Annotated in this window: 51 protein-coding genes, 2 tRNA genes and 1 pseudogene; 15 read left to right on the top strand and 39 right to left on the bottom strand. The window is 61.2% G+C overall.

Features of this window, described 5'->3' with window-relative positions; all coding sequences use genetic code 11:
- Positions 1-520: 520 nt before the first annotated feature.
- Together HMPREF1531_RS02580 and HMPREF1531_RS14255 are read right to left on the bottom strand one after the other, a co-directional pair.
- Positions 521-1,516 carry a bacteriophage abortive infection AbiH family protein gene (locus tag HMPREF1531_RS02580; protein WP_036897041.1) on the bottom strand — a complete coding sequence of 332 codons (996 nt, stop codon included), beginning with the start codon at positions 1,514-1,516 and terminating at the stop codon, positions 521-523.
- A gap of 216 nt (positions 1,517-1,732) precedes the next feature.
- On the bottom strand, positions 1,733-1,864 hold the full coding sequence (locus HMPREF1531_RS14255) for a hypothetical protein (RefSeq protein ID WP_269593232.1): 132 nt from the start codon (positions 1,862-1,864) through the stop codon (positions 1,733-1,735).
- Positions 1,865-2,322: 458 nt separating this feature from the next.
- Here HMPREF1531_RS14255 and HMPREF1531_RS13180 point away from each other — a divergent pair.
- Positions 2,323-2,640: pseudogene (locus tag HMPREF1531_RS13180) on the top strand (transposase); the annotation flags it as partial.
- A gap of 217 nt (positions 2,641-2,857) precedes the next feature.
- On the opposite strand, the gene HMPREF1531_RS02570 reads toward HMPREF1531_RS13180, so the two are convergent.
- The 7 genes from HMPREF1531_RS02570 to HMPREF1531_RS02540 form a co-directional block, all read right to left on the bottom strand.
- A tRNA-Leu gene (locus HMPREF1531_RS02570) sits at positions 2,858-2,943 on the bottom strand.
- A gap of 217 nt (positions 2,944-3,160) precedes the next feature.
- Positions 3,161-4,162, bottom strand: coding sequence for an ABC transporter ATP-binding protein (locus HMPREF1531_RS02565; protein ID WP_016668331.1), 1,002 nt, complete (start codon positions 4,160-4,162; stop codon positions 3,161-3,163).
- Positions 4,159-5,274 (bottom strand): ABC transporter ATP-binding protein, encoded by a 1,116-nt coding sequence (locus HMPREF1531_RS02560; protein ID WP_016668330.1) that lies wholly within the window; start codon positions 5,272-5,274, stop codon positions 4,159-4,161. Before HMPREF1531_RS02560 ends, HMPREF1531_RS02565 begins: the two co-directional genes overlap by 4 nt.
- A gap of 2 nt (positions 5,275-5,276) precedes the next feature.
- Complete coding sequence (locus HMPREF1531_RS02555; RefSeq protein WP_016668329.1) at positions 5,277-6,269, bottom strand: ABC transporter permease; 993 nt, start codon at positions 6,267-6,269, stop codon at positions 5,277-5,279.
- Positions 6,262-7,182, bottom strand: coding sequence for an ABC transporter permease (locus tag HMPREF1531_RS02550; protein ID WP_016668328.1), 921 nt, complete (start codon positions 7,180-7,182; stop codon positions 6,262-6,264). The genes HMPREF1531_RS02555 and HMPREF1531_RS02550 overlap by 8 nt, the downstream gene beginning before the upstream one ends.
- 120 nt (positions 7,183-7,302) lie before the next feature.
- Positions 7,303-8,895 carry a peptide ABC transporter substrate-binding protein gene (locus HMPREF1531_RS02545; protein WP_016668327.1) on the bottom strand — a complete coding sequence of 531 codons (1,593 nt, stop codon included), beginning with the start codon at positions 8,893-8,895 and terminating at the stop codon, positions 7,303-7,305.
- A gap of 265 nt (positions 8,896-9,160) precedes the next feature.
- Positions 9,161-11,698 carry a DEAD/DEAH box helicase gene (locus HMPREF1531_RS02540; protein WP_016668326.1) on the bottom strand — a complete coding sequence of 846 codons (2,538 nt, stop codon included), beginning with the start codon at positions 11,696-11,698 and terminating at the stop codon, positions 9,161-9,163.
- Positions 11,699-11,831: 133 nt separating this feature from the next.
- On the opposite strand from HMPREF1531_RS02540, the gene HMPREF1531_RS12725 reads away from it, so the two are divergent.
- From HMPREF1531_RS12725 to HMPREF1531_RS02520, 4 genes are all read left to right on the top strand, one after another.
- A complete protein-coding gene (locus HMPREF1531_RS12725) occupies positions 11,832-12,452 on the top strand; it encodes a hypothetical protein (protein ID WP_016668325.1) in 621 nt (206 codons plus the stop codon).
- A 324-nt stretch (positions 12,453-12,776) separates the two neighbouring features.
- A complete protein-coding gene (locus tag HMPREF1531_RS12720; protein WP_016668324.1) occupies positions 12,777-13,868 on the top strand; it encodes a C40 family peptidase in 1,092 nt (363 codons plus the stop codon).
- 113 nt (positions 13,869-13,981) lie between these two features.
- The gene (pgi, locus tag HMPREF1531_RS02525) at positions 13,982-15,655 is read left to right on the top strand and encodes a glucose-6-phosphate isomerase (protein ID WP_016668323.1); all 1,674 of its coding nucleotides are present in this window, start codon (positions 13,982-13,984) and stop codon (positions 15,653-15,655) included.
- Between the two features lie 155 nt (positions 15,656-15,810).
- Positions 15,811-16,458 (top strand): SanA/YdcF family protein, encoded by a 648-nt coding sequence (locus HMPREF1531_RS02520; RefSeq protein ID WP_016668322.1) that lies wholly within the window; start codon positions 15,811-15,813, stop codon positions 16,456-16,458.
- 47 nt (positions 16,459-16,505) lie between these two features.
- Here HMPREF1531_RS02520 and HMPREF1531_RS02515 read toward each other — a convergent pair whose 3' ends face one another.
- The 3 genes from HMPREF1531_RS02515 to HMPREF1531_RS13515 form a co-directional block, all read right to left on the bottom strand.
- Positions 16,506-17,453, bottom strand: coding sequence for a hypothetical protein (locus HMPREF1531_RS02515; RefSeq protein ID WP_016668321.1), 948 nt, complete (start codon positions 17,451-17,453; stop codon positions 16,506-16,508).
- A 90-nt stretch (positions 17,454-17,543) separates the two neighbouring features.
- The gene (locus HMPREF1531_RS02510) at positions 17,544-18,389 is read right to left on the bottom strand and encodes a hypothetical protein (RefSeq protein ID WP_232210212.1); all 846 of its coding nucleotides are present in this window, start codon (positions 18,387-18,389) and stop codon (positions 17,544-17,546) included.
- Between the two features lie 131 nt (positions 18,390-18,520).
- A complete protein-coding gene (locus HMPREF1531_RS13515) occupies positions 18,521-19,702 on the bottom strand; it encodes a hypothetical protein (RefSeq protein WP_016668319.1) in 1,182 nt (393 codons plus the stop codon).
- 156 nt (positions 19,703-19,858) lie between these two features.
- Between HMPREF1531_RS13515 and argS the strand changes: the two genes are divergently transcribed.
- Positions 19,859-21,493: an arginine--tRNA ligase gene (argS, locus tag HMPREF1531_RS02500; protein ID WP_016668318.1), complete on the top strand. Its 1,635-nt coding sequence runs from the start codon at positions 19,859-19,861 to the stop codon at positions 21,491-21,493.
- Between the two features lie 96 nt (positions 21,494-21,589).
- Here argS and HMPREF1531_RS14055 read toward each other — a convergent pair whose 3' ends face one another.
- Positions 21,590-21,961: a substrate-binding domain-containing protein gene (locus tag HMPREF1531_RS14055; RefSeq protein ID WP_016668317.1), complete on the bottom strand. Its 372-nt coding sequence runs from the start codon at positions 21,959-21,961 to the stop codon at positions 21,590-21,592.
- 9 nt (positions 21,962-21,970) lie between these two features.
- Here HMPREF1531_RS14055 and HMPREF1531_RS14050 point away from each other — a divergent pair, with 9 nt between their 5' ends.
- The gene (locus tag HMPREF1531_RS14050) at positions 21,971-22,261 is read left to right on the top strand and encodes a hypothetical protein (RefSeq protein WP_016668316.1); all 291 of its coding nucleotides are present in this window, start codon (positions 21,971-21,973) and stop codon (positions 22,259-22,261) included.
- A gap of 189 nt (positions 22,262-22,450) precedes the next feature.
- Here HMPREF1531_RS14050 and ppgK read toward each other — a convergent pair whose 3' ends face one another.
- The 5 genes from ppgK to tpx form a co-directional block, all read right to left on the bottom strand.
- Positions 22,451-23,224, bottom strand: coding sequence for a polyphosphate--glucose phosphotransferase (ppgK, locus tag HMPREF1531_RS02485; RefSeq protein ID WP_016668315.1), 774 nt, complete (start codon positions 23,222-23,224; stop codon positions 22,451-22,453).
- A gap of 33 nt (positions 23,225-23,257) precedes the next feature.
- On the bottom strand, positions 23,258-24,781 hold the full coding sequence (locus HMPREF1531_RS02480) for a PH domain-containing protein (RefSeq protein ID WP_016668314.1): 1,524 nt from the start codon (positions 24,779-24,781) through the stop codon (positions 23,258-23,260).
- A complete protein-coding gene (locus tag HMPREF1531_RS02475) occupies positions 24,778-25,272 on the bottom strand; it encodes a PH domain-containing protein (RefSeq protein ID WP_016668313.1) in 495 nt (164 codons plus the stop codon). The genes HMPREF1531_RS02480 and HMPREF1531_RS02475 overlap by 4 nt, the downstream gene beginning before the upstream one ends.
- A gap of 139 nt (positions 25,273-25,411) precedes the next feature.
- Positions 25,412-25,927 (bottom strand): LiaF domain-containing protein, encoded by a 516-nt coding sequence (locus HMPREF1531_RS02470; protein WP_016668312.1) that lies wholly within the window; start codon positions 25,925-25,927, stop codon positions 25,412-25,414.
- A gap of 136 nt (positions 25,928-26,063) precedes the next feature.
- Positions 26,064-26,561: a thiol peroxidase gene (gene tpx / locus HMPREF1531_RS02465; protein WP_036898098.1), complete on the bottom strand. Its 498-nt coding sequence runs from the start codon at positions 26,559-26,561 to the stop codon at positions 26,064-26,066.
- Positions 26,562-26,781: 220 nt separating this feature from the next.
- On the opposite strand from tpx, the gene HMPREF1531_RS02460 reads away from it, so the two are divergent.
- The 3 genes from HMPREF1531_RS02460 (at position 26,782) to HMPREF1531_RS02450 (ending at position 29,393) form a co-directional block, all read left to right on the top strand.
- On the top strand, positions 26,782-27,483 hold the full coding sequence (locus HMPREF1531_RS02460; protein WP_156860146.1) for a hypothetical protein: 702 nt from the start codon (positions 26,782-26,784) through the stop codon (positions 27,481-27,483).
- A gap of 84 nt (positions 27,484-27,567) precedes the next feature.
- A complete protein-coding gene (locus HMPREF1531_RS02455) occupies positions 27,568-28,392 on the top strand; it encodes a hypothetical protein (RefSeq protein ID WP_016668309.1) in 825 nt (274 codons plus the stop codon).
- Complete coding sequence (locus tag HMPREF1531_RS02450; RefSeq protein WP_016668308.1) at positions 28,389-29,393, top strand: hypothetical protein; 1,005 nt, start codon at positions 28,389-28,391, stop codon at positions 29,391-29,393. The genes HMPREF1531_RS02455 and HMPREF1531_RS02450 overlap by 4 nt, the downstream gene beginning before the upstream one ends.
- 106 nt (positions 29,394-29,499) lie before the next feature.
- On the opposite strand, the gene HMPREF1531_RS12710 is transcribed toward HMPREF1531_RS02450, so the two are convergent.
- The 6 genes from HMPREF1531_RS12710 to HMPREF1531_RS02425 all read right to left on the bottom strand — a co-directional run bounded on the left by HMPREF1531_RS12710 (position 29,500) and on the right by HMPREF1531_RS02425 (position 35,141).
- Positions 29,500-30,315 carry a thermonuclease family protein gene (locus HMPREF1531_RS12710; protein ID WP_016668307.1) on the bottom strand — a complete coding sequence of 272 codons (816 nt, stop codon included), beginning with the start codon at positions 30,313-30,315 and terminating at the stop codon, positions 29,500-29,502.
- A 176-nt stretch (positions 30,316-30,491) separates the two neighbouring features.
- Positions 30,492-30,743 carry a YbdD/YjiX family protein gene (locus tag HMPREF1531_RS02440; protein WP_198010969.1) on the bottom strand — a complete coding sequence of 84 codons (252 nt, stop codon included), beginning with the start codon at positions 30,741-30,743 and terminating at the stop codon, positions 30,492-30,494.
- Positions 30,744-30,760: 17 nt separating this feature from the next.
- The gene (locus HMPREF1531_RS02435) at positions 30,761-33,130 is read right to left on the bottom strand and encodes a carbon starvation CstA family protein (protein WP_016668305.1); all 2,370 of its coding nucleotides are present in this window, start codon (positions 33,128-33,130) and stop codon (positions 30,761-30,763) included.
- Positions 33,131-33,276: 146 nt separating this feature from the next.
- Complete coding sequence (locus HMPREF1531_RS13510) at positions 33,277-33,447, bottom strand: hypothetical protein (protein ID WP_156860145.1); 171 nt, start codon at positions 33,445-33,447, stop codon at positions 33,277-33,279.
- 183 nt (positions 33,448-33,630) lie between these two features.
- Positions 33,631-34,278, bottom strand: coding sequence for a class I SAM-dependent methyltransferase (locus tag HMPREF1531_RS12705; RefSeq protein ID WP_016668304.1), 648 nt, complete (start codon positions 34,276-34,278; stop codon positions 33,631-33,633).
- Between the two features lie 284 nt (positions 34,279-34,562).
- Positions 34,563-35,141 carry an ASCH domain-containing protein gene (locus HMPREF1531_RS02425; RefSeq protein ID WP_016668303.1) on the bottom strand — a complete coding sequence of 193 codons (579 nt, stop codon included), beginning with the start codon at positions 35,139-35,141 and terminating at the stop codon, positions 34,563-34,565.
- A 782-nt stretch (positions 35,142-35,923) separates the two neighbouring features.
- On the opposite strand from HMPREF1531_RS02425, the gene HMPREF1531_RS02420 reads away from it, so the two are divergent.
- From HMPREF1531_RS02420 to HMPREF1531_RS02410, 3 genes are all read left to right on the top strand, one after another.
- Positions 35,924-36,763 carry a hypothetical protein gene (locus tag HMPREF1531_RS02420; RefSeq protein WP_036897028.1) on the top strand — a complete coding sequence of 280 codons (840 nt, stop codon included), beginning with the start codon at positions 35,924-35,926 and terminating at the stop codon, positions 36,761-36,763.
- Between the two features lie 565 nt (positions 36,764-37,328).
- On the top strand, positions 37,329-37,838 hold the full coding sequence (locus HMPREF1531_RS02415; RefSeq protein ID WP_156860144.1) for a hypothetical protein: 510 nt from the start codon (positions 37,329-37,331) through the stop codon (positions 37,836-37,838).
- A 58-nt stretch (positions 37,839-37,896) separates the two neighbouring features.
- Positions 37,897-38,748, top strand: a complete 852-nt coding sequence (locus tag HMPREF1531_RS02410) for a hypothetical protein (protein ID WP_016668299.1) — start codon at positions 37,897-37,899, stop codon at positions 38,746-38,748.
- Here HMPREF1531_RS02410 and HMPREF1531_RS02405 read toward each other — a convergent pair.
- The 5 genes from HMPREF1531_RS02405 to HMPREF1531_RS02385 all read right to left on the bottom strand — a co-directional run bounded on the left by HMPREF1531_RS02405 (position 38,745) and on the right by HMPREF1531_RS02385 (position 41,755).
- Positions 38,745-39,185 carry a DUF488 domain-containing protein gene (locus HMPREF1531_RS02405; RefSeq protein WP_016668298.1) on the bottom strand — a complete coding sequence of 147 codons (441 nt, stop codon included), beginning with the start codon at positions 39,183-39,185 and terminating at the stop codon, positions 38,745-38,747. The genes HMPREF1531_RS02410 and HMPREF1531_RS02405 overlap by 4 nt on opposite strands.
- A 367-nt stretch (positions 39,186-39,552) precedes the next feature.
- Positions 39,553-39,626: transfer RNA gene (locus HMPREF1531_RS02400), tRNA-Gly, on the bottom strand.
- A gap of 155 nt (positions 39,627-39,781) precedes the next feature.
- Positions 39,782-40,354, bottom strand: coding sequence for a type II toxin-antitoxin system PemK/MazF family toxin (locus tag HMPREF1531_RS02395; RefSeq protein ID WP_016668297.1), 573 nt, complete (start codon positions 40,352-40,354; stop codon positions 39,782-39,784).
- 15 nt (positions 40,355-40,369) lie between these two features.
- Entirely contained in the window at positions 40,370-41,272 is a 903-nt protein-coding gene (locus tag HMPREF1531_RS02390) for an MFS transporter (RefSeq protein WP_016668296.1), read from the bottom strand.
- Between the two features lie 60 nt (positions 41,273-41,332).
- Positions 41,333-41,755 (bottom strand): hypothetical protein, encoded by a 423-nt coding sequence (locus tag HMPREF1531_RS02385; RefSeq protein ID WP_016668295.1) that lies wholly within the window; start codon positions 41,753-41,755, stop codon positions 41,333-41,335.
- Between the two features lie 59 nt (positions 41,756-41,814).
- Between HMPREF1531_RS02385 and HMPREF1531_RS02380 the strand changes: the two genes are divergently transcribed.
- Entirely contained in the window at positions 41,815-42,459 is a 645-nt protein-coding gene (locus HMPREF1531_RS02380; protein ID WP_016668294.1) for an HAD family hydrolase, read from the top strand.
- Between the two features lie 74 nt (positions 42,460-42,533).
- Here HMPREF1531_RS02380 and HMPREF1531_RS02375 read toward each other — a convergent pair whose 3' ends face one another.
- The 8 genes from HMPREF1531_RS02375 to HMPREF1531_RS02340 form a co-directional block, all read right to left on the bottom strand.
- Positions 42,534-44,087 (bottom strand): acetyl-CoA hydrolase/transferase family protein, encoded by a 1,554-nt coding sequence (locus HMPREF1531_RS02375; RefSeq protein ID WP_016668293.1) that lies wholly within the window; start codon positions 44,085-44,087, stop codon positions 42,534-42,536.
- Between the two features lie 86 nt (positions 44,088-44,173).
- Positions 44,174-45,364 (bottom strand): DUF1015 family protein, encoded by a 1,191-nt coding sequence (locus HMPREF1531_RS02370; protein WP_016668292.1) that lies wholly within the window; start codon positions 45,362-45,364, stop codon positions 44,174-44,176.
- 228 nt (positions 45,365-45,592) lie between these two features.
- Positions 45,593-46,297, bottom strand: a complete 705-nt coding sequence (locus HMPREF1531_RS02365; RefSeq protein WP_016668290.1) for a hypothetical protein — start codon at positions 46,295-46,297, stop codon at positions 45,593-45,595.
- Positions 46,298-46,623: 326 nt separating this feature from the next.
- On the bottom strand, positions 46,624-47,274 hold the full coding sequence (locus tag HMPREF1531_RS02360; protein ID WP_016668289.1) for a hypothetical protein: 651 nt from the start codon (positions 47,272-47,274) through the stop codon (positions 46,624-46,626).
- A 103-nt stretch (positions 47,275-47,377) separates the two neighbouring features.
- Positions 47,378-48,031 (bottom strand): hypothetical protein, encoded by a 654-nt coding sequence (locus HMPREF1531_RS02355; RefSeq protein WP_016668288.1) that lies wholly within the window; start codon positions 48,029-48,031, stop codon positions 47,378-47,380.
- Positions 48,032-48,230: 199 nt separating this feature from the next.
- The gene (locus HMPREF1531_RS02350; protein WP_016668287.1) at positions 48,231-48,875 is read right to left on the bottom strand and encodes a hypothetical protein; all 645 of its coding nucleotides are present in this window, start codon (positions 48,873-48,875) and stop codon (positions 48,231-48,233) included.
- A gap of 39 nt (positions 48,876-48,914) precedes the next feature.
- Positions 48,915-49,694 carry a YwiC-like family protein gene (locus HMPREF1531_RS02345; RefSeq protein ID WP_016668286.1) on the bottom strand — a complete coding sequence of 260 codons (780 nt, stop codon included), beginning with the start codon at positions 49,692-49,694 and terminating at the stop codon, positions 48,915-48,917.
- A gap of 107 nt (positions 49,695-49,801) precedes the next feature.
- Positions 49,802-50,803 carry a class I SAM-dependent methyltransferase gene (locus tag HMPREF1531_RS02340; protein WP_016668285.1) on the bottom strand — a complete coding sequence of 334 codons (1,002 nt, stop codon included), beginning with the start codon at positions 50,801-50,803 and terminating at the stop codon, positions 49,802-49,804.
- Between the two features lie 166 nt (positions 50,804-50,969).
- On the opposite strand from HMPREF1531_RS02340, the gene HMPREF1531_RS02335 reads away from it, so the two are divergent.
- Positions 50,970-51,863, top strand: a complete 894-nt coding sequence (locus HMPREF1531_RS02335; RefSeq protein WP_036898079.1) for a pyruvate, water dikinase regulatory protein — start codon at positions 50,970-50,972, stop codon at positions 51,861-51,863.
- A gap of 210 nt (positions 51,864-52,073) precedes the next feature.
- Here HMPREF1531_RS02335 and HMPREF1531_RS13505 read toward each other — a convergent pair whose 3' ends face one another.
- The gene (locus HMPREF1531_RS13505) at positions 52,074-52,226 is read right to left on the bottom strand and encodes a hypothetical protein (protein ID WP_156860143.1); all 153 of its coding nucleotides are present in this window, start codon (positions 52,224-52,226) and stop codon (positions 52,074-52,076) included.
- A gap of 227 nt (positions 52,227-52,453) precedes the next feature.
- The coding region (locus HMPREF1531_RS02330) for a tetratricopeptide repeat protein (protein ID WP_016668283.1) at positions 52,454-52,656 on the bottom strand (203 nt) is incomplete at its 5' end.

The raw sequence follows: 52,656 nt of genomic DNA, 5'->3' as shown, positions 1-52,656 counted from the left end.
GAGTTGATTTTTACTGGTACGCCGGATGGGAAGTTGAGTTGGAAGGTGAGCACGATGAACATCGGCGATCAACTCGATTATCGTGAGCAGATGCACGGTGTGCTGGAACCAATCAAGTAGTGTGGTGCCGACTGTTAAGGTCTTGTGAGCGGTAGCAAACTTGGATTGTGGTTTAGGCTGCTGCCTTAATTTTCCTTGTTTCCTGATGGTCCTAGTTCAAGGTGTGGTGCTCGATCGGGGAATGAGCTTGATCTAATTGTAGCAGAGCTCAATGAGCGTGCGAGCTTCTCAATGACCTCCAACACGACCTGCTGCTTAAAATCTCACCGTGCTTCGATGCAACGCGATACAGGCCTAATCTCGCGATTCGATGAATTCTGCTCTCGGACTGCCTGCGAAACATGTAACACTACAAATTTTGTTATAGGTTTCTCAGCACGGTGGGCTTAACCTCAATTCCATTCTTCACAAGTCTGGGCTTTGCAGAATCATCAACTGCGTCATGAGCAACAAAATTACCCTAATTGCTAGAATCTATATGAAGCTGACCAGACTTCGGCTCAAAATAACCGACAGGACCGAGGAATCCGGCTTCCCGCAACTTTGCACACTTGTATTTGAATGGCTTGCCACCATTTTCCGTATACTCGAATTCAGAAACATACCATTCTGCGGTGCCGGGTAAGTCCCGGCAAATTCGCTCAAGATACTCAGTATCAGCGCTCCCCATTGAAAATCCACCACTCAATACTCGCGTGGTCTGACTGCCTATCTTGTCGAAAAAATTTCGGTGAAGTTCTAGCTGAACTGTCACGTCTTTTTGCAGGATTTGGTGAATTGAAGAGATTTTATTGTCCCATTGGTGCCATCCTGTCTGTTCGCTAACTCCCTCTTTCTGGGAGCCAAAAATAAGTCTTTCTGAGTGCGTTAGTCTTCCGTGGATGTGTAGAACATTTTGGATATCGTAAATCTCTTCCAAGGTGTCTGTATAGTTGAAGGATAGATAACCGGTGTTGCTTGGGGCAAGTTCTTGAAAATTGTAGATGGGAGCTAGTGCTTTTTTTGTACGTATGACAGTGTCTTCTAGCCATTTGGCTAAGAGCTCTTCAACTTGAGTGAAAGCGATAAGAAGAGCATTAGATTCATCCTCCATGACGTATCTGGCGTGCGGAGTTGGAAAGCCTTCGGCGTCTAGTGGGATTTCCACAGCATCGTGAAAATAGCCGAAATCTATTTTTGCTAGCAAATCCTCGAAATTATTCCATTCCTCTGAATCAGTGGTCTCGAACGCTCCCAAAAGAACTTGGGCGACATCCTTTAGATCGGCAACCTCCTCGCCTCGAGGTAACATGCCGATGCTTGGTATAAAGTGTCCCTCGAACTCCCCATATTTTTTTGCTAGGTACTCCTTAAATTTTGCATAACTTGTTTGTAGTTCATGGCTTATATCAAAACCATTTCCAATGATAAAAAGTGTACTAAAATTACGCATGATAGATTTTTCTGTTTCATGCATCAGTATACCATATGGTATGCGATTGCTGGTTGTTGTTCCTTATCGCCGGTGACCAGTTTCTGGTCTGCACGACATCGCGGGGGTTCGCTAAGTAGTCGTATTACATTTTTCTTACAATCCTCCCTCGAGTTTCAGTTTTCCAACCAGTGCGGGATCATCTTTGTGATGATGAAGGAGGGCGAGTGTTGTTGCGAGGAGAGCGCCCATCAGGCGGGGTTAGGTCATCCAAGTTACCTCCCTCAACCTCTGCACCAACTCCTCTGGATCATTTTTCAGCCCGTCGGCGATGCGTACGATCTTGTGCAGGCTGAGATCACGCTGGCTCCATTCGATCTGGCCGATGTGCATCTGTCGTAGGCCGCTACGACTAGGATACTCACACGGTCGAAACCAGTCCCATGGTTTGGCTTGATTTGACCTCGCCAGGCGCACCCAATCTCACCACTGACACCACGACAGTGACATTGGTGCCGAGTGCACCCAGCCGACCCGACAACGCTAGCGGATGGCTATTGGGTGCAGGCCTTGTAACAACAAGCCACAGTCAGACACAAAGGGGCAGAGGGACAGCCATGAACTGCCCATTACCTTGTTAGTAGCTCCTGGTGATAGGTGCCGGGGGCTGGGCCAGTTACTGTGGGCATGATGTCTCGCCCCTGTCCGTAGATGATCCGGAGGTATTGCCCCACCTGGCTCACCAGCTCATCGCCCTGCACGCCCAGCGGGCTGATGTCGCCGCACCAGGTCGAGACCCTGGCGGACCTACCCTCTTTACCAGGTCCTGACCTCCATGCCCAGGATCGGGGGTCAGGACCGCCGCCGTCTTCCTGGCCGAGACCCTGGCAAAAGCTTCAACACCGGTGCGCAGCTGGGCCTCCTACGCCGAGCTCGCTCCCGTCACACGCCGATCCGGCTCATCGGTCCGTGGTGAACACTCCTTTCACGGCGGCAACAAGAGGCTTAAGCGCACCATGTTCCTATCCGTTTTCGCCTCGCTACGCTCCGACCCCGTTAGCCAGGCCTGCTACCAGCGCAAACACGAGCAGGGAAAGCGTCACAATCAGGCCGTCCTATCCCTGGCCCACCGCCACATCCTGACCCTTCACGCCATGATTCGGGATTGAACCCTCTACGATCCACAGCCATCGGCAGTCACCCGCAGCCGCTTGACACATCGCATAGAGGCACCCCTCTGCCCACACGGACCCAGGCTGGATGACTGTTGGGGACCTGAGCCGAGGACCGAAGAGCATAGGCGAACCCTGGAACGCAAAACCCTTGATCCGCAGAAGCCGAATCAGGACTTTCACAGGAGAAAACTGGCCACCGTATCGATAGCCGTGGTGCGCGAGAGAGGAGTTGAACCTCCACGCCCTAACGGGCACTGGCACCTGAAGCCAGCGCGTCTGCCATTCCGCCACTCGCGCATTGCTGTCCCTCATCGAGGCAGCTTGATGAGCCTAGCACGGGCCCATCCGGAGCGGCAAAACAGATTCCAGGGAGATAAACCCTGTGGCTGCTGCTTCGCCCGAAGTGATCCGACAGCGGCGCCACAAGCACCGTGTCGCGCAGGGCGGGACTGCGACGCAACGAAAACGACCGGGCTGCTAACGCATGACCCGGTCGCATCGGAAAAGCATGTGGTCATGCGGTGACCGAGGTCAGCTCCTCGGCGAAATGGCAGGCCACCATGTGGTCGGCTTTGCCCTTGTGCTCAAGCACCGGCACGTTCACGTCGCAGGTGCCCGTCTTCGCTTTCCAGCAGCGCGTGTGGAAGCGGCATCCGGTAGGCGGGTTTGCGGGGGAAGGTACGTCGCCGGACAGCACGATACGTTCCCGCTGGGCCTGGATAACCGGATCGGGCACCGGGGCCGCCGACATGAGGGCTTGGGTGTAGGGATGCATCGGATGCGAGTAGATCTGGTCGGCCTCACCCTGCTCGGCGATCTGCCCCAGATACATCACCGCCACTCGGTGCGAGATGTGCCGTACCACCGCGAGGTCATGGGCGATGAACACATAGGCCAGCCCCAGTTCGCGCTGCAGGCGCTCCAGCAGGTTCACTACCTGAGCCTGCACCGACACGTCGAGGGCCGACACCGGCTCGTCGCAGACCAGCACCTTTGGATTCAGCGCGATACCCCGGGCAATGCCGATGCGTTGCCGCTGGCCACCCGAGAACTGGTGTGGATAGCGGTTGATGTGCTCCGGGTTCAGACCCACCTGTTCTAGCAGCTCTTGCACCCGGGCCCGCTCGGTGCCCTTGAGCCCCAGATCCTTCTTGTGGATCAACAACGGCTCGGCGATGATATCGCCCACCGTCATGCGTGGATTCAGCGAGGTGTAGGGGTCCTGGAAAACGATCTGCACATCGCGGCGCATCTCCCGCAATTCCTGGTCGGTCTTCAGCTCCCGCCCCTCCAGCAACACCTTGCCCTCGGTGGGACGCTCCAACTGCACCAGCAGCCGACCCAGCGTCGACTTGCCGCAGCCAGATTCGCCGACGATCCCGAGGGTTTCCCCGGCGTGCAGCTCGAAACTCACCTTGTCGACGGCCTTCACGTGACCGATGGTGCGTTGCAGTACACCCTTTTTCACCGGGTAGTACTTTTTCAGATCTCGGGCCTCAAGGACGACCTCACTCATGCCTGGTCTCCGTTCTCCTCGGCCACCGCAGGCTGTATCCCGGTCACCACCTGCAACCCATTGGGCTGCAGGGTCCCGGCCACCAGCTCGCTGACGAAATGGCAGGCCGACGAGCGGTTCCCACCCAGATCGACCAGCGGTGGCACCTCACCGGTGCGGCAGACATCCTGTGCATAACGGCATCGCGGGTTGAAGGCGCAGCCTTCGGGAATCTTCGTCAGGTTCGGGGGCAGGCCACCGATCGCCACCAGCTGCCCGGTGGACTGATCCAAGCGGGGAATCGAGTTCAGCAGGCCCTCCGAATAGGGGTGTGCCGGGGAGGCATACAGTTCCTTCGCCTCGGCCTGCTCGACAATACGCCCCGCATACATCACGTTGATCCGGTCGGCGACGTCGGCCACCACGCCCAAGTCGTGGGTGATGAGGATCAAACCGGTACCGGTCTCGGCCTGGAGCTCCTTGAGCAATTCCATGATCTGGGCCTGCACCGTCACATCGAGGGCGGTGGTCGGCTCATCGGCGATAAGAATCTCCGGATCCAACGCGATCGACATCGCGATCATGATGCGCTGGCGCATGCCGCCGGAGAATTGGTGCGGGAAATTGCCGTACCGGGCCGCAGCGCCCGGAATATTCACCCGCTCCATCAGCTTGATGGCCATGTCCTTCGCCTCGGCCTTCGAACAGCCGCGGTGCACCCGGAACATCTCGGCGATCTGCCACCCCACGGTGAACACCGGGTTCAGCGCCGACAGCGCGTCCTGGAAAATCATCGCGATCTTGCGGCCGCGCACCACCCGGCGCTGCTCCTCAGGCAGCTTCAACAAGTCGACGCCGCGGAACAGGATCTCACCCCCGGTCACCGAGGCCGGCGGGGAATCCAGGATGCCCATGATGGTCTGCGCGGTCACCGACTTCCCGGAGCCCGACTCGCCCAGGATCGCCAGAGTCTCACCCCGGTCGAGGTGGAAGGATGCGCCGTTGATCGCCTTGGCTTTTCCGTCACGGGTGTTGAATTCGACGTTCAGGTTCCGCACGTCGAGCAGATGCCCATCGCTGGGAGTCCAGGTGGCGAACCCCTCAGGTTCGCGAATCTGCTTGTTCTTCGCCATTGTCAACGTCCCTTCGGATCGAAGGCATCACGCACGGCGTCGCCGAGCATGATGAAAGCGAGCACCGTCACCGACAAGAAGACCGACGGGAACAGCAGCATGTGGGGGGCGGATTGAAGCAGGCCGAGGCCCGAGGCGTTCGAAATTGCGATACCCCAGGAAACCACCGGCGGTTGCAGGCCGATGCCCAGGAACGACAAAGTCGCCTCGGTGGCGATATAGGCGCCAAGATCGATGGTGGCCACCACGATCACCGAGGTGAAGGCATTGGGTAGCACATGCTTCAGTACGATCCGCAGCGGGGAGGCTCCTAAGGCGCGGGCCGCCTGCACGTAGTCCAGCGGTTTCACCTGTAGTACTGCCGAGCGCATGATGCGGGCGATACGAGGCCATCCGAGGATGGTCAGCACGAAGACCACCTTGCCGACCACCACGCTGTAGGGGGTGTCCAGGCCGGAGGGGAAGGAGGTCATGAACAGCACACCACCCAGCAGCAACGGGATGGCCCAGAAGATCTCACCGACGCGCGACAGCAGGGCATCAAGCCAGCCGCCACGGAACCCGGCAACCAAGCCAATAATGCTGCCCAGCAGCAGCGTGCCGACGGTGGTCAGCACCCCGACGAGGATCGAGGCACGTGCCCCGTAGATGGTGCGGGCGTAGATGTCATAGCCCTGCCCATCGAAGCCGAACCAGGCGTCTCCCGACGGGGCCTGGCGGGCCCGCGACAGGTCGGCTGCCCGCGGATCTGACTGCGGGGCAAGGGCGGTGAACAACTGCGGGAACAGGGCCATGATGATCATGATCATGATCAGTGCCGTGGAGAACCAGAACGACGGGCGTTTGCGCAGTTCCTCCCAGGCATCCCGGCCTAAGGAACGGGCCCGTTCCCTGGTCGGGACGGCATTCGCACCATCCGGTCCAGGTTCCGCGGCTGTGCTGGTGCCCTCCTTGGTCGTCGCTGCGTCGCCGGTGACAGGATTCATCTCACTCATGGCCAATCCTCGGATCGAGAGCGCCGTACAACAGGTCGACGATCAGGTTCATCACCAAAAACACCAGTACCAGCATCGTGATAGTGCCGACGACGGCGGTGGCGTCCTTGGTCTGGATCGATTGGAAGACATAACCCCCGATCCCGGGAATGTTGAAGATGCGCTCGGTGACGATCGCACCACCCATCAGGGCGCCGAAGTCGGCTCCGATGAAAGTGACCACCGGAATGAGTGAATTGCGGAAGGTGTGGATACCGACGATCCGCCCGTTCGACAGTCCCTTGGCGCGGGCGGTGCGTACGAAATCACTGGAAAGGTTGTCGGCTAGGGAGTTGCGGGTTAACCGAGCGATGTAGGCCATTGACAACGACCCCAGCACCAGGCCGGGTAACAGCAACTGGTTCCACGTTCCCTGTGTTGCTGTGACGGCAAACCACTGCAGTTTCACGCCAAAGACCATCTGAGCCACCGAGCCGAGAACGAAGGATGGGATGGAGATGATCACCAAGGTGCTGACGAAGACCAGGGAATCCCAGAAGGATCGGCGGCGCAGTCCAGCGAGGATGCCTGCGGCGATGCCGATGAGGGCCTCGAAGATGATTGCGATGATGGCAACTTTGAAGGTGACCGGCCAGCGGTTCATCAGTTGATCGGCGACTGTGGTGCCGTTGAAGGAGGTGCCGAAATCACCATGGAGCACCTTTCCTAAGTAGCGGACGTACTGGATGATCAACGGCTGGTCGAGGTTGTATTCCGCATGGATCTTGTCCACATATGCCTGGGGGCAGGGGCGTTCGCCGCAGCGCCCAATGGTGGGGTCGCCGAGCGAGAAGACCATCCAGTAGATGAGGAAGGTCGTGCCGATGATCACCGGGATCATCTGCAAAATCCTTCTCAGGACGTAGGTACCCATGACCGTCCCACCTTCACATTCGTTTCCAACGTGGCACTTTAGGCCAATACGGCACCGGTCGGCCACCGAGCGAGTCGGTGGCCGACCGGTGTTGCCGTGGTTACTGCGACTTCCAGCAGGTCACTTCACCTTGACTGCGGAATAGTCGAGACCGCCGAAGGCGTTTACAGCCACGTTCTCCAGCCGGTTGGACCAGCCGACAGAAGTCATCGGGTACCACAACGGGGTGGTCGGTAGATCGGCGGCGAGCTTCGCCTCGGCCTCACCGTAGAGCTTGTTGGCTTCCTCCTCGGTCGAGGCAGCGGCGGCTTGGGTCAGCAGGGCTTCGAACTCGGGATTCGAGTAGCGGGCCCAGTTGGATTCGCCGCCAGTCTGGTACAGCGGGGCGAGGAAATTCTCGATCGAGGGGTAATCGCCCTGCCAGCCCTGACGCATCAGACCCATGACGGTACGGTCCTTGATCTGCTTCTGGTATTCATCGAAGTTGGGAGTGGCGACGACCACGCAGTCGAGGCCGATGGCTCCGCGGATCGAGTTGCAGACGGCCTCGGCCCAGTCCCTGTGGGAGGCATCTCCGTTCACCGTGATGGTCAGGGTGCCGCTGTAGCCACCCGACTCGTCGTAGAGAGCCTTGGCAGCCTCAGGATCGTAATCGCAGAACTCGCCGCAGGCGGTATCGGTCGCACCATTGACGGTCTTCGGTGCCCAGCCATGGGCTGGCTTGGCGGCACCGTTGAGGATCTGTTCGGTCACCAGCTGACGATCAATCGACTTGGAGATCGCCTGGCGCAGCTTCAGGTTGCTGGCCAGCTGCGGGTCGTTGGGTGAGAACACTAGGCCCGCGTAGCGCAGGGTCTCGCGCTGCATCGAACGATCCCCCAACTGACTCTGGAACTGGTTGTCCACCAGGAAGGAGCTCGGAATCTCATCGGTGAAGTCGAGTTGGTTAGCCACCACATCGTTGTAGGCCGCTTGGGAATCGGTGTAGACGCGAAAGGTGATCGAATCCACCTTAGCGGCCTCAGGGCCAGAGTAGTCGGCGAACTTCTCCAGGACATACTGCTGGTTGTCACCAGAGACGAACTTGAACGGGCCGGAGCCGACCGGCATCTTGCCGTAGGCCTCGGGATCAGCGAAGAACGAATCAGGCAGCGGGGAGAATGCGGTGTAGCCGAGACGGATCGGCAGGTTCGACACCGGGGTGGCGGTCTCGATGGTGAAGGTGTAGTCGTCGACGACCTTCAACCCATCCATCTCGGTAGCGGTGGCGCCCTCGGCGCCGATCACATCGGCACCCTTGAATACCGACATGAAGGAGGCTCCGCCCTGGCCATTGGCGTAGGCGGCGGTGTAATTCCAGGCCTTCACGAAGTTCTCGGCCTTCACCTCGGTGCCGTCGTGGAACTTGTAGCCCTGCTTCAGCTTGACGGTGAAGTGCACGTTGTCCGAGGTCTCGATCGACTCGGCGATGTCCATCTCCGGGGCCGACGTCTCGGTGTTGTAGCGGATCAGCTGGGATGTGATCGCCTCAAGCATGTTGCCACCGCAGGTTTCGGTGGTGTTACCCGGGATCAACGAGTTCTTGGGAGTACAGCCACGGACGGTGATTCCGGTGGATTCACCGGAGCCGCCGGAGCCGCTGCCACAGGCGGTCATTGCCAGGGCGAGCACAGCGGCGGACGTCGCAGCTGCGACGCGGAATTGCTTGCGCATATGGTTTCCTATCGTGTATCTGGTTGAGCGGGGTCCCGCATTGACCATATGGGCCAGTTTCTACCGCCAACACGGGCCGGGAAGCGAATTATTCACGATTTTGTGATGGAATCGTGTCTTGAGGTCAAGAGATCTGTATTTATCTCTGGCAACGGGTAATGCCTTCTGAGCTGGCCGTCATCCGGTCTCTTCGGTCGCCTTGATGGATTCAGGAAGGTTACCCTGGGTAATGGACTCAGGCCTTGTCGGCAATCCGGTGAAAGCTTCAGTCCAATCTGGTGAAATCGGTCACCCAGCAGACCAGTTCCCCGGCCTCGTCGCTGGCTACCGGATCGACCACGGCACTGATCACCCAGTCGTGATTTCCCTGCGGGTCGTCGACGGTCTGGCGCACCTGCCACAACTCGTCGTCGGTAGTGATCGACAATAACCCGGGTGAGCGGGCCTCGGCGCCGGTGCCGATGTCGTCGTGCTCGTCCCAGTAGTCTGCGAGGGCCTCATCCCAGTCGTCACCAGTGAAACTGGTCCCGTCGTGCGGGGAGTCCAACTCGGCCAGCCCATCCGGGTCGTCGGCTGCCGCCAATTGAATGCGGCGGAACATCGCATTGCGCACCATCACGGTGAACGCCCGTAGGTTGCCGGTGAGCGGACGCACCTCCGAGGTCTGCCGGGCCTGTCCGGCTACTGTCGTGGAATCCGGATTGGCCAAGGCCTCCCATTCGTCGACCAAGGAGGAATCGGTGGCACGGACCGTCTCGCCCAGCCACACGATCAGATCCTCCAATTCCTCGGTGGTGGCCGGCGGCGGCACTGTTTGGCGCAGTGCCCGCCAGGCGTCGGAGAGGTAGCGCAATACCAGTCCCTCAGAGCGTTGCAGTTTGTAGTGGGCGATGAACTCAGTGAAAGTCATGGCTCGCTCCACCATGTCGCGCACCACCGATTTCGGGTGCAGCGGGTGTTCCACCAGCCAGGGATGGTCTTTGGCGAAGCTCTGATGCACTTCGCCGAGTTCTTGGGCTAGTGGTTGGGGCCAAGTGATTTCTTCGAGGATTGCCTGGCGCTCTTCGTAGTCATAGCCTTCGGCCTTGAGCTCGCCGACCATCTCCCCGCGGGCCTTGTGCTCCTGGGCCCACAGCACGGCCATCGGATCCTCCAGGGTCGCCTCAATGACCGAGACGACGTCGAGGGCGTGATCGCCGGAATCGGGATCGAGCATTTCGATGGCCCGCATCGCGAAGGCGCTCAACGGCTGGTTCAGGGCGAAATCGTCCTGCAATGCTCCCGACAGATCATGGCGGCGTCCGCCGGAGGTGGGATTGTCGCGGCGCACCACCACACCTGCCTCCAACAGCGAGCGTCCCAGGGCCACGGCACGACGCAACTGGGCTCGCTGGGCCTTCGGATCACCAATTGCCTCGGTCACCACGTGGTGCACTGCGATTCCGGTGTCCTCGTCACGTTCCAGGAGATTGAGCAGCATGGCATGGGTGATCCGCAGACGGGGATGCAGGGTCTCGGGGGCCGCATTGATCAGTTTCTCGTAGGATGCCTCGGTGTAATTGACCACACCCTCCGGCGGCTTCTTGCGACGCACCGATTTCAGTTTCTTCTCGTCCCCGGCATGCTTGGCCAGGATGCGGGCGTTCTCAATCTGGTACTCCGGGGCCTGGACGACGACATTGCCCACCGGGTCGTAGCCGGGCCGCCCCGCACGTCCCGCGATCTGGTGGAACTCCCGGGCCCGCATCAGCCGTTGGCGTCGCCCGTCGAATTTGGACAAGGTGGTGAACACCACGGTGCGGATCGGCACGTTGATCCCCACCCCCAAGGTGTCGGTGCCACAGATCACCTTCAACAGCCCTTGCTGGGCGAGGGTCTCCACCAGGCGACGGTATTTGGGCAGTAGCCCCGCGTGGTGTACCCCGATACCCATCGGCAACATCTTCGACAAGGTGGCCCCGAAGCCGCGAGCAAAACGGAAGTGACCAATCGCATCACTGATGGCGCGTCGCTGTTCGGTGCCGACGAGCCTGACCGACATCAGGCCTTGCGCAGCCTCGGTGGCCGAGGCCTGTGAGGGATGTACCAGATAGACCGGTGATGAGTTGGTGTGCACCAACTCGGTGAGAGTTTCCGACAGTGGGTCCAAAGACCAGTTGAACACCAGTGGGACGGGGCGAGCGACCCCGCTCATCACGATGGTCTCGCGTCCGGTGCGCCGAGTGAGGGCGGCTTCCAGGGCCGAGGTATCGCCCAGGGTTGCCGACATCACCATGAACTGGGCCTGGGGTAGCTCGCTGGTGGCCACCTGCCAGGCCCAGCCGCGGTCTGGATCCGCGACGAAGTGATATTCGTCGGCCACCACCATGGCGACGTCGGCTCGTGACCCCTCGCGCAAGGCGATGTTCGCCAGGATCTCAGCAGTGCAGCAGATGATCGGGGCATCTGGGTTCACCGAGGCATCCCCGGTCACCATGCCAACCAGGTCGGGGCCAAATTCGTCGACCCAGGCGAAGAATTTCTCCGAGACCAGCGCCTTGATCGGGGCCGTGTAGTAGGCCCGGCCGCGATTCGCCAGGGTGACGACATGTGCGGCGGTGGCGATCATCGACTTTCCCGAACCTGTAGGGGTGGTGATGATGGTGTTCGCGCCCTGCAAGGTTGCCACCAGTGCGTCCACCTGGTGGGGGTAAAGCTTGATGCCACCGGCGCTGGTCCAGGCCTCGAAGGCATCGAAGAGAGCATCGGGGTCTGGGTGAGGACCGAGACGGTCCAACAGATCGGCGAGTGGATGGCTGGGCACGGCTCGATTCTTCCACGGCTGGATGAGTCGGCGTGCGGACCGCCTGATGCAACACCTGCAGTGGTGACCAGGAAGATCCAACTGTGGTGAACTCATCGCCTCAGGTCATTGTGGGTGGTGGGATGATAAGGCCATGGAGAGTCGTCCGGAACTGCCTGCCGGGTTGCGTGGTGCGGGTTTGGTCGTCGCGTTACCCGAGGTGCCGCTCGACGACGCTATCGCGCCTGTGGAAGTGCTGGTCCAAGAGGGCGTCGAATGGTTCTCCACTCCAGCGAGCGGTGAACTAGGACGCCGACTTGCGGAGATCTTTACCTCCCGTATCCGTCTGGGAGTCCACGCCCTGCGCGCGGCGGGTGAGGTGGATTCCCTCACAGGTGCCGAATTCGCCATGACGAACACTGATCCGCGATGTTGGTCGTTGCTAGCGAAGGCCGGAGTGCCTGCCGTCGCTGGGGCGATGACCCCGCGTGAGGTGGCCGAGGCGTGGGCCAGTGGGGTAGCTGCGGTCCAGGTGATCGGGGCGCAGGCTTTCGGTGAGGGATATCCGGGACTCTTGCGCGAGCAGGTCGGCGACGAGGCCGTGTTGTGGGCCCGCGGGATCGATGATGCATCTGCTGCACATGCCTGGGTGCAGGCCGGTTCGATGGTTGTGTGCTCCACGCGGGTGCTGGGTGACGCCATGGGCGGGGGAAATCTCAACGCCCTGCGCACCAGGATCCGTCCGCTGGTCTTGGCCACCGGCTCGCGTCAGTAGGCCGAATTGGCTTTGGCTCTGGAACCAAACCCAGCCAGCTTTCGTCAAGGAGCAGCCGGGCGATGACGCCAGACGATCCGGTCCACCGTTCGGGGTGTCGCTATAAGGGGTGCCAACCCCGATGGACCCTCTCCTGGCGGGATCAGGGCGCTTCCGGTTTTCCTACCCTGGGTGCATCGACTTGCCGAAATGAGCTTGTGAGAGAGCTTTCCCCAGGGTGTCAAGGTGCGATTCGCAGTTGGTTGCCATGATTCCTTCGATTCACTTGTGTGTCTTTCACGGAACTCTTAGAATCTTTTTAGGAACCACGACAGGAGTACCCGCATGACCGCACGCAGGGCCTCGACCGAGGTCGTCGACGAGCAGTATGCCATCGGCACCGCTCCCGCTCGCCGTTCACTCGGCGATCTAGACCCGATCTTCGATGACACTCTGGTCTCTGTCCAGACTGCGAAGGCATCGTCCTTTTCCTTCGAGCCCGCCGAATCGCTGAACTCGTCGCGCGCGCTCCCCAAGTTTTCCGTCACTGTCCCGGCTTTCCTGCGCAATAGCAGCAAGGTGCAGCGTTCCCTGATGGGTGTCGCAGCCTTCGCTTCTGCCGGGGCTGTGCTGGTGGTCCCACAGGTCGCCAACGCGGAATCCGCTGCGCAACCCAATGTGGACCGTGAGCAAAATGCTTCTATCTCCCGCGACACCGCCCGCCGGGCTCTTCAGGATCCCGCGACGCTGGAGGCAATGAGCGAATCTGGCGCTGCCGCCAATGCCTACCTGTCGGCCGCTGCCGACGCCCAGGCCACTGCTGCCCAGTCCTACGCTTCCCAGCTTGAGGCCGCCAACGCGGCCTTGGCTGCCGGCGACCAGAAGGTTGCCGAGAAGGCGGAGGCTGACCGCAAGGCCGCCGAGAAGGCGGAGGCAGACCGCAAGGCCGCCGAGAAGGCGGAGGCAGACCGCAAGGCTCAGGCCGCTAGCGCGGCTCAAAGCTCCAACACTTCGTCGGGTAACTCGGCCAGCCGCCCGGGCGCCGGAGATGTGACGGTGAGCAACAATGCGGTCGCAGGTGCTGCTTCCTCGGAAGCCGTGCAGACCGCACTCAATGTCGCTATGGCCCAGGTCGGCAAACCCTACGTTTACGGTGCGACTGGCCCGAATGCTTTCGATTGTTCTGGCCTGATGGTCTACTCCTTCAAGCAGGCAGGCATCTCCTTGCCTCGTACTTCCCAGGGGCAGATGAGCGTGGGTAGCGCGGTCTCCCCATCGGCCATGATGCCCGGCGATCTGATCATCTCCTACGGTGGCGGCCACGTCGGCATGTACATCGGTGGGGGCCAGATGGTCCATGCGGCCACCGAGGGTGTCGGGGTCGTAGTTTCCCCAGTTTCCCAGTTCTCGGTCACCACCGTTCGCCGCGTTGGCTGATTCCGGATCTTCTGCGAAGGGCACTCCGATGGGGTGCCCTTCGTCATGTTACGAAGATGTCTACGCCAGCATGTGAAGTGGAACCCGCCAGGGGGAACACCTAGGCTTATGCCATGCGCACTCCGGTTGATCCCACTACTACCCAGGCCTGGTCACGGCTTTCAGAGCTGAAGAATGGGCTGGCCGTCGACTTCCGGACTTGGTTCGCCGACGACCCAGACCGGGCATCCCGGTTCACGGTGCGGGCCGCTGACCTCTTCGCGGATCTGTCGAAAAATTACCTCACCGACGAGGTGCGCGATGCGTTGGTGGCCCTGGCCGAGGAAACCGGTGTGCCCGAACACCGCGATGCAATGTTTGCCGGTGAGCGGATCAACACCACCGAGAACCGTTCCGTGCTGCACACCGCCTTGCGTTTGCCCACCGATGCCCACCTGGAGGTGGAGGGCGTCGATGTTGTGCCCCAGGTGCACGAGGTGCTGGAGCGGATGTATGCCTTCGCCGAGAAGGTGCGCAGCGGCGAATGGGTGGGGGTTACCGGTAAGCCGATTCGTGTGGTGGTGAACATCGGCATTGGCGGGTCCGATCTCGGTCCGGTGATGGTGCACGAGGCCCTCAAGCCCTACAAGACCAGGGGAATCGATGTGCGATTCATCTCGAACATTGATCCTGCGGATATGTACGAGAAGACCCACGACCTCGACCCGGAGACGGTGCTGTTCATCGTCGCATCCAAGACATTCACCACCTTGGAGACGATGACTAATGCCCGCATGGCCCGCAACTGGCTGCTCAATTCGCTGCTGTCCACCGGGGCCATCGAAAACGATGACGATGCCCGGGCCGAGGCGGTACGCCGCCATTTCGTCGCGGTCTCCACCAATCTCACCAAGGTCGCCGACTTCGGCATCGACCCTAGCAATGCTTTCGGATTCTGGGACTGGGTCGGCGGTCGCTATTCGGTGGATTCGGCCGTCGGTCTGGCCGACATCATCGCCTTGGGCCCCGATAACTGGCGCGATTTCCTGGCCGGTTTCCACGCGATGGACGAGCACTTCCGCGCCGCCCCACTGGGCGAGAACCTTCCGGTGCTCATGGGGCTGCTCAACGTCTGGTACGGCGATTTCTACGATGCCCAGTCGCATGCCGTGCTGCCCTACTCGCAGTACCTTCACCGGTTCGCCGCCTATCTGCAGCAGCTCACCATGGAATCTAACGGCAAGCGCACCCGCTGGGATGCCACCTTGGTGACCACCCAGACCGGCGAGGTGTTCTGGGGGGAGCCAGGCACCAATGGTCAGCACGCCTTCTATCAGCTCATCCACCAAGGAACGAAGGTCATTCCGGCTGATTTCATCGCCGTCGCCACTCCAGCGCATGCCCTGCGCGAAGGCGGTGCTGATGTGCATGCCCTGTTCCTATCGAATTTCTTCGCCCAGACCGCGGCGCTGGCCTTCGGGAAGACCGCCGAGGAGGTCCGGGCGGAGGGGACCGCCGAGGAGATCGTTGGGGCTCGGGTGTTCCCCGGCAATAAGCCGACAACCTCGATCATGGCCCCCGAGCTGAGCCCGCGGGTGCTGGGTGAGCTGATCGCCCTCTACGAGCACATCACCTTCGTCCAAGGGGCGGTGTGGGGCATCAATTCCTTCGACCAGTGGGGGGTTGAGCTCGGCAAGAAGCTGGCCGTGGAGATCGCCCCCGCGGTGACCGGCGATGACGAGGCTCTGGCGGCCCAGGATGCATCCACCCGTAACCTCATCGAGTACTACCGGGCCAATCGGCACTGAGGGCCTTCTCTGGGCTCTCGGTGATACCTTCATCGGCTGGGTTTCCCGCCTGCTTGGAGCAGTCTTTTGCCCTTGGGTTTTCCCCGGGTGAGCGAGGCTAGCCGATGGGGTGTGCCGCTTGATGAATGGCTTGCCGCACCGCGTAGGCTCATGGGGTGCGCACTCTTCGTCGGTCCTTCGTGGCCCTGTTGGTATTCGCCCTGCTTGCGGTCGGTGGCCCCTGGGCCTATGTGGTGCTCCGCAGCATGGGATACATCAAGTCGAATCCCAACGAGCTGCCCGTGATGGACGTGGCCTTGGTGATGGGCGCGGCAACCATCAACGATAGCCAGGATCCCTCCCCGTATCTGAAGGCACGACTGGATCGTGCCCTTGAACTGTGGGAGGCGGGACGGATCAGCGTTTTTATCGTCTCCGGCTCCACATCCGACAACGAGACCGCTGTCATGGAGAACTATCTGGTGGCCCATGGGGTGAATCGCGCCGATATCGTCCAAGATGGTCACGGAAATGACTCTTATTCGTCGTGCCTACGTGCGACGAAGGCCTATGGAGTGCGGCAGTTGATTGTCGTGTCGCAGAGCTATCACGTACCGCGCACCGTCGCGACCTGCCGCACCCTTGGCATCAATGCGTGGGGTTATGGCGATGATTCGGTACCTAAGGACGGCACCTGGCGACGTTACGAGCGCCGCGAACTCGGCGCCAATATGAAGGCCGGTGTAGACGTGCTGCTGCGTCGTGACGTTGACGCTTGGGCATACGACGATGCCGTCAGCGAAGCCCTCGCCAGGCACGGCTGAGCGATCAGGTGCTTCCAGTTGATCGCACAGTTTGGCAGGAGCTCTTTTTAGCGTTTGGGGATGTTGCCTTCGAGGTATTGTTTCTTGTCTTTGCGGTCTGCGAGGTTGTGGGAGTTGGCTTCCCAGTGGAGGGTGTGTCCGTCGCTGGTGAAGGTGATGCTGCTGAGGGCGGTTGTATCGATGTGGGGTGAGTTTTGCAGATCGGTGATCGTGGTGGCGATGGTGGTGGAGTCGTAGTCGTTGAGGGCGAAGGGTTCTTGGCCGACGTTGCCAAAGCATATGAGGGGTAGGGGGGTGGTGGGTTGTGTAGTTGATGCTGTGATGCTGGTGTAGCAGGGCTCGCCTTGGGTGTTGACGGTTTCTTCTGGGGTGATGATGATTTGCGAGCGTTGGAGATCGTACTGGATGTGGCTGATGTTGGGTGAACCGAGTAGTTGGGTGACTGCCTGGTCGATGGCGGTGTAGCTTTGCGCGGTGGTGAGGTCGAGGGCGGGGACGACGAATGGCTGACCATTGAGGGTGGTTTTACCCTCAACGGGCTCTTGGCCGTTGAAGCATTCGGCCCAGGTGGCGATGGCTCCCGATGGGGTCGTAGTGGCGTGTGCTTTGGCGGGGGAGCAGTTGTCTTCTTCCTTGGCTGTGGTTTTGGCGAGTTCAGCCAAGGTGTCGATGGAGGGGAAAGCACCCACATCCATCAACATGCCTACAGGAGGATTAAAGGATCCTTGATCGGTGACTTTCCCGTCGTCGTAGGCATAAGAGCTGGTGGTGCCGTTACGGGTCGTACTCACCGACACGGTCTCACCTTTTGTGGCTCCCCCGGCCATGACCTCGATGGCGAAGATCTGGTTGCCGGTGACTGCGGTGATCTCGGCGAGTTGATCTTTCGGGGGTTTGGTTGGTGTGCACCCGGCCAGTGACGCGGTCACCGTCACCGCGGCCGCCATACCGGCTGCTGCCCGAACCACCACTGTCCGATGATGTTGCCGACCCATGACCAAACCCTAATCCATCTACAATCGCACACCAACTCAAACCAACTCCTGCCGTGCACCACACACTTGGCGCACGGCAGGAGTATGTGGTCAGAAGATAGAGTTCTTGCCCCTGACGTCACCGGGAGCGTAACACTGACCGCCGCTATTGTTCACCTCGGTGTCTCCACTGTAGGAGCCATCATTGGTCTGGTTCTGGCGAGCCGAGTTAACCGCTTCTTGGAGGGTTGTACCGATCTGCGTGGATGCCTGAACCCACTTCTGACCTTCGCCCTCCAGCCTGTTTGTGAAATCAATCAACCCACGAACCACGGAATCTACCGAGCACGTGCGCTTGTAGAAATGAAAATCATCCCACCGGGAATCACCGAAATTCTCGAAATCACTTTGGGATGTGGGTGCTTCGTCGGCTATGCCGGTCATGCCTATCTGCCCATCGAACTCTTTGATGAGGGCATCCACGACGGTTGCTTGCACCGACACCAACGCATCCAAAGCATCCCGCGAATTACGGGCTAGTGATTCCAGTGATATAGCCTCGGTGGTGCGGTCGTTGGCATCTTGCCGGTAGGCATCACCCGCATCACCTTGCCAACTTTCGGTCTTGGTGGTCTGGGAATCCTCCACGATCTTGTGTAGATCGGTCATCGCCTTATGCCAGCCGTCATACGGGCTCTGATTCTTGACCGACGCATCGGCCGTCTCGATCCACTTACCAGCCGAACCAGTGCCCCCGCTAGGAGAAAACCCCTCGGGGAAACCCGCCGACATGCCAGCCATCGCCGTGGAACCCACCAGCGAATCCAAATTACGGCACATGCCCTGCTCGGCTTTCAAAAAGTTCGCAGCAGTCGCATCCGCATCGTAGCCATCCGAACACAACGGCCCATCGGCCACCGCCTTGGCATTCTCAACCTCTGCACGGTCATTGGTCAACGCGGTAGAAAACCTAGCGACCAACGCATCCAACACATTCTTCAGATTCTGCCCATCAAAAATCTGAACAACAGTCCCATTCACAGGCGTAAAAGACCCACTGGGAACCTGTGCAGCATGACTGAAATTACTCATTTCTTGGCACTCGCTTTCACTCCAATTTCAGCATTCGCGTCCTCCGTCTGCGCGTAATCAGTCGAAGAACCCGCCAGCTGGGCCGAAGTATTGTTCATGTTATTCGTTGACGAACCAGCATCATTGGCAGCGGTTGTCTCGGCGCTAGTGAAAGCCCCCTTCGGCTGGGCCACCCGCCCATACTGAATTTGACCCTTCAGCTGATCAAGCTGGCTCTTCACCGCGTCCATCTGCTGGCTCAACCCATCCCATGTACCGGCCGACTTGTCAATATCTCCGGGATCAACCTGCACGCCGCCGCCCGGCATGCTACCGCCGCCGCCAGGAATGCCGCCGCCGCCGCCAGGAATGCCGCCACCGCCGCCAGGAATGCCGCCACCGCCGCCCGGCATGCCACCGCCAGGTACATCAACACCTGGGATGCCACCGCCGGAACCGCCACCGCCGGTACCCGGCATACCCGGTACATCAACACCTGGGATGCCACCGCCAGAGCCGCCACCGCCGATACCCGGATTCGGGTCCTTAAGACCGGGGTTAGTGTAGTAATCACCGGACCCAGTACCGTCCACCGGATCGGTCCACGACCCAGTCTTCGGGTCGTACACCTTCCCCGTCACCGGGTTCACATACTTACCCGTCTCCGGATCGTAGGTGCCGAACTTTTCCGCAAAACCCGGATCAGAAGGCGACCATGGCTTACCAGTGGCCGGGTTGATGCCAAACCCGTAGTCCTTGCCGGATGATCCCGCAGCGAGCGTCCCGCCCCCCAGGCCGCCGGTGCCCAGGCCGCTGGCGCCCAGGCCGCTAGCGCCACCAAAGGCTCCACCAGCGCCACCAATCGAACCCAGGCCAGCGGCTTTGCCTGCACCAAGACCGCCCATCCCGGCGCCAGCCGTCGTGCCCATGCCCGCAGCACCGAGCCCGGCGCCCGCAGCGCCAGCACCTGCAGCCTGGGAACCCGCAGCGCCACGGCCCATACCGCCCATCATCGGCGGCATCATTCCCGCTGGCCCACCGGCACCCGATTCCTTGCCACGGGAACTCGGGTTGATCATGCCCTCTTCAAGCTCAAGATCCTCAAGCAGGTCATCAGTCTCGGCGCGATAACCAGACAAGTCACTCTGAGCAGCACGCCTCTGATTCACCGGTTCACCGGACTGCGAATACTCACTCATGTCCACCATCCTTTTCGAAGCTACAGGGGTGATCTCATTATCACCCTCCAGGGGGTCAACCAAAGAGCAGCCGTGGTGCAGCTGCGTGTGGGCATGTAACGTCAGGATGCGAGTCTCGTCGTCAAGTGGGTTTCGAGCACGTGGAAGAATGTGATCATGTCTTCTCTGTCCTCCCAGTTGTCGCAGCGCATCGAGACGGTCACCGGGACCGATCCCGAGCTCCGCCCGGCCACCAAGCCGCAGTTCGGCCACTTCCAATCCAATGTGGCGCTGCGGCTGGCGAAGCAGGAGGGCGTCAACCCGCGGGATGTTGCAGCTCGCATCGTCGCTGATCTCGACCTTGACGACCTGTGCGAGACCCCGGAGATCGCCGGGCCTGGATTCATCAACTTTCGTTTGCGTTCCGGTGTGCTCGCCGCCACCGTTACTGCTCAGCTTGCCGATCCCCGGGCCGGAATCCCGCATACCAGCAAACCTCAGCGGGTGATCATCGACTACTCTTCACCAAACGTCGCCAAGCAGATGCACGTCGGGCACCTGCGCACGACGATCATCGGCGATTGCTTCAACCGGGTACTTACTGCCCTGGGACACACCGTCATTCCGCAGAATCATCTCGGTGACTGGGGCCGTCAGTTCGGGATGCTCATTGAACAGATCGCTGACGAGCACCTTGATCTGACCATCCTTGACCTCGCGGGTGCTGAGGCGCTGTACCGGCGCGCCAACGCGCATCTGGCCTCAGACGAGGGCTTCGCCGCCCGGGCCCGCGCCCGGGTGGTCGCTCTCCAGTCGGGGGACCCAGAAACCCTGGCTGCATGGCATCGGTTGATCGAGATCTCCCTGGCTGGGTTCAACGCTACCTATGCCCGGATGAATGTGCTACTAACCGACGACGACATCGCGGGCGAGTCCTCCTACAACGAGATGTTGCCCGCAATCGCCGGAGATCTTGAAGCCCGTGGCGTGGCCACGATGGACAACGGTGCCCTGGTGGTCTTCGCCGAGGGGTTCGAGGCCCCCGCGATCATCCGCAATTCCGCAGGCGGCTACGGCTATGACATCACCGATCTAGCGGCCATCCGGCACCGGGTCGATACTCTGCACGCCGACCGGATCATCTACGTTACCGATGCCCGTCAGCACCACCACTTCGAGTTGCTCTTCGCAGTCGCCCGGATGGCTGGCTATCTGCCCGCTGGGGTCGTCGCTGAACACGTTGGTTACGGCATGGTGCTCGGTGCCGACGGGACCCCGATCAAAACCCGCGATGGTGGCACCGTGCCCCTCGAATCGCTGCTTGATGCCGCCGAAGAGCATGCCTCCCCGCAGATAGCCCTATCAGCCATCAAATACGCCGATCTGTCGAATTCGCTGCAGAAGGATTATGTCTTCGATGCAGAACGGATGACTCGCACCATTGGAGACACCGGTCCATACCTGCAGTATGCGCACTCGCGGTGTGCCGGAATTCTGGGCGAAGCCCGGGCCCGCGGCATCGATTCCGCAGGAATCGAGGTGCTCGCCGAACCGACCGAACAGGAACTCGCTTTGTGGTTGACCAGGTTTGGGGAGACTGTGCAGGTCGTTGCCGACGAGCTCACTCCGCACAAGCTGTGCATCTACCTGTTCGAACTCGCCACCAAGTTCTCCTCCTTCTACGAGAAGTGCCCGGTGTTGAAATCCGAGGGTGCTGTGCGGGCCTCCCGGCTGGGGCTGGTCGCAGCCACCAAGCAAGTGCTGGCCACCGGATTGGACCTGCTCGGCATTGAGGCACCCGAACGGATGTGAGCCCGTGATGAGCGGCCCCGTTGCCTCGGGGCGGGCGCTCGTCATGTGTGGCGAGGTGGTGGTACCTCGGTCCTCGGGTGGGTGACCGGTCTGCGGTCAGGAGCTCTCCTTGCCTCGGAGGCGAGTGCTCTCGCGGACCAGGAGCCGGGGGCGGATGGGTGCGGTCAGCACCGCTTCCTCACTGTTGGCGAACAGAACCTCCAGGCACCGCGCGCCGAGGGCCTCGAAATCCTGGCGGACGGTGGTCAGCGGCGGGGTGAACTGCTGGGCGAACTCGTGGTCGTCGAAACCCACGATGCTGACGTCATCGGGAACTCGTACCCCTGCCTCCGAGAAGGCCCTCATCATCCCGAGCGCCATGAGGTCGGAGGCAGCGAACACCGCATCCGGTAACCCCTGTTCGAGCAGTCGGACTCCCGCGTCGTAACCGCTCTGACCGGTCCATGTGCCGAAGATGGGATCCGGCACCCGAAGACCGTGGTCCTCGCAGTCCACCACGAGGAGCGGTTGTGGACCAGTCTCATCCTGAGGTTCGACGAGAACCTCAAGGTGGTGTCCATCACGACCGCCGATCCCAGTCTCGTGGACGTCACGGGGAGTCGCGACGAGGTGGTCGAACGTCTGGTCAGGTTCGCCGAGGACCGTGACGGTACCGTTCGACTGGTGGTCGACGCCACTTTGGACGCAGCACGCGCCTTCCTGGCTGCGACCGACAAGGAATCGGTCATCGCTGAGTTGGGCAGTGCCTTCAGGGTGAGCCAGCGCTGATTCCGGGAAGCAGGGGGTGGGGCCGAGCACGACTCGGTCCCACCCCCCTGTGCTATCCGCACCGGGGCTGCCGTACCTGGGGCAGCCCCGGTGAACATCTCTGCGTGAGGTGTACTGAGCACCATCGCCCCCCTGCCACAGTCCAGGTGTGGACAGGAGGGCGATGCAGTCGCGGGCCCGCGTGAGGTGTCAGGCCCGCTCGGCTGCGGCATCCATGGCGTTCGCTGCCGAGCCGATGATGCCTGCCCGGTTGAACAGTTTGGCCACCGTGATCGGGGTTTCCACTTCGATGAGCGGGATGAAGTTCTGGTGTTCCTTAGACACCCCGCCGCCAATGACGATGAGGTCGGGGCGCAGCAGCTTCTCAATCTCCTGGTAGTAGCGGGTCAGGCGTCGTGCCCACCGCTTGAAACTCAGCTTCTCCCGTGATTTCGCTCCCGAGGAGGCCTTGAGTTCGGCATCGGCGCCGTCGATCTCGATGTGTCCGAGCTCGGTGTTGGGGATGAGTTCACCGTTCCACAGCAGGGCGCTGCCGATACCGGTGCCTAGCGGGGTCACCACGACCAACCCAGGAACGCCTTTTGCGGCTCCCCAGCGGACCTCCGCCAGGCCGGCTGCGTCGGCGTCGTTCACCAATTCGACCTTGCGCCCGAGCTTCTTGGTGAACAAGTCGTCGGCGTTGATGCCCACCCACGAGGAGTCGAGATTCGCCATGTATTTGACGACGTTGTGCACCACCGGACCGGGAATAGCTACTCCTACGGGGTTATCGCCGATCTCCTCTGCGAAGTGTTCGACCAGCTCCGCCACGACCGCGGCGCAGTTCTTCGGGGTCGCCTTCTTCGGAGTGGGAATGCGTACCCGCTCACTGGCGAGTTTGCCGGTGACGACGTCCACTGGGGCACCCTTGATGCCCGATCCGCCGATATCGATACCCAGTACGTTGTCAGTGTGGGAACTCATACGGCAATCCTAGACATAGCGATGTCATCGTATTCACCCGCGTCCCTGTTCGTCGGCGTCGGTGTGTGACGGTGGGGGATTGACAGGTTCCCAGGGCATCGAAGGCGTGCCAGGCTCGGGCTCGGTGGGAACCGTAACGGCAGCCCGGGGATGGGCGTCGGTGCCCAGCCCCAGCCAGCTCGGACCATGCCGCCTGGCGGTGCGCATCAGGTCCAGCTCGGTGATCGCGAGATTTCGGGCGATGTCGGCCTGTAGATGCCGGGCGACGACGTCTACCGGTCCCGGGGTGGTGTGGGCCTGCACGCTGGCCAGCCCCAGCATTCGCTGAACCACGCCCTGACGCAGTCGTACGGATTGCACCCTGGCGTGCGGGACGATTGAGGTCGTGGGGTGCAGCCACCCATGGTGGGCAACCAGGACATCGGCGTTGGAACCCCACCACAGCCGGTGTCCGTCGAACCAGCGGATGCGCCGAGCACGCGACGGGGAGGGATTGTGGGGAACAGCGGAAAGATCGAAACCAGGCCATAGGGCACCAATGACTTTGGGAACCTCTTCGGCGGTACCCACCGGCAGCAGCACGTCGGCCTTCAGCTGATTGCCCTCCACGTGCATCCCTACCATGTCTAGCCGGACCCGATACCAGCCGAATGCACGCCACAGAATGGGCTGGGTGATAGAGATTGCCTGTACCCGGTTGCGTGGAATGGTCTGGGAGACCAGCGAGGTGAGCCCCGCGGAAGTGCGCAGTGAGCCAGTGGAAGTGACCAGCAGGTTGAAGTTCCACTCGTTGCGCACTCGTGCCACGATGTATTGGATGACGCCCGCTGCCGACGGCAGCACTGCGGATGCGACCACTCCGAGCACTCCGAAACTCCTGGTCACCACAACCAGGATGATGCCTACGGTGCACATCACCAACAGGATCACCGTTCCCCAGGTGGCGATCAGCGAGGCCACCAGACGCCCGGCGGGGATGGCGATAACGCTCCGGTCGGTCGCTGAGCGGTCGTGGAATATGTCGCCCACCTCGACTGCGGACGATTCGGCCATCGTCACCGATGCCCCCGACGCGCGATGCATCAGGTAGTCGCGCATCTCGTAGGCGCGCTTGCGGGAAAGGTATTCGATCTTTGGCGGTCTGTTTCCCGAACCGACATCAATGTGCACTGCTGCCAGCCCCATCAGCCGGGGGATGAACGCTTGCTGGACATCGACCGACTGGATCTTGGTGAAGGCGATCCGCTCCGAGCGCTTCGAGATGAAATTGTGCTCAATGCGTAGTTGCTCGTCGCTGACGACGAAGCGGGTGAACCGCCACTGCAGCCAGCCCACTGCCAACCCCAGTAGCAGGGCGACGATGATCACCCCGAGGATCACCCAGATGTACTGGGCTACGTCGAGATTGATGCTGCGAAGCTGGCCGAACTGCTGGCTGGCGACGCCGATCAGGACCACCAGGCCCAGCCAGGATTTGGCCAGGGGAGTCAGCGGGTGGGGGCGCTCGGCGACTTCGTCTGCCGGTGGGATGTTGCTGGGATCGGGGGCGGTGCTCACAGTCCCGCCGCCTGGGTCTCGCCGCGTTCGGTGAGCCGGTCGCGCAGCCGGGCCGCGTCGCCGGGATCAAGGCCGGGGATCACGGCATCCGATTGGGCGGATGCCGTGACGAGCTTCACCGAGGCCACCTTGAAGATTCGTTGCAGTGGTCCGGCCTCGACCTCCACCGCCTGCATCCGGCCATAGGGGACGACGGTCATCCGCTGGATCCACACCCCGGATCGGATGTATAGATCGGTATCTCGCTCGGCGAAACCCCAGGCCCGGAAGATCACCGGCTGGCGTATCAGCCGCCAGATTATGACCGCAACCCCCACCGCCGTCACCACGAGGCAGATGATGGTTGGGGCTCCGATGATCCACAACGGAACGGCGGCCACTGCGGCCAGCAGACCCCAGCCGATGGCAGCGCCCAACCGGCGCTGGGTCAGATACCTGGGCGATAAAGAAATCCAGGTCTCGGTCGGGGGGCAGAAGAGATCGGCGCTCATGAGTCCATTCTCCCGTATCCGGAGTGGGTTCATCTACCGTGATTTCCTGGAAAACACCGGTTCTCATCGCCGACTGGTTGGTGATTCGCCGTGGCCACAATGATGGTGAGGCTCGGATGGGTGGTTTTGCGATGAAGGCTCAGAATTTTCCGTTGATGCGGTCTAGAAGACTGATCTTGGGGCCGCGGATGGCGACGCTGCTCATCACCAACATCCCACGAAGAACCAGCTTCGGCATGCCGGGATTGGGGCGCCCGAGGTTCTTCGTCGTCACTTCACCCATGATCGGGTTCGAGTCGTCGATGACGGTCAGTCCCGCGGGGGTGAAGATCTTCAAAGTTCCCATGATCAGACGCAGGTCGATGATGACCTCGGGAGAGGTGAAGGTCGCATCAGTGAAGTCGAGGATCGCGGTGCCCATGAACGTGGAAACGTTGAGGGTTTCGGGAACGACCCACTCGCCCTCGTATTTCTTGGTGGCCAGGATGGGGAACAGATTCGAGGAGACGGTCGCGACCGCGCCGGGGACTACCCGGGTGGCCAGTGCCTGGTTGTCTGCCCGGTGCTGGTCCTGCACCTCGCTGAGGGCGAGGGCCTCATCCTGCGGCTCCGGGGCGAAGGCCGGCTGCTGGAAGGTCGGATTCTCGTCGTTCATACCTTGATTGTTCCACTGTGAGGAGCACAAAGGGTATTGGGGGTATCCCCTAGTGTCGTCGCAGGGACAGAAAGTGATGTGGGGTGGCATCGGCCAGGCGTTATGCGCACCCGTCGTCTGGCCGATGCCTTCGGTCTCAGGCCAAAACGGTGAGTGCCGCGTCGTAGTCCGGTTCCTGGGTGGTCTCGGGAACCTGCTCGCTGTGGATGACGATGCCGTTCTCGTCGAGCACGACGACGGCCCGCGACAGCAGCCCGGTCAGCGGTCCGGAGGTGAAGGTGACTCCGTAGTCATCGCCAAAGCTGGAGTTGAAGGCGGAGCCGGTTACGACGTTCTCGATGCCCTCGTTGGTGCAGAAGCGGGCGGCTGCGAAGGGTAGATCCTTCGAGACGGTGACGACGACGGTGTTGTCCAGCGCGGCGGCGGCCTCGTTGAATTTGCGGGTGGAAGTGGCGCAGACACCAGTGTCGAGGGATGGGAAGATCGACAAGATGACGCGCTTGCCGGCGAAGCTGGCTTTGGTGATAGGGGCAAGATCGACCCCAACCAGGGTGAAGTCCGGAGCGGCGGAGCCCAAGGTGGGCAGTTCGCCGACGGTGGTGACGGGATCGTTGTGCAAGGTGATGTTTGCCATGGCCCCATTGTCATGGTTTCCTCCCGGGAATCCCAATGCCTGCCCGGAGGTGTCACGGATCATGCTCTGGGTGAAGACCGATCGCAGGCGGCAAGATGCACCTGTGGCCTGGTGTATGTCGCCACGCGGTGCATGCTGCGGGTGTCCGCCGGGAGCATTACTCTTGATCGTGACGGTGCTTCTTCGGGCGGCCCGTCGTTGACCGGTCGAGGTTCGGGAGGTGTCGACGGTAATGATGATCTGGGAAGAAGACACCTTCGATGACGTTCTCAAGGCTCCCACCGGAGGGCCCGTCGAACAGCCTGACGAGGAAGACGATCTTCCCCTCGACGGCGGAATCGGTGATGAGCGTGGGCTGGTGAGGATCTGGGCCGACGAGCAAGGGCACTTGGAGCGGGTGAGGATCTCCAAGAACTGGGCCCGCAAACTGAACGGCACGCCGCTGGAGGTCTCTTTTCTGGAGGTTTTCGTTGCGTTGAACAACCAGCACGCCCCCAACGGAGTACAGATGCCACCGCCCCCCGAGTTGCCCCCTTCGACCAAGAAATGGCGTTTCGACTGGGACACCTTGGCGGGCTGGCAGACCGAGGGCGATGAGATCGCCCGTCGCGCAGAGCAGATCAGCGACATCCGCCCGTCGCAGTGGGTCGGGGAGGAAGTGACGGGGGATGCTTACAACAATCGGATCGTCGTGACTCTCGACGTGCACGGTCGGCCGGCCCGGGTTGACTTCGATCCCAGTTGGATGGCCACGCTGCCGACTGCCAAAGACCTGCAGCATGGGGTGCTGCGGGCATACGGGATGGCCTGCGAGAAGCATCGCCCCCCCGTCGTCGATCTCGGCGATCTTGAGCTGTTCGAGCAACAGGGGATGCAACTGGTGCAACAGATCCTCTCGCCAGACACGGAGGAGACCAATTGAGACCTTGCAAGTGGTTGATCTGACCCCCACGGTGGGTATGAAAGATATGTAACTAGTCGAGTACAGAAATGAGGGTGGTTCAGCGTGACTGATGGCAGACCCCGGCGCACCTCCGGGGATGAAAGTGCGCATCTGCTCGGCGATGTCAGCGGAAAAACCGGCGCTGACGAAGAGAATCGCATACCAAAAGCTGGTGTGGGTGGCTATCGTGAAGACACCGACGACAGCGTGAAGAAGTCTGAGATCCGTCAGGCGCCGATGGTCATGGTGCCCAGGGGCACTGCAGGGGCAGCTGCCGGAGCCGGCGGTATGATGATGCCCCCGATGATGGGCATGGGCCGCGGCATGGGCACGGAATCTGCTGCATCTGCAGCTTCTGGCCTTGTTACGCGGGGAAACAACATGTCGGTTTCCGGGGGTGCCTTCGGGTCTGTTCCTGGAAGGGCCGATCTTCAGGGTTCCACGATGGCAGCCGGCAGTACTCCGGATTTCGGCAGTTCCTACTACGGAGGTGCTGGTACCTCTGATCCTGCAGACATCGCGGTCTCTGACAAGGCCACCGGGGACACCGATAAGACCACCGCCACCGCAGGTGGGGCAGCCGCGATGAAGGGCGATATCCAGGTAGGGGCCGATTCCCTGGAGCGGGCAACCCGGCAGTGGCAGGATTTCGGCGATGAACTGGACGAGATCCTGGACGTCGTCAGTGCCCGCAGTGGTGACGTCGGGTTCGGCAAGGTCATTCAGCCGAAGCCCGCCTACGAGGAACTCGCGGCGACTGCCAAGACCTCTATCGCACAGGTCACCGATGGCTTCGGGAGATCCTCTCAGCAGCTTTACTCCACGCTTGGCGCCTACCGTGCCACCGAGGAGGACAATGTGCATAAGATCAAGGGGATTGTGGGATGACCGGAGTCAGGAAAGCCGTCCGTCTGCCTGACGGGAAAACATATCAGGTTGTCGATGACGAGTGTTTGGAGAACGACCTCGCAGACTTGATGCAACTTGCGCGTACCGCTATGGATAACGACGCCCGGGAACTGCAGTGTGCACGGGCCGCGTGCCAGCACAAGTTTGCCCGGAACTTACTGTTGCTGGCTCATGCGGACCGTTGCGAGAAGATTCACGAAGAAGCCACCCACTGCTTCTCCCTCTTGGGTGAGGAGATGAAGATGTGGATCACGACTGCCGGGTGCATCGTGGGGAATCTTTCGGGTCCGGCTCTGCACTGGCACAAGGTTTCGTCCCGACTGGGCGAGGTGAGCTCCCGGGTCGACGATGTGATGCTTCCCGATTGGCAGTCTCAAGGTGCTACCAGCTACCGGGCCATCGCCCAGCGGCGTCGTGAGGAGTCTGAGATGCTGGCCAAACTGGCCGCGCAGGCCAGGGACTCGGTCATCGACATCTCCCTGCTGCAGGCGATGCTCAGCGAGAAAATTCACCAGGTCTTTCTTACCCAGATTGGCACCTCGGGCAACAATGGCTCGAAGCTTCCCGGACGCAGGGGCCGGGTGAATGCCTATCTCGAACTGGACGAAGACAACATGCGTGTCGCCTTCATGAGGATGTCGGTGATCCAGTTGCTCGCCTTCCCGTTCTACCGTCGTACGTCGTTGATCATGCAGTTTGCCCGATTGGTGTCCGGGGTACTGGATGGGCTCGACAAGGATCACAGGGGCTGGCAATCGAAGGCTCAGGCAGTTGCCGCAGAGATACGCAGCACCAGCCAGAATGTCAGGTTCAAGGAGCACGATCACTCGGCGCAGCATGATCGATCTCGGGGACATTACTCAGGAGGAGCCGTCGGCGGGGCGGCATCGTCTGGGCCCGGGAGGACCAGCGAAGGCGGGTATCCGTCTGCGTCACCACGTGGCGGGGCAAGTCAGGTCAGGAGGACTCAGCCTCTGTGAGGCTGAGTCTGATTCCGCTGGTGGGGCGACCCCATGCACAGTGACCGCACCGGTGAGCGCGTCAGGTGCTCTGAGCGTTCTCCGGTGCGCGGCTTTGGCGTTGGGTTCACTCTCCAGCGCGGGCTTGTTCTGCTGCCCGGGCTGCTTCTTTGATCCGTTTTCCCTGCTCGTCAGCTGCCCGGGTCCGGATGGTCCGTGTACGGATCCGTAGACGGTTGAATTCGTCGGCGGGGATGGAGCCGACCATCTGGAGAGCCAACGAATTCTGCGGCAGGCCCTGGATTGTGTCGAGTTCGGCGATCCACTTGTCGGCTGTACCGATCAGCCTGGCCAGCTGCTCGTCGCTCATGGAGCCGATGTCTGCAGGGCTGTAGGATTGCGCGTCGTTGTTGATCCTGGCCACGGCTGCCGCGGGGGTACATGACAGCTGAGGATCATGGATTCCGCGGTGGGCTGCTTTGGCCTCGCCTTCGCGTTTTTTCACCGCGTCGAGCCACTCGGTGTCTCCCCCATTGAAAACTGCTATCCCGTGTCCTTGGGCCGTGACCAGCTCATTCACTGAGGCCTGGTTCTTGGTTCGAAACACCATGGCCAGCAGTTGACCCTGGTCATCGATTGTGGTGCCACCTGTTCTGAGCTGTACCGGGGTACCGGCAGGGAGCTCGGATTCCAAGTACTGCTTGGCTTGCTCGGACCCGCAGTTCTCGAATGGGATCTCGCTGCCGGGCTCTGGAGCATCGACGCCGAGTAACTGCACTCGGAGAGACTCCCCATGCTGATCGTGCACCACGATGGTGTCACCGTCGATGACGTGGTCGACGGTGTGGATCTCGGTGGGCGACAACAGCACCACGAGAGCGGTGACCGATGCCGCGACCACGATTACCGAACCTGCCACAACGCGCTTGAGCCTAGTGCGCATGAATACCCCGTTTCCCCAATACGGTGCTGTATCTTATGGGACCGCTTGTCAGGAGGGAAATTGGGGAGTGTGACGGATGCCTGCCGTGGTATCCGGAAGGGTTCCGCTGATGCGGAAGGAGATCGCGGGACGCGAATCACGCTCCCAAGCAACCACGCCCCAGCCGTATCGTCAGCTCAGCAGCAGCGGGCCTGGACGTTGGCGTCGTCGAAGTCGGCCTTGGCCCGCCACCATTCGCGTGCGCTCATTGGCTCATGGTCCGGGTGGTCACGGCGGTGACGTTCCACGTAGCGGTCGTAGGCTGACTCTCCCGTGAAGTCGCGCCACAGGGCGCGGGCGTGGGCCAGCCGTATCCTGAATCGCAGCAATACACCCGCCGACTCGCCCGGCTTTGGATCCACGGATTGTTTACGATTTGCCGAGACCATGGGCATCACCATCGTCTTCAATGACCTGTGCGGGCGGGTGAGCGGCCCGGAATGAGCGCCGGGTCCCCGACCTCCTCGTACTCCTTGACCAGCTTCTTCTCCAGTGCCGAGGCAATCATCTGCCCGGGTGCGTAGAAATTCGACTCCTGGTACGGGTCTTCCGACGTCGTCGTGTCCCGGGTACGCACCGTCTTCACCATCGTCACACAGGCACAGACCATCACGAAGGCGACCATGACGAGGAAGGCGATCGACAACGTGCCCTGAATCATTGTGTTGCGGATGATGGCCCGCTGGACAGCGATTGCCTCCGGATCGCTCAACGTCGTCACCAGTTCACGCGCATTGCGCCACTGCTGGAAGTAGCCCACACGGGCATCGGTCGAGAAGATCTTCTGCCACGACGCAGTGAACGTCACCACAGTGTCGAACACGAGCGGTATAGCCGGGATCCACGCATAGCGCAGATGTCCTTTGCGCACTGTCATGACCAAGCACAGCAGCAGCGCGATTGCTGCAATGAGCTGGTTGGCGATGCCGAATAACGGGTACAGCGTCTGGATGCCGCCGCGCGGGTCGGTCACACCCATGAGCAGCAGGGAGCCCCACGCTGCGACGACCACGCCCGTCGTTGCCCAAGCACCCACGTGCCACGAAGGATCGCGGAAGCGATGCCACACGTTGCCCAGCGCATCGCCCAGCTGGAAACGTGCCACACGGGTGACGGCGTCCACCGCGGAGAGGATGAACAGTGCCTCGAACATGATGGCGAAGTGATACCAGAATCCCATCATCGTCCGACCGCCGCCGATCTGGTGGAGGATGTGCGACATGCCGACGCTCAGCGTCGGGGCGCCGCCGGTACGTGAAATGATACTTGGCTCGCCGACGTCGGATGCGACCTGCTTCAGGGCCTCTTCGCCCTTGTACGTCTTGGGGTCGCCATTTTCGTCCCACGAGTCCCACGTCGGTTCGAGGGACTCACCGTGGGCATCCGTTACCCCGAGGTTGCCGACAGCCTCGGTCGCGACTTCTTCCCGGCTCGAGGCGGAGGCAACAACGGTGGGCCCTGCCAACGAATCCATCGTCGCAGCGGAGGTATTCATCGAGAAGTAGATGCCGGGAGACAGCGAGACAGCGGCAGCCAGGGCCATGATGGCGACGAAGGATTCCATGAGCATCCCGGCGTAGCCGATCATGCGGACCTGGCTCTCTTTTTGGATCATCTTGGGGCTCGTGCCCGAAGAGACGGTCGCGTGCATTCCAGACAGTGCGCCGCAGGCGATCGTGATGAACAGGAATGGGAAAAGTTTGCCTGCGAAGACCGGACCCTCTGTATTGAGGGCGAATTCCGAGACGGCTGCCATTTCGACGACGGGACGGACAATGATGATGCCCGCGGCGAGGACGACGATCGTGCCGACTTTCATGAACGTGGACAGGTAGTCACGGGGCGTCAGCAGCACCCACACCGGCAAAACGGCGGCAAGGAATCCGTAGATGATCATGCACCACACGAGAGTCGTGGGAGACAGATGAAGGTGCTCGCCGAGGGAGGACTCGGCGACCCAGCGTCCGCCAATGATGACGCCGATGAGGATGAGGAACCCGACGATAGAGACCAGGGTGATACGACCTGGCTGGATGAAGCGTAGCCACAAGCCCATGCAGACGGCGATCGGTATGGTGCAGCCCACGGAGAAGACACCCCATGGGGATTCGGCCAAGGCGTTGACGCAGACCATCGCCAAGACGGCCAGGACGATCATGAGCATGACGAGGACGACGATCGTGGCGACCGTGCCACCGATCCGGCCGATCTCGTCTGTGGCCATCTGACCCAGTGATCGCCCGCCGCGGCGCATGGAGAAGAACAGGACGAGCATGTCTTGAACAGCACCGGCCACGACGACGCCGAGGATGATCCACAGCGTGCCGGGCAGGTAGCCCATCTGGGCGGCCAAGACAGGGCCAACGAGTGGTCCGGCGCCGGCGATCGCGGCGAAGTGGTGTCCGTAGAGGACGACGCGGTGGGTGGGATCGAAATCGCGACCGTTGTTGATGCGCTCAGCCGGTGTGGCGTTGGAGTCGTCCGGCTGCATGATCGTGCGCTGGATGTAGAGCGCATAGAATCGGTAACCGATCGCGTAGGTGCACACCGCGGTGACGATGAACCAGATGGTGTTGACGCGCTCACCACGGGCGATGGCCAGCATCCACCAGCCGAGAACACCCAAAGCCGTGATGACTGCCCACAGGGCAATAGAGCGTGGTGTCCACTTCTGGTGCGGTTTGATACCGACTGGGACGCCGTGCGAGTTGCGGATGATGAGCCGTTCCTCTTCGGGGGTGTAGCGGGAGGGGGCTGTCTGTATCTGAGTATTCATATGCTGCGCATCTTGGGTCGGGGATGGTGGCGCGCTCTTGAGTTTTCACACAGGATAAACTTGGTAAGGAACGTGGCACAAGGGTGTGACAAGACCTAATTCCAGGTGTCTTGATCTTTTCCGAGTTGCAGCGCCGATAACTCGGCTCAGCCTGTGATGGAGTCTGGTATCCAACGCTCTTGGGCTGTGGCCAACTCATCCACTGAGGTCTGTTTGCCGGTGCGAAGCGTCGCAGTGAGCATCTTGTTCTGATCATCGATCCTGTCGCCACCGGCTCTGAGCCGCACTGGGGTGCCGATGGGCAGCTTGGATTCCAAGTACTCCTTGCCCTATTCGGTATGGCAGGCCTCGAACGAGATCTCGCTGTTGAACTCCAAAGCGTCGATGCCGAGCAACTGTATATAGACGATTCCCCGTGCAGGTCATGCACCATGATGGTTCACCATCGGCTGGGACCGCTTGTCAGAGGGGAGATCGGGGGAGTGTGCCGGGTGTGAAGGTCAGTTCGCGCGTCGGAAGATCATCGCTGCTCGCGGTTGCTGTTCATTGGCGACAGGTGCTCTTTCCAGGTCTGCGACGAGAATGAAATCCTGCCGGGCGGCACCTTGGAAGATCCGCTCACGGGTGAGGGGTGGGCCCATCGGATCAACGGGGGTAGCCGGGTTGTGACGGGTGCCTGCCGTGGTGTCCGGAGGGGTTCCGCCGATGCGGAAGGAGATGAGCAGTAGACCGCCAGGGACCAGCAGGCGATGGAACTCTTCAAGGACGATGGATAACTGTTCATCGTCGATACAGGTCAGCGAGTACCAGGAGAACACGGCGGCGAAGGATTCGTTGACGCAGGGGATCCGTGTCAACGGGGCCGCCCAGGTCACGAACTCTGGATGTTCCCTGCGGGCACGATCAATCATCGCCATGGAGAAGTCCACCCCCAGCGGACGCAGCCCGAGATCGCGGAGAACCGGGAGCATGCGCCCGATTCCGCAGCCCGCGTCGAGGACCTTCGCGCCGGTAGGCAGCAGCCCCGCGAAGTGCCGGATCATTGCAAGATCAATGTCTCGTTCTGGTTCCGTGATGGCGAATGCTTCCGGATGGATGGCTGCCACGACGTCGTGGCTGAATCTCATCCGCTGCACAACTTCGCCCATGGCTGAACCTTAGCTTCGCGGGAGTGCGTTGGGAGGACTGTTGCCCCGCTTGCCTGAGCGTGGAAAGCAGTGTTTTGCACAGCGTGTTGTTGGGTGTCTGCCAGCGAGACTGCGCGGTCACGTTGCTGATTCGGACTGACTGCTTGGCGCGATGCGACCGATGACCATCTGATGTATGAGAGACGATTGATCACGTTCCTTGTGGAAGCGCCTTCCAAAGTGCAACGTGGCCAGGCATCCGTGGGCGGGGCGTAAACGGTCATCTTGCGGATCGGGGCTGGGCGTTAGTCGACGCAGTCCCATGGACGCAGCGACGTGATCGGGTAGGTGTCGTCGATCACGAAGGTGGAGCAGACGACCATGGTCTCGTCGGTGAGATCGATCTCGCCGTATTCCGCGACATGATCTGGTGATCGCCAGAATGCCTCGTGAGCTGCTCGCCACTGTGTGACCGAGGTGAAGCCTTCGCCCTCTGCGAGAGCGTGGGCTTGGGTGACATCGGCCAACCGCATGATTCTGACATCGGTGCAGCGCGTCACGCAGACTATGGTGCCGAAGGAGTCGATGACCGCCTCTAGGGCCCCGACCCCATCACGAGGGTCCTCATCCACGGCATATTCGGCAAGAAGGCTGGTTGTCGCGGTTTTCTCGCCGGCGAGGATGGCAGAAACCAGTGCATCCCGCAATGGACCGGGATAGGCGAACTCGCCGCGCGGGATCTCGGTGAGTAGGGGCTTTGCTGTGTCGGAGATCTGGGGCTCCTTCCTCGTGCAGTGTGACTTCTGGGTGTCTATAGTTGTGGCCTCGACGGCCAACGCTCCTTGCGGGGGTGCTTCACCAAGTTCAATGTGACTTCTAGGCATCAGTGTATGGGGCGTGCGCGGTCACGATCTGCGTGGAGCACCCTCCTCAGCGCAATGTGACTGCTAGGCCCCGTGGATGGGTATCGCTTGATCACGGTGCCGATCAGGGAGGCTATGGACTGGCGTTGGTTGGCACCAACAATGGCACCTATTCGGGGTGGGGCCTCAGATTGAATCGACCTTCCTTCTTGTGCGGTGGATTCCGTGACCTTCGCAGTCGCCCTGCGGCAGTCTCTTTATTTTTCACTTTAAGCATCAGAACCACTATATGTGGTGCGACACGCAAGGTTTTATGCAACACGTTGCGTCTCTTCCTGTAGAGTCTCGTACGCAAGTTTGATTTAGAGAGGAGGTGAATCGATGGCTTCAAAGTCGTCTGGTGGAAAGCATCGCAGCGCCGAAACTGGCAGGTACGTTACCAAGCGCTACGCAGATCGGCATCCAAACATGATCATCAAGGAATCGAAGTGACTCTTCGGCTGTAGAGGCCGCTTGCGCGCGGTGGCCCCCGCGGCCTGCCATCGGGACCTACTTATCCGGTTTTGGTTGGTAGTGCCTCAATACCTGAGGCCCGATAGCGCACCAAACGCTCCAATTTCGTGAACCTCGGACCCTGACTCCGAATGTTTTGCATATAGGGTGGACGGTGCCACTCTTACTGGTGACGATGCTGATCTCATAGAATAGTATTTAGGTAATCGTCGATCACGAGATCTTGTTTAGTGATTTTTCTGGGCCCTGGTGGGCCTTCTTATTGTAGTCAAGCAGTGACGGGCAGGAGTATGGTGGACCTGTTAGATGATGAACCGTTCGTTCCCTTGTCTGTGCGCGAGGGCAGGCGAGAGCCCTTCGAATTGACTCGCGGAATCCCCGACTATCTGCTGTCCAGCATTGGTTCGTGGGTCGGCGAGTGGTTCCGCGGCCCCTTCATGGAGTTGTCGCGTGACAAGCTCTTGCAGGTCTGCCGATGCTTGCGTATCAACGCCGTGGGCGACAGTGAGCAACTGCTCGACAGACTTGGAAAGATGTCTGTGGTTGATGACGGGTTCACTCTTGACTTGGTTGATCTCCTGCTGTATCTGGGTCACAACGCGGCGGACCTTGACGGCTACCTGCGGGAGGTCAACCATGAATACCGGGTCGCTGATGACTGGCGGCATCTGACGAGACGTGTTGACTCGACGGCTCAGGAGGCCTATCGGCGTGCGGTCACTCCTGCGGATCATGCGTCCGCTCTCCTGTCGCAGGCGTGGGAGAAGGCGTACTCCAGGCATGAGGACCCCGCTGGTGCATGGGATGATGCTTGCGCCGCAGTTGAGGCCCTGCTCAAGCCTGTCGTGTCACCAAAGGACGAAAAGGCGACGCTGGGCAAGATGAAGAAAGCGCTGCGCGATACTCCGCACAAGTGGGGTTGCGCATTGTCGGATTTGGATGGCAGAACCGGGATACAGCGATTTATTGCCGCGCTCGATGTCATCACATACCGTCCTGACCGGCACCCCACCAGCGAGGTCGCAGGGCCAGTGAACATAGAGGAATCACGTATGGTCGTTCTTCAGGCCGTGGCCGTCGTTAACTGGCTCCGAGATGAAGCGCTCTACCCGGTCGTTGGGGACGTGTAGTAGCAAGCTGAGGAAGTCGGTGACGCCACGAACGATCATGGGGGCGTGGCGAGTTAGAACTGATAAGTCACAAGTCTGGGTTTCCTTCCCGATGTATGGTGAAGTCCTCACGTATAACAGCCATGTAATTCGTAGACACATTGTCTACAATGCGGGTAGACATGCACGCCGATTCCGACGAAAGTGACTGCTGTGAGCGAGATCCCCGACTCGGGGGCCACGTGTGGGTAAGCATCCGACTGAGCTATACCGGCATCGGTGAGGCTGGAGGGCTCTCAGCTGCCTGCTGATGGTGGTCTTGCCCGGCATCGTGCCCAGGTAGAGGGCAATCCCTATCTGCAGCGGCAGGCGGCCCGTCGGGGTGGGCCGAAGGCGGACGACTCTCACGATCTGGGGGAAGAACCTCAAGCCTCACCGGATTGGGACAACCGAAGATGACATACGGGGGTGAATGATGTTTAAAAGCATCAGCAAGCGCCTAATTGTGGCGACGGCAGTGCTCTTGGTTGCCACGGCCTGCGGAGGACAGCCCTCTAGTGACATGGGGTCCACCCTCACTCCGAGCATGGAGGCAGCGACGCCAACACCAGCAGAGCTGGTCGAGATTGATCGTCCGACCCGCGTTCTGCGTCCGGGTGGCACTCTTCGCATCGGCGAAGCCACCTACATTCTCGTTCGGCATGAACGGCGGGAAGCTGACAAGATTGTCGAGGACGGCTTCTACATGAAGGCAACGGCCCCAGAGCCAACCACCTGGACTGAGCAGCGGTTCGGTATCGACTACACCGGGCCGAGCGCGTACAAGCAGGTCGAGGATGCGGGTGGCCCTCTTTCCGGGTTCAGCTATGGCGAGACGACCGAGGGGTCTCCTAAGCAGAAGTCGCTCACCGGGCTCACGCCGCTGTATGGGACGCCAGACGGTGGTGCCCCAACTGCCGCAATGGAGGGGTGGATTGTATTCATCTCCGGCCGCCAAGAGCCTATCGACAAGCTGTACTACTCGGCGCCCTGGTTGGATGAGCAGATCTACTGGGACATGGCCGCTGAGCCGACGGGCGACTTCCGACACGGTTGACGCGCTACGCTTCTGTCGTGTCGCATCGGGGCGGCGCGAGTGAGCGAGGGGGGCGGCAATGGCGCTGTTCGGATCGGATTCTTCTAGCGAGTTGCCTTCCGCGCCTATTGGCTACGAATGGGCTGAAGTCATGGTCACCGTGAAGACCTACCCGACGCCTTCGGTGCGCCATGTTGAGACTGTGTGCGTGGCAGGAGTGCGCTTGGACCAGGATCAATCGTCGTGGATCAGGCTTTATCCAATCCCGTTCCGACTACTCGGCGGAGATGATCAGTTCAAGAAGTACCAGCTGGTCACGGTCCCGGTGAGGCACCGTCCTGGGCATGATGCGCGCCCCGAGTCATTCACTCCGGACCTCGACAACATCCGCCTTGGCGAAACCGTGAAGTCGGACCGTAATTGGGCGCGGCGTGCTGAGCGGATGCAGGGCCTCATCGGGCAAGCCACAGTGTGCGAGCTGATCAGGGCGAACCGGGATGCCCGCATGAATGAGCCAGCACCATCCTTGGGGCTGATCAAGCCTAGGGATGTGACGATCACCGTTACAGATGGCAAAGGGTGGACCGCCAAACAGGAGGCGAAAGCAGCCGCTGCCGCCGAGCCTACGCTCCTCGATGAGTATGGCGCCGTACCGACCAAGCTGGAGCCGGCCCCTTACGAGATCAGGTTCAAGTACCGTTGCCAAGATCGCGCTTGCCGAGGGCACGACCAGGCCCTGATTGACTGGGAGGTAGGGGCTGCTGCGCGGAACTGGGTCAAGCGCTACCCAGCGGACAGCATCCCCTACAGGCTGGAAAACAAGTGGAAGCAGATGATCGATCCGGCCCATGACACCTACTTCTACGTTGGCAATCAACACCAGCACAGACAAAGCTTCTCGGTGCTGGGGGTGTGGGCGCCGAAGCTCTAGACGCAGACCAAGTCGATGTTGCTGCCCTCAAGCAGGACATCAGCGACGATGTCGCGGTGACACTGCGAGTGGTCGCGCTCGAAGCACAGTAGCGCGACCGTCCCCTCGTCAAGCAGTTCCATGACGTGCTTGAGGGCCGGTGCGGCAGTATCGCCCTCCACAATGGCGCGATATCGGTCTCTGGATGCGGGAACCCCCTTGCGGAACTCGTCGCGGTTATCTTTCGGGTTGCCGAGTTCGCGGTGGTGAACATACCTGATGCCTGCGGCTTCCAAGGCGTCGCGCAACGCTGATTTGGACATCCCCTTCTTGCGGGAGATCGGAGTGAGTCGCACGTCGACCAAGGCCTGCACATCATGGGTCTTCAGGGCGCGGATCAGTTGATCAACATCTCGGCCTTCGTAGCCAACGCTCACAAGGGAAGGGGAGGAAGTCATGAAATCAGTCTACCGTGCTCACTGTCGGACAAACGCCCGAAAATCGTCAGTGCTTGCCGTCATCATCTAGGCCATGCACCATCTGCTGTGGCGACCGCCGGGGGGGGATGACCGTGCAGGACCTGTGGCGCAAGTGCGACGGGAGCCCGTCGACGGGCCTGAGGCTGAGCAGTACCGGGAGAGTCTGCGGATGAGGCAGCAGGGGATCATGCCAGAGGAGTGTGCCGATCTGCAGTGACATCTATTCCCGGGTTGGCTAAAGGTTTTGCGATGATTCTGTCGATTGGCTACCCAAATGGCTACCTGAGGCCTCGCATGGTCCGCAATGTTCTCAACCCCTAGCCTCGCTTGGCTAGGGTTTTTGTGTTGGAGCGGGCGACGGGAATCGAACCCGCGTGTCCAGCTTGGGAAGCTGGCGCTCTACCATTGAGCTACGCCCGCATGTCGTGTGACTCCGTCACTCTAGCGCATGTCGCCGCAACGGTGAATTCGGGTTCCGCTGCGCAGGTGCGCCCTGGTTCAGCGCCAATGGGTGGCACCGGGCCGGTGATGAGCCATCGCTCCGGGAGGCCAGCAGGAAGGCGGCCCAGTCTCCGTCAGTCGTTCCAGTGGCGGCGAATCCCGTCGGCCACCTGGCCGAAGACCTGGGCGCTGACCCGTCCCGAAGAGCGCCGGATGGCATCTACCTGCACGGGAACGATGCGATCCAGCCGAACCTCGCTCGGTCTGCGCCGGGAATCCCAGTCACCGGCACCGATATCCATCCAGTAGCGACCCGCCCGACGCTCTTGCTCCTCGTCGCGATCATGGTCCTTCGACGTCGCAGGGGTCACCAGCAACCGCCCGCCGTCGGCACCGATGACCAGCGCGGGCCGGTCCTTGCCCTGGCTGGCATCGTCTTCGAAAGGAATCCAGGTCCACAGCATTTCGCCGCTGCGGTGCCCGCCCGGCAGCGATGCTGAATAGTCCATATCGGGGCAACCGGCGTAGTCCCCTGCGTCATCTGACCGATGGTTCGAGAATGCCGAGGTCTTTGTGCGCTGTTCGGTAGGGCGTCGGCCAGTTGGCTCTGACGAACTGCGCTGTGATGACGCATTGGAAGCCTGGGCCATCTGCAACACGGTACGGGCAAATTTGCCGACCAGTCTGAGCCCATTCGCGACGTTCATTCAGGACTCCTCAGATCAACGAAAACGTGGCAGCGGGCCGTAGGGAACATCGGTCACGACCGCTACCTCGGTCGGGCCACTGCCATTGATTTCTTCCCAGGCCTGCATCCAAGCGGCGGCTCCGGGTAGCCACAGCAGGCCGCACCCGATGGCACACAGCAGGAAACCCAGCCATGACCAAGGCAGAACGAAGATCGACAGCAATCCACTGCCCGCCGCGAAGATCCCGGCTCGGCGGGACCAGTCGGCGCCGTGCCAGATGTTGTAGCAGGCCATCGCCGGCATCGTCATCATCACGATGCCGATCACCGCCATGACCGTCACCAGGAAGATCGACAGCCCGGACCCGGGCCGTGGGTCGAACCATGAGATGAGCCACGCGGAGGATGCGAAGTCGGTGATGTTGATCGCCGTCCACCAGTACCAGGCGTAGGTGGCCAGCGACGTGACCGAACCTAGTCCAAACAGGGCACAGATGGTGACCACCAAGAAACTGCGTCGTGGTTCGCCGGTGCGTTCGCTGACCGGGAACCCACCGACGGTCTCCTTGACCGGTGGCAGGGTGTGGATCGGCGACGACGGTTGGTCGCCGATGCCAGCGATCGATTCCTCATGAGGCAGCGTGGCCGTCTCAGGTTCCTTCTGATTCTGCGCAGTGGCGGTGTGAGCAGTATCGTCCACCGGCAAGGGCTCGGTGGCTGTGGCCCGGGCATTGATGGGTGAGGTTTCCGGCGGAACCGATGTCCTCTCGAACAGTCTGCGAGGCCCGTCGGCGCTCGGGGAGTGGGTGACGAAATCTTCGGCCCATTGGGATCGTTCAGGGGCCCGGGTGGGTGGGGCGAGCCGGGACTGGGGTGCCGAAGGTTGCGCTGGGCGGTTGGACGACTCGATTGGGGTGTCGTCGTTCTGCTCGCTCATCTGACCTCCTGGACGCCGTGCATCGTCCAGCCTACCGAACCATTGAGTTCGCCACTGTTCTCAGCAGTCTGGACGCCGGTTGGTGAACCCCCAGAGCCCGAGGGCTGCGAAGAGGATGGCCATGAGGATCCCGAACACCTGCATCCCCAGCGTCAGGCCAGGTCGGTGCGGGCCAACGAATTCACGAACCCGAATAGTCATCCACACGCAGCCGACTACCCCTCCGGCCGAGGCTGCGAGCAGCGTCCATCGGCGAAGTGCATCGGGAGGTGAGCTGCTCCAGCCACGGGACGCTGACAGAAAACGGGCCAAGAACATCGCGGCAGCGATCAAGCTGGTGACGATGAGGATGACCCCGAAGAAACGTGCAATGGGCAACTCGTCAGACACCATCATGGTGGCCGCGATGGCGAGCACCACGAGAACCATAGCCAGCACGGTTGCGATGAACCAGATCCTTGACTCTTTTTCCTGGGTGCGCATGGCAACATCCTGTCATGCACCCGTGCCCGGGTACGGACCGGGACAAATAAGCTTGGCCCATGCCTCATACACGCTGGCCTGTCGTCCTGTTCGACCTCGACGGAACCTTGGCCAACACCGTTCCTGCGATCGTCGCCAGCTACACCCATGCATGGGCGAGCGTCGGGCGTCACATCACTCCCGAGGAGATCTTGCCCACCATCGGACGTACCTTGCGCGACGTGTTCACCGAGCAGGACCCCGCTCATGCTGCCGAACTGGAGGCCACCTACACCGCCCACAACATGGTGCATCTGCCCGAACTCGTCGAGCCCTACGACGGTATGGTCGAACTGGCCACCGACCTGCTGGCATCCGGAGTCACCACTGGGGTCGTTACCTCCAAACGCACCAATGCCGCCGAACTCACCATGCGGTGCGTCGGGCTGCCGGGTGACCTGCCACTGCTGTGTTCCATGGAGGACACCGATGCCCATAAACCCGACCCCACCCCACTTCTGCTGGGCATGACAAAGGCAGGTGGGCGCCCAGAACAGACCCTCTACGTCGGCGACGCCGTCGTCGACCTGCAGGCCGCCAAGGCTGCGGGCATGGCCGGGATTGGGGTCACCTGGGGAGCCGGGAACCCCGAGGAACTGCGAGCCCAACCCAGCGTGGCGGTCGTCGACACTGTCGACGAGCTGCGGGCACTGCTCTTGGGTTGAGAGCCGCCACATGGTGAGGCCCCCACCCGGTTCACCGGATGAGGGCCTCAATCAACGAGAAATAGCTCAGCGGATCACTCGCTGGCGGCTTCCTCGGCAGCCTGCGGTGCTGAGGCCTGCGGCTTCATCGAACCGGTCTCCAAGAACCGCTTGTGGAAACTGAGAGAGCGATCCAGCACGTGCGGGGTATGAATGCCCTTCGACACCTTGAGACCCTGCTCGTAGTAATCCATCAGCTCATCGCGGTAATCCGGATGCGCACAGTTGTTGATGATCAGCTTGGCGCGCTGGCGCGGAGCCAAGCCACGAAGATCGGCCAGACCCTGCTCGGTGATTAGCACCATGACATCGTGCTCGGTGTGGTCGTGGTGGGAGACCATCGGCACGATCGCCGAAATGTCGCCATTCTTCGCCAGCGACGGGGACACGAAGATCGAGTAACCGGCATTGCGGGCAAAATCGCCCGAGCCGCCGATGCCATTCATCATCCTGGTGCCCATGACATGGGTGGAGTTCACGTTGCCGTAGATGTCGGCCTCAATCATGGCATTGCAGGCGATGACGAATAGACGGCGGATGACCTCCGGATGGTTCGACACATCGGAGGGCCGCATGATGATCTTGCCCTGGTAGTCGCGGGCGTGCTCATTCATGTGGTGGGCCGCATCTGGGGACAGCGAGAAGGAGGTCGCCGAGGCGACGTCGATCTTGCCCGAATCGATCAGATCGATCATGCCGTCCTGGATGACCTCGGTGTAGGAGGTCATATGCTCGAATTTGGACTCCTTCAATCCCGCCAAAACAGCATTCGCGACGTTACCCACACCCGACTGCAGCGGGAAAAGGTTCTTAGGCATGCGCCCGGCCCGCACCTCCAATTCCAGGAAGTCGAGCATGTGGGCGGCGATGGCCCGGGAATCATCGTCGAGTGGCTTGAATGGCGAGTTGCGGTCCGGATCGCTGGTCTTGATCACCGCGATGATCTTCGACGGGTCGACACGCAAGGTCGGTTGGCCAATGATCGCGCCCGGCTGGGAGATCGGGATCGGCGAACGGAAGGAGGTGATGTCCATTCCGTAGTAGATGTCGTGCAGACCGTAGAGATCTTCTGTCTGCCAGTCGTTGACCTCGACGATGACCTTCTTGGCGTTGTCGAGGTAAGTGCGGTTGGCGCCAACCGACGACGACGGGACGATTTCGCCCTCGGTGGTGATTGCGGTTGCCTCGACCACAGCGAAATCCATCTCGCCGAAGAAGCCCATGTTCACATATTTCGGGCCGTGCGACAGATGAGTGTCGACGTAGTCGGTGGTGCCGTTGTTGATGGCGGTTCGCATATGCGGATCCGATTGGTACGGTACACGCAGTGCGACCCCACCGGTGTCTGCCAGCGCTCCGTCGAGTTCCGGGGCGGTGGATGCGCCGGTGAAGATCTTGATCCGGAAATCCTCACCCTTCTCCTTGGCCTCGGTCAGCCTCTTGGCAAGGGCAACAGGGAACTCCTTGGGGTAACCGGCTCCCGTGAAGCCGGAGAATCCGATGCTCGCACCGGGGGTCACCAAGGCGGCGGCCTCCTCGGCTGTCATGATCTTGTCCCTGAACGCCTGGTGCCTGATGCGCTCCGACATGCTTCCTCCTCGTTGATGGCTTGGCAAAAGGTTATCTGCCCCGGTGCTCGTCCGAAGCGCCGGGGCCCGGTTCGGCAGTCACATGCTCATCTTGGCAGCTGAGCGGTGGGCCGGATGACGAATCCGGTCCGCAACTTCGGGGTGAAGAAGGTCGACTTCGGGGGCATCAACAGCCCCTCGCGCGCGGTGCGTTCGATCTCCTCCAGCGAGGTGGGACGGATGAGTACGGCTGCGGTGTGGTCACCAACCATCTCCAGGATCTCGTCGAGGCCATGCTGGTAGGAGACCTCGGCCTTTGACCCGGCCAGGGCATGTTCCAGCCAGGCTCCGTCCAGGTTGCGCACCCCGTCGAAAGCACCCGGGAGGGGAATCATCCACTCGGCCCGGCCCTGGGCATCCATCAAGATGAGACGGCCTTCCTCGACCATCTGAGCCAGGTGCGACGGGGTGGGGCGTCCCTTGATCGGCTCGAAGCTGAAGGAGCCGGATAGGTCGTTGTGCAGTTGGGCGAATGGAATGCCGTCGTAGAAGCGGTGGATGGCCTCGATCGACAGCTGGTCGTCGACCAGTTCGTTGATGAAGGTGAGTGTGTACTCGGCGGCGGTGTCCGTGTGCCCGGTGGCCTTGCGCACCATGTCTCGGTACTCGCGGGAGATGTGGTAGCGATGATGTCCGTCGGCGATCAATACATCGTCGGAACCAATGAGGGCGGAGATCTCGGCGATGCGTTCGGGATCAGTGATCTTTTCGATGCGGTGGGTGACTCCGTCGACGACCAGGGAACCCATGATCTCCCCGGGGGCGGCCAGGGCCGCGGTGAGCCCCTTGGCCAAGGCTAGTCCCCACACTGGGGAGAGGTTCGCTGCGGTGGCGATGGTCAGGTCGAGGCGGTCGGTCTTGGCTTTCTTCGTTGTGCGCTCGTGGGGAAGCACCCCACCGGCTCCCTCGTCGACGACCTCCAGCCCGCCCAGCACACCGGAGATGGTGCGCGGTTTGCCGGTGGCGTCGACCAGGTCCATCCGGTAGATCAGAAAACTTGGGGTCTCGTCGCGTACCAGAACACCGGCGTCCAGCCACTCGTGCAGCAGGGCGGCGGCCACCTCGTAGCGGTCGGCCCCACCACGGGGGACATCAATCCAGGTGATGTTGTGCTCCGAGCGATGGTTCAACTCGTCGATGTCATCATCGGAGAGAACATCGTAGGGAGGCGCGATGACGTCGTCCCAATTGGATGACGACGCGTAATGGATGGCATGGAAGGGTTCAAAAGCTGGCACGGCTCCACGCTACCGAACCGACTGGGATCGGCGAGGCAACAAGCAAAAACTGCTGACCCGGGCGTGGCGATTCGTGGGTTTTTCTCACCAGGGTGACCGATGGGGCCGTCCACGAATGACGTAATGCCCATGGTGGTCTGGACCACCATGGGCATTACGCCTCCGGCGAGGGGTATCCCGCGATCGCGTCGTGCCGAACCTGAGGCCGCGGCACCGGGCCAGGCAGGCTCAGCCTTCGGTGACTTGGGAGGGATCTGGGGCCTGTATGTTTACCGGGGCCCCCGGCTCCGTTATGTCGAGGGTGTATCCGCTCCCTGTCACGTGTTTTAGGATGCCGTTCATGTCGACGTAGACATCTGCGCCGAGGTTCGGATTCGAGGACTGGACGACGAAATGCCGAACCTGTGTCCCATCCTCAAGAACCCCACCGCCATCGGTCTCCCGCGCCGTCGCATCATCGGGCAACAGGAAATACCCGATGTAAGGATTGTCTGCATCGCTGAGGGTTGGGCGCTTGAGCCACCCTGATCCATTAAGGGCCTTCGTATACATGAATCCATCGGTGAAGATGTACTCCCTTGTGTCGGTGCCCTTGGTCTCGACGATGTGGAGCTTGTGGTTGCTCGGGTCGGAGAGATCCACCTCAATGATGGAGGTCTCCTCGGTGTGGGACCCACCCGGGTTTGGGATGAAGTCGGTCAGACCCTCGGCCTTGAATGTCCCGACATCCTGCAGTGCTGCGCGAATGTCGGCGACGAGGGTGTCTGCCTGCACCGAATAGGACTTGGTAGCTGGGGTGGGCGAGTTCTGCATTGGTGAGGAATCCGATGCCACGTCACTGGCCCTGGTGGGCGACGGCGGAGTGGACGCTGCCCCACCGCATGCGGTCAAGGCGAGCAGGGCGAGAAGCGAGACGGTGGACAGCCTGGACAATTCTTCCTCCTGGGAGCGAGTACCCGGCCAATAACCTATGCCCTTGTGGGGTGAACCGAGGCGATCTGGGTGCGCTATCTTCACAAGATCACGACAGACCGGGGTTGTGCTCGGTTCGATGCTGTGACCAGCTGGGCTGTTTCCCATGCCTCTTGGCGCATCGTGATCCGTGGGTTCCCATGCACGGGCAGTGAACGGTCACGCCACGCAAGAATGCCGGGTGCCGTCGCAATGACGACACCCGGCGCACAAGATCTCAGTGATGCGCAACACTCGCGATCAAGGCCGAATAAACTCGCCGACCAGGCGCGAGGTACGCAACAAGATCAGCCTTGGGTCACTTCGGAGGGATCGGGCTCGGTGATGGTGACCGGCTCGCCGTAGTTGCCGAAGGTAATCGTCTCACCCTGGAAGGAAACTTGAGCAATGTAGCCCTCTTCAGTCAGCCAGTAGGAGGCACTGTCGCCACCCTCGGTGAGGTCATACTTGACCAGTTCCTTCCCATCAATGGTCTCCTTTCCGGCCTCGGTGACCGTGATGTCCTCAGGCACCTGGAAAAGGCGGGTGACCCTATCGGACTCGGCGGTGGATGAGGTCCAGGTGGTGTCGCCGGGTGCCTTGACGTACTTGGTGCTACCAATTCGGATCTCCTCCGACGTCTGGCCCTCCCGCTGGCGGGTCATATGGGATTTGATGACGTCTGGGGTGGTGATGTCGTAATCGATGTGTGCGATGATCTCCGCGCCACTGCTGGTGGTGAAGGTGCCGTCAACGGTGAAGGTGCCGGCATCTTCCATGGCTGCCTTTACATCTTTACCGAAGCTCTCAACGCGGATCTCGTGTTTCTTCTTGCTGGGCTGAGTGCTGGAGGCTTCCGGGGAGGACGAACCGTCGTTTCCGGAGGTGGAGCCTGAGGAACCGCAGGCGCTGAGTGCCAGCAGGCCCACCAAGGCGAGGCAAAGTGCAGTCTTTTTCATCGGGGTGACTCCTGTGTTGTTGGGGGGAGGAACGATTCCACCGTAGATGGTGTGGGGGTCGCTTCACCTCGATCGACGAAATGAGGTGACCCTCTTCGGGAATTCAGCCCTGGGTAACTTCGGAAGGATCTGGAGCCTGAATGTTGACAGGCTCCCCGAAACCGGAGTAATCGGTGTTGATCGATTCGATGGTGGTTCGCACCGGGCGACCTTTCGTATCGATCCAGTAGTCCATTGGGCTGCCCAGGATCGGATTCATGACTTGGTAATGGGTAGTTTCGATGCCGTTGATGGTTTCTGGGCCGATCTCGGTGGCCGTGGTATCCTCGGGCAGCGTGAGCGCTGCTGCAGCCTCGGCGGTTTCGGCAGTTCGGGAAGACCACTTGTCGGCTCCGGGGAGTTTCATGTAGACGGTCTTGCCGATCATGATCGTCTCCATCGTCTGACCATCGTCTTTGTTGGATGTGACGTGGACCTTCATGTTCTGAGGGTCGGTCATGTCGTATTCGATGTGGACCGTGGAGGTAATGGTCTGGCCATTGAAGTCGACGGAGGAGGTGCTATCTGAAACGAAGGTGCCGGTCTTCTGCATCGCGTCAATTAGCTCATGGGCGAAGTTATCCGGGTCGATGTGCTTGCTTGCGGCGGAAGAGGCCTCGGCAGAAGCTGATCCGGTTGAATCAGTTCCGGTGGAATTTCCGCAGGCACTGAGGGCGAGCAGCCCGGCAAGTGCCAGGGCGACGAGGGACTTGGGCATGGAGGAGCGCTCCTTCTCGAGACGTTAGCTTCCCCGAAGGTATCGTCCCGGGGTTTCATGAAACGTTCCGGGGCCGGGAGAGAGTCCGAATCGTGACCTGATACGCCCCTGCGCGGCAATAGCGTCTGCTGTCGTGTCGTTCTCACATCGTTTAGGAGACGATGATGGGGAGGGCGCGGAGATTTTCCCAGGGATGGTGCTATCCCTGAGTCACCTGGGCAGGATCAGGCTCGTTGATCTCGACTGGATCCCCGTAACCGGTGTAGCTGATCACCAGCGGGGAACCATTGGTTGTGGTGATGGTCAGCCGGGGAAGATCGTCGTTGTCCAGGTAGAGGTCGATGGTGGCCGGGGATGCGGCGTAGCGGTAGTGGTGCAGTTTGCGACCCGAGATCTTCTCCCGGGCGACGTAACTGCCGTCGGTTCCATCGGGGAATAGGACCGTCGGATCGGCCACGGTGTCGGTCTTCGTCCACAGCGCGTCGTTCTGCCGGGTCCAGGTGGTCAATCCAATGACGATCACCTCCAAGGTCTCACCGTCGGAGGTGGACACCAAGTGCATGCGATGTTCGTCGGGATTGGTGAAATCGTGGCGCGCGGTGGTGTCGGTGACCCGGACCCCGTTGGCCCCGGTGAGTTCGGCATGTGAGGTCGCGGTGAAAGTGCCCGCCTTCTGCATGGCGGCGGAGATCTTGTTCAGCAGCTCACCGGTGGCGACCGGGCCGATCTGGCGGTCGGAGGAGATGGTGCGGGCCGTCGACGGGTCGATCGGCTCATCGGAATCGGGGCCGCAACCGGTGAGGACGAGTGCCGCGACGACAGTGGCAGTGGCAAGCTTTCGCATGGGACCTCCTGGTCGCGAGGATACCCGGCGCGGGCTGGTTCAGGTCAGGGCAACGGCGAGCACCCCGAGCGACAGGAAGATCTCGGTCACCCCCAGTTGTTTCGCCGAGAAACTGGCGGCGCGTTGGGGGGCGGTCATCCAGGTGGTGCGCGCCAAGGTGATCGCGAAGAATACTGGCCAGGCCAATGAGAGGTGTTGGACAAGCACCAGCGCCGTGCTCGCCAGCACCAGCGTGTGCCAGGTGCAGGTGCGACGTCGAGCCCGGGGGAGCCCTCGTTCGCGGATCATCGCCTTGATGTGCCACACAGTGCCGGCGAAATGGGCAAACATCCAGCACAGCACCACGAGGTCGGGAGCGGCCTGGGGCCATTCATTGAGGATTTGCCCGGGGCAGTGGAAGCGGATGGCCAACCCGACCCCGCTGGCTAATGCGACGGTGGCCAGCCCGCTACTCACATCGCGCTCCCGGTGGTGGGCTGTCTGTCGAATGGCCCAAAAGAACAGGGGAGCGGCCACCATTAGCCACCATGCCAGTCGCCAGGCGCCCAAGACCAGCGCCAGGGTTGCGAGTACTGCGGTGAGCGCCGAATAGGTGATCAACGGACGATGGAGGTTCTGGCGTCGTGAAACAGGGGAGCGCAGGAACAAAGTGAGGGTGTTGAAACCGAAATAGGCACTCAGCTCGGCGGCGGCCAGCGGGATCAGCCATGCTCCGGCGACCTCTGCCCGGCAGGCCAGAACTGTGCCCACGATGAACGGCACGATGAGCATCGCCCATGCCCCGTGCTGCCGGGGTAACCATGCCGCAGGTGGTGCCATGCGGGTGAACCTACCGGACCTTTGAGGTGGCGCGAATCCGCCGATGGTCCATGCCCGCAGGAGCCCAGGGTGATTTCGTTCATGGCGAACGCGTCGGTGCCCGGTGGTCATCGCGGATGGCGCACACGTACCGATCTGGTGACCGTGTAACCGCTTTCCCTGGTGATCTCGGCGGTTGGCCCCGCTAGCCGGGTCAGGTGTGCGGCCCAGGGTAGGTGGGAGTTCGCCACGCACCACAGCTCGCCGTCGTCGCGCAGTAACCGGGCGGCTTGGCGGAACAAACCAATCGCCGGGGTGGAATCCTTCGCTGTTCCGCGATGGAAGGGTGGATTGGTCACCACGATGTCAACGCTTGCCGCGGGCAGGTGGTCGAGGCTCCGGCTCCAGTGGGTGACGACATCGAGCCCGGTGCAGGTGCGCATCGTCGAGTCGATGGCGGCTGCAGAGACGTCGAGGGCATGGATGGTGCTGCCGGGCCAGGAATGCGCGGCAAGGGCAGAGAGGATCCCCGATCCGCAACCCATGTCGACGACGGTGGTTGCCGGGGGAATCTGGTCGAAGACCTCCAGCAATACCCGGGTGCCTTTGTCGATACGCCCGGCGGCAAAGGTCGCCCCGTGCCACCACAGGTCGAGGGGCTGCGCTCCGATCTCGACGATGCCGTGTCGAGGCCAGGTGATCGTGCTTCGTCGTGGGCCGGAGGCGACCAGGGCACGGCACTTATCCTGCCCGCGGGATGCGTGGAAATCCTGGAAATGGGCTTGCAGAACGGGATTCATCGCCAGATTCAGATACTTGTTGCGCTCTGCGCACACCATAACCACCTGCTCGGTGCACCATCGGGAGATGAGTTCGGCGTATTCATCAAGTGCACCCAGCGACCTGGGCAGCCGTAGCCACACCAGGTCGACGTCGGCCAGGGCCTCGTCGAAATGCTCAATGAGCAACTCGGGGGCGACCAGTTCTGCATCCCGAATGTCGTCGCACCACACCGACACAGCATCGGCTCGTCGGGTCGCCTCCACCACCAATCCCGGCGCATCGATCACCAGAATGTGGGTGGCCTTGGCGGGGGAGTTGTCCGCGGTGATGCGGTCGACGGGATCCATGGCAACGATTGTGCCTGGTGGGCGGCGCGATGCCGTGGTGAGTCCCGTCGTGATTCTCGCGGTGATGCGCCGACTGGGCCTGGGATGACTGGTGATGGCGCAGATGACGCGGCAACTCACCTGTTCTCCGGATTTCACCGATGGCATCCTGCGCTATGGTCTGGGCATGTCTGCCACACAGCTGCAGGTCCATGTCATCGCCGATAGTTCTGGGGAAACCGCGGTCCGCATGGCTCGCGCGGCTGCGGCCCAGTTCCCGCACACGCTGACTACCATCGTGCGCCATACGCGCATCAAGGATGCCGAGCACCTGTTGCGTGTTTTCGACGAAATCACCGATGCCCGGTCTGGTGAGGAACCAGTCCCGGTGATGATCTTGTACACCATGGTCATGGACGAGATGGCCGCGATGGTTGCACGTTACTGCGACGACAAGCAGATTCCCTGCGCCGACTTGTTCAGCAGCACGATCCGTGCTTTTGAGAAGGCCACCGGTGTGCATGCAGATGCGGCGCCGATGCGCCCGGTGGCGGTGGAGGCCGATTACTTCGACCGGATCTCGGCTATGGAATTCGCTGTCCGCAATGACGACGGAATCATGCCGACGGCCCTCGCCGAATGCGATATCTGCCTGGTGGGGGCGTCGCGTTCGGGCAAGACCCCGCTGTCGCTGTATCTGGGCTATGTCGGCTACAAGACGGTCAATGTGCCGCTGGTACCGGGTATCGCTCCGCCCGAGGAGTTGTTCAGCATTGAGCGGTGGCGGATCGTGGGGCTGACCATCGACGCGGAGCGCTTACTCCAGATCCGCACTCGCCGAGCGAAGTCAATGGGTGGTTACGGGACCGCAGACGGTGGTTATGCCGATCTTGCCAAGATCTATGACGAACTCGATGAAGTCTCTCGCATCCAGCGTTCCCTGGGCTGCCCGGTGATCGATACCACCGGTCTGGCTTTGGAAGAGGCCGCCGCACGGGTGACCGATCTGGTGGAGGAGCGGGCTCGTAAGGCCGGGAAGCGCCTGCGCAGACCCCCGGGGACGATGAAGCTGAAGCCCTGAGGGGCAGGCCCGCCTCGGGAGGTCCTGGCTTGCCTGTCCGGTTCCTCCTGGACTGCTTGATGGGGGCAGTGGAGTTCGCGGAGCGATTCTTGAGGCGGATGGCGCAGTATCCAGTCACGCACCCGTGATGGGTGGAAAGAGCAGATGGGAAGGCTGCGCGGCCCGGGTGTTTTGCTAAAGGCCGGGCCGGTGCTCTGGGTTCTCTGGAGCTCAGAGGGTGTACCACTCGCCCCAGGCCTCAAGCGTGTGGGTGTCGCCTGAGCGGAGGGCATCGGCTACGTCTCGCACCAGGTCGTGGCGCGGATCTTCCTCCCGGCGCAGGCGCTCCAGATTGGGCTCGAATGACCAAGATCCGGTCGTCACCCCCGCGGCCAGCAGGTCTCGTAGTTTCTCACCGGACTCGCGCCGGTGCTCGGGTGAGTGCGCAAAGAGGTAGAAGTGACACTCCGCGACGAGGGGTTTCTCGTTGGGACCGGCGAGAGACAGAGCCCGTGTGGCGAGGGTGATCGCGGCCTCATCCTGACCGGTTGCGAAAAGGAGTTAGCCTATTTGCCGAGATTTCTGGTGTTGGTGGGGTCGGTTTTGATGGCTTAGTGATGGTCGCCCCGGATGGTCCACAGGAAAATGGCGTAGGCGCCGAGGATTTGGGTGTTGGTGGGGTCTGCTTCGATGGCACGCTCGAACATGTCTCGGGCTTGGTCGTGGTTGCCCTGGATATCTGTGAGGAAGATGGCATAGGCGCCGAGGTTTTTGGTGTTGGTGGGGTCTGCTTCGATGGCACGCTCGAACATGT

It is taken from the genome of Propionibacterium sp. oral taxon 192 str. F0372, from assembly GCF_000413315.1.
GTDB lineage: Bacteria > Actinomycetota > Actinomycetes > Propionibacteriales > Propionibacteriaceae > Brooklawnia.
Note: the sequence above shows the minus strand (reverse complement) of the source record. Positions and strands in the feature narration are given on the sequence as shown.

Excerpts from the sequence above, each read along its gene's own strand:
- HMPREF1531_RS02440 (WP_198010969.1), bottom strand. The coding sequence starts at position 30,743 with ATGGTCTCGGCAAATCGTAAACAATCCGTGGATCCAAAGCCGGGCGAG.
- pgi (WP_016668323.1), top strand. The coding sequence starts at position 13,982 with ATGCGCACTCCGGTTGATCCCACTACTACCCAGGCCTGGTCACGGCTT.
- HMPREF1531_RS02375 (WP_016668293.1), bottom strand. The coding sequence starts at position 44,087 with ATGTCGGAGCGCATCAGGCACCAGGCGTTCAGGGACAAGATCATGACA.
- HMPREF1531_RS02435 (WP_016668305.1), bottom strand. The coding sequence starts at position 33,130 with ATGAATACTCAGATACAGACAGCCCCCTCCCGCTACACCCCCGAAGAG.
- HMPREF1531_RS02475 (WP_016668313.1), bottom strand. The coding sequence starts at position 25,272 with ATGAGCGCCGATCTCTTCTGCCCCCCGACCGAGACCTGGATTTCTTTA.
- HMPREF1531_RS02410 (WP_016668299.1), top strand. The coding sequence starts at position 37,897 with ATGGCGCTGTTCGGATCGGATTCTTCTAGCGAGTTGCCTTCCGCGCCT.
- HMPREF1531_RS02385 (WP_016668295.1), bottom strand. The coding sequence starts at position 41,755 with ATGCGCACCCAGGAAAAAGAGTCAAGGATCTGGTTCATCGCAACCGTG.
- HMPREF1531_RS02580 (WP_036897041.1), bottom strand. The coding sequence starts at position 1,516 with ATGCATGAAACAGAAAAATCTATCATGCGTAATTTTAGTACACTTTTT.
- argS (WP_016668318.1), top strand. The coding sequence starts at position 19,859 with ATGTCTTCTCTGTCCTCCCAGTTGTCGCAGCGCATCGAGACGGTCACC.
- HMPREF1531_RS02345 (WP_016668286.1), bottom strand. The coding sequence starts at position 49,694 with ATGGCACCACCTGCGGCATGGTTACCCCGGCAGCACGGGGCATGGGCG.
- HMPREF1531_RS02425 (WP_016668303.1), bottom strand. The coding sequence starts at position 35,141 with ATGCCTAGAAGTCACATTGAACTTGGTGAAGCACCCCCGCAAGGAGCG.
- HMPREF1531_RS02355 (WP_016668288.1), bottom strand. The coding sequence starts at position 48,031 with ATGCCCAAGTCCCTCGTCGCCCTGGCACTTGCCGGGCTGCTCGCCCTC.
- HMPREF1531_RS02470 (WP_016668312.1), bottom strand. The coding sequence starts at position 25,927 with ATGAACGACGAGAATCCGACCTTCCAGCAGCCGGCCTTCGCCCCGGAG.
- HMPREF1531_RS02550 (WP_016668328.1), bottom strand. The coding sequence starts at position 7,182 with ATGGGTACCTACGTCCTGAGAAGGATTTTGCAGATGATCCCGGTGATC.
- HMPREF1531_RS02565 (WP_016668331.1), bottom strand. The coding sequence starts at position 4,162 with ATGAGTGAGGTCGTCCTTGAGGCCCGAGATCTGAAAAAGTACTACCCG.
- HMPREF1531_RS02555 (WP_016668329.1), bottom strand. The coding sequence starts at position 6,269 with ATGAGTGAGATGAATCCTGTCACCGGCGACGCAGCGACGACCAAGGAG.
- HMPREF1531_RS02390 (WP_016668296.1), bottom strand. The coding sequence starts at position 41,272 with ATGAGCGAGCAGAACGACGACACCCCAATCGAGTCGTCCAACCGCCCA.
- HMPREF1531_RS02415 (WP_156860144.1), top strand. The coding sequence starts at position 37,329 with ATGGAGGCAGCGACGCCAACACCAGCAGAGCTGGTCGAGATTGATCGT.
- HMPREF1531_RS02515 (WP_016668321.1), bottom strand. The coding sequence starts at position 17,453 with ATGGGTCGGCAACATCATCGGACAGTGGTGGTTCGGGCAGCAGCCGGT.
- HMPREF1531_RS14255 (WP_269593232.1), bottom strand. The coding sequence starts at position 1,864 with ATGCACATCGGCCAGATCGAATGGAGCCAGCGTGATCTCAGCCTGCAC.
- ppgK (WP_016668315.1), bottom strand. The coding sequence starts at position 23,224 with ATGAGTTCCCACACTGACAACGTACTGGGTATCGATATCGGCGGATCG.
- HMPREF1531_RS02545 (WP_016668327.1), bottom strand. The coding sequence starts at position 8,895 with ATGCGCAAGCAATTCCGCGTCGCAGCTGCGACGTCCGCCGCTGTGCTC.
- HMPREF1531_RS12720 (WP_016668324.1), top strand. The coding sequence starts at position 12,777 with ATGACCGCACGCAGGGCCTCGACCGAGGTCGTCGACGAGCAGTATGCC.
- HMPREF1531_RS02395 (WP_016668297.1), bottom strand. The coding sequence starts at position 40,354 with ATGAACGTCGCGAATGGGCTCAGACTGGTCGGCAAATTTGCCCGTACC.
- HMPREF1531_RS02350 (WP_016668287.1), bottom strand. The coding sequence starts at position 48,875 with ATGCGAAAGCTTGCCACTGCCACTGTCGTCGCGGCACTCGTCCTCACC.
- HMPREF1531_RS02450 (WP_016668308.1), top strand. The coding sequence starts at position 28,389 with ATGACCGGAGTCAGGAAAGCCGTCCGTCTGCCTGACGGGAAAACATAT.
- HMPREF1531_RS12725 (WP_016668325.1), top strand. The coding sequence starts at position 11,832 with ATGGAGAGTCGTCCGGAACTGCCTGCCGGGTTGCGTGGTGCGGGTTTG.
- HMPREF1531_RS02420 (WP_036897028.1), top strand. The coding sequence starts at position 35,924 with ATGGTGGACCTGTTAGATGATGAACCGTTCGTTCCCTTGTCTGTGCGC.
- HMPREF1531_RS13515 (WP_016668319.1), bottom strand. The coding sequence starts at position 19,702 with ATGAGTGAGTATTCGCAGTCCGGTGAACCGGTGAATCAGAGGCGTGCT.
- HMPREF1531_RS02335 (WP_036898079.1), top strand. The coding sequence starts at position 50,970 with ATGTCTGCCACACAGCTGCAGGTCCATGTCATCGCCGATAGTTCTGGG.
- HMPREF1531_RS02380 (WP_016668294.1), top strand. The coding sequence starts at position 41,815 with ATGCCTCATACACGCTGGCCTGTCGTCCTGTTCGACCTCGACGGAACC.
- HMPREF1531_RS02340 (WP_016668285.1), bottom strand. The coding sequence starts at position 50,803 with ATGGATCCCGTCGACCGCATCACCGCGGACAACTCCCCCGCCAAGGCC.
- HMPREF1531_RS12705 (WP_016668304.1), bottom strand. The coding sequence starts at position 34,278 with ATGGGCGAAGTTGTGCAGCGGATGAGATTCAGCCACGACGTCGTGGCA.
- tpx (WP_036898098.1), bottom strand. The coding sequence starts at position 26,561 with ATGGCAAACATCACCTTGCACAACGATCCCGTCACCACCGTCGGCGAA.
- HMPREF1531_RS02360 (WP_016668289.1), bottom strand. The coding sequence starts at position 47,274 with ATGAAAAAGACTGCACTTTGCCTCGCCTTGGTGGGCCTGCTGGCACTC.
- HMPREF1531_RS02405 (WP_016668298.1), bottom strand. The coding sequence starts at position 39,185 with ATGACTTCCTCCCCTTCCCTTGTGAGCGTTGGCTACGAAGGCCGAGAT.
- HMPREF1531_RS02560 (WP_016668330.1), bottom strand. The coding sequence starts at position 5,274 with ATGGCGAAGAACAAGCAGATTCGCGAACCTGAGGGGTTCGCCACCTGG.
- HMPREF1531_RS12710 (WP_016668307.1), bottom strand. The coding sequence starts at position 30,315 with ATGCGCACTAGGCTCAAGCGCGTTGTGGCAGGTTCGGTAATCGTGGTC.